This window comes from Mesorhizobium sp. ES1-1, from assembly GCF_020164785.1.
Taxonomy (GTDB): domain Bacteria; phylum Pseudomonadota; class Alphaproteobacteria; order Rhizobiales; family Rhizobiaceae; genus Mesorhizobium.
Genome location: NZ_JAIUGX010000007.1, coordinates 1 through 56345 on the forward strand (window position 1 = coordinate 1; position 56345 = coordinate 56345).

Consider the following 56345-nt stretch of genomic DNA (forward strand, 5'->3'; position numbering starts at 1 on the left):
AACCATCGAGGCAACCGAATGCAGGAACTACTTTGAAAACGCAGGATACGCTTCCGTCAAAACGTGAAACGCTCTAGCAAGCGCGACGTCAAGTGGGCGATCAGCTGGCGGACCGAACTCATTTCGCGCTTTGGCTTGAATGCTGGCGCTAAGCGAATGGGCATAGAGGCGCGCGAAGCCCCTGTGCTGCCGGCGCATAAACGCCGACTGGCCGAGCTGCCAGCATCGCTCGATTTCGGCAGTGATAGCCGGGTTAGTCCAGGTGGCGTAGCCCGCCGCCGTGTAGACAGCGATCTCGCCGCCATAGAGCCCGTCTTCCGCCACGAGGAAGTCTACACGGATGTAATCGAGATCGCCGGCGATGCGGGGCGCGAGCGAGATCGCCTCGCGGACATGGGCGAGCAGCCGCTCATTGACCGGCAGGGCCTGGTCCTCGCGAGGATAGTCCGGATCGCGGCCTGGCATAGGAACGGCATTGCGGTCGAACAGCAGCGACCGATCGGCTTGTGTATCCTCCACCCATACGTGGCAAATGATTCCACCGCAGACATGCACCTTGATGTCGGTGGCGACCGTGCCTCCGCACAGCACCAGCCGTTCTTCCACAAAAACTGCCGGCACGATCGGCCAATAGGACCATTCCCCGTCGCGCACACCGAAGCGCCGTTTAAGCCAGCGGTTTGTGCGATGGATGATGGCGGCGCGGTTGGGTAGCCCATCCGACACGAAGATGTTCATATCGCAGCCGTGATTGACCTTAACCACCAGGTCGCCATCCAGCAAAGCTTGCGGGATTGCAGCGGGGTCTGACCCGGACCACAGCGTTGCGGGAAGCTTCAAGCCGGGATCGGCGCCCCGCATATAGGCTTTTGCGGCGAGCTTGTCGGTCAACGTCACGAAGAGCGGGTTGCGGTCGACAAGTTTTCGCCAGAGCATGCGCTCATGGTAACTTTCAGGGACGGCGGGATTTGGCAGATAGCCAAGCCGCCGCACGAACCGCAGGATCAGGAACGGATGCCGGAGGGTAAGCCACGCGCGCGCGATCGCCAGGACAATGCGGCTGCCGCGCGAAACATCCGCCTTGGCGGTCATCCAGCAATACCTTGGCCCGTTGGCGTAGCCTCGCCCGGCAGTCTCGCCGGTCAAGCTTCTCCCTTGGCGTAGCGCAAATTACCGTCGCCTAATAGATTGGCCGCGACCGCAACGGATCTTTTGCCCCGGAAATGTCGAGGCCGCGAAGCAGCGGCTGATTATGGTCCGGCACGTGGAGAAGACCAGCCCTGACCAGACACCAGGGCCGATCCTCTCTCTTGCGATCTGCGGCGGTCAGATTTTCTTGATTTCCTTCCGCACGACCTTCTCGACATGGTGGTGGTGCCAATGGTGGTGATGCCAGTGACGGTGATGCCAGCGGTGGTGGCGGACCCAGTGACGATGGTGATGATGATGGTGATGCATCGTTCTCATCTGAGCCGCATCCGCGCTCGTCGCGCCGATGACGGGGACCGTCAAGGCAAGGGCAATTGCAAGGCCGAAGGCCGAAATAAGAGACTTGGTCATGGATCGTTTCCTTTTGGTGGGTGGGTTTGAACCGGATCGATAGTCCGATCGCCGCGCAGGAGATTAAGCTCCCGAATTTTTTCGCGAGTTTTTCCAGATTGTAGCTTTTCGTTTCTGGAGCGTGTCCGACGCAATCGCGCTGTTGCTGGTTATCGCGAAGAGCCGGCCCCTGGCCTACATTGGAGGGACCACGCCATTGTTCCCGACCACGACGCGGCTGGAACTCAACGTGCCGTCGCCCTGACGCTCGGCGTTGACGAACACGGTCGCGCCCGGCTTCAGATCGGCCTGTGTGGCGGTTGCAAATGTCACGACAGGCGTGTTGTCGGGAATCGCGATCTTCTTCGTCTGGCCATTGTCATAGGTCAGCGTGACCGCGCGCCCATTGATGTCGGTGACATCGGCGACGGTACCGTTGGTCATGCGGCTATTAGGCTGCAGGTCCCACGCACGATCACCTTCGCCTGTGCCCTTCAACGCCGCGGGGAAGATCACCACTTCCAGGGCGCCGCTGCCGCCATCGGCTTTCGGCACCGACGCGATGCCGAGGAAATCACCCGGCTTGATGTCCTTTATGGATGCATTGGCGACGCCGGAAACTTTCCAGCCGGCTGCGAGCTTGATCGCATCCAGACTGCCGTCGCGGGTCTTCACGGTCAACAGCGACCCATCGAAGCCAACGACAGTGCCGCGTACGCGCATGGCATCGGCTTGGGCTAACCCTGTTCCCGCGACCAGGAGAGCAAGGCCCAGAGCGACAGACGTCATCGGTTTCACTGTGTTTATCCTTCAAAAGGCTGGCCGGATCGAATGCCAGCGACAGTCAATCAACGCTCGAACCAGCAGAAACCGCGATCAATTCGGCCAGCTCCGAACTCAATTGAAATTGATCGAATTCCCGCATCACTCAGCCGGTCAATTGCTTGGCCTCCTTGGCGCGTTAAGTTTTTTGACGCCTGTTCTTCGCAAAACGGGCTTGCCGACCTGCGACCTGAGCGTGTTTATATCCGCGGCCATGAACCAATTTCCGGCACCGCCAAAAGTAACGAACCATGGTGTTCAATAATGAGCCTGGACTCCGTTCGTGCCTTCTTTGCCGCCCATGCGCCCGACATCGAGGTCATCGTGACGGAGGCGAGTTCGGCGACCGTGGCGCTGGCGGCCGAGGCCCATGGCGTGTTGCCGGCGCAGATTGCCAAGACGATCTGCCTGCGGGTTGGCGATCGCACCATGCTCGTCGTCACCAGCGGCATTGCCAGGTTAGACAACAGGAAATTCAAGGACCGGTTCGGTGGCAAGCCACGCATGCTCGATGCTGAAGAGGTTGTCGCCGCCACGAGCCATCCTGTCGGCGGCGTCTGCCCGTTCGGCCTGCCTGCGCCGCTCCCGGTTTTCTGCGATGTGTCGTTGCGCGAATTCGAGGAGGTCGTGCCCGCCGCCGGCGCGACCAATGCCGCTGTGCGGATCACGCCGCAGAGGATGGCCGAGCTCACCGGGGCGGAGTGGGTGGATGTGTGCCAGGGGTAGGGCGGCCCGCATTGCCGGGCTCGCCAGCATTGGCAAAGCAACGTATGGCGGTCGCCGAATTTCGGTTGACCGGAGCGGGGTTATCACGATACATCGCGACCGGTCCGGAGTGTAGCGCAGCCCGGTAGCGCACTTGACTGGGGGTCAAGGGGTCGTCGGTTCGAATCCGGCCACTCCGACCAACATAAACAAAGACTTTACCACTTCCCCCAGAGGTGGCTGTAGACCATTTGGTGTAGCCAGCCTCATCAGAAGGCCCGCTCTAAGCAAAGCCGTTGCTGACCAAATGAAGCTTGCCTGCCTACCTAAGTTCCCCCACGCTCAATACGCGTTTTCCGTATTCAGCAGGCGCAGCGGGGTCAGTAGCAGGATCTTGAGATCGAACAGCAGCGACCAGTTCTCGATGTAATAGAGGTCGAATTCCGTGCGCATGCGGATCTTCTCGTTGGTGTCCATCTCGCCACGCCAGCCATTGATCTGCGCCCAGCCGGTGACGCCGGGCTTGACCTTGTGGCGCGCGAAATAGCCATCGACCACTTCATTGTAGAGAAGATTGTGCGACTGCGCGGCGATTGCGTGCGGGCGCGGCCCTACAAGCGACAGTGAACCGAGCAGCGCGTTGAAGAACTGCGGCAGTTCGTCGATAGAGGTCTTGCGGATGAAGCGGCCGACGCGGGTGACGCGCGGGTCGTTCTTGGTCACGGTCTGCTTGGCTGTCGGGTCGGCCTTGTCGGTGTACATCGACCGGAACTTGTAGACCTCGATGACCTCGTTGTTGAAACCGTGCCGCTTCTGGTGGAACAGCACCGGTCCCTTGCTGTCCAGCTTGATGGCGATCGCCGTGGCCAGCATCACCGGCGAAAAGACCACGATCCCGATCAGGGAAAAGACGATGTCGAAGGCGCGCTTGGCGACCGAATCCCAGTCGTTGATGGGCTTGTCGAATATGTCGAGCATCGGCACCGAGCCGATGTAGGAATAGGCGCGCGGGCGGAACCGCAGCGCGTTGGAATGCGCCGATAGGCGGATGTCGACCGGTAGAACCCAAAGCTTCTTGAGCAACTGCAGAACGCGCGTTTCTGCAGTCACCGGCAGCGAGACGATCAGCATGTCTATGCGCGCGATGCGGGCGAATTCGATCAGTTCGGAAACGGTGCCGAGCTTGGGATAGCCGGCGACGATGGGCGGCGAGCGCTTGTCGCCGCGGTCATCGAAGATGCCGCAGATACGGATGTCGTTGTAGGGCTGCTTCTCGACGGAGCGGATCAGGATTTCCGCCGCCTTGCCGCCGCCGACGATGACGGCGCGGCGTTCCATGCGGCCGTCGCGCGCCCAGCGGCGAATCAGCCTCGACATCACCACTCTGAGACCAATGATGAGTGCGAAGCCGACGACAAACCAAGTGCCGAACACGAGACGCGAATAGTCGCCCGACATTTTCATGACGAACGCTGTCAGCGCCATGAGCGCGAAAGTGCCGGCCCAGACGACCAGGATCCGGCCAAGGCTGACGATCGGCCGCATCAGGGAGGGCAGCTGGTAGCAATCGGTGACGTCGAGCAGGAGCACGGCGAGGAAGGAGGCAGAGGCGATGGTCAGAGGATATTGCCAGGCAAGGTAGGTGAAGAAGCCGACATAATTGAAATAAACAAGCAGCCCGGACAGGAACAGCACGGCGAATTCGACAATACGAAGCACGCCGCTGACCATAATTGGCGACATCGTATCGCGCCTGTATTGTGAAGCGACCTGGCGGGCGACGTCATTCATGCCGCCGGGCGCTTCACCGCTGGCGGGCGTCTCAATTTTGCGCACTGCCTCCGATGAAAAGCGGCGCGCGGGATCGATCTCGTTCATGGGCTTTCCGCAAGCTTGCCCTCGATGTATAGCAAAAAGAGAGCTAAGAAAGCCTTTTAACAATGCGTGGCTTTGAAAAGGCTCAGAGATATTCGCCCGACGCAGCCAAATACGCGCCCCATGAGGCGCTCTATCGCAAAGATGATTGTCCCGGCTCTCGTGTTTCGGTCATGGCCCGGGCGCTCTCCGTGCGGCAGGTAGAGGCGGGCTACGCAAAACCTTGATACCCGCAACAATAGGCCGAACGGACGGCAGAGGCGCTACTCGGCGCCTGACCGTGCAATACGTCCGGCCACAATCCTTTTGATGATCCGATATTTGCCCAAGGCCGCCGCTGCACCGGCGTGGTGAGCGAAGCAATGAACGATCCTGCGGATACCCGCCACGCCTGGTCATTCAAAACAGGCGTTCGCGTACGTAGACCGTATCGCCCGGCAGAAGCGGATCGGACGTGATCACGCGGCCGGTCATTACCTTGCCGTTGATGTCGCGGGTGATGTCGACGCTTTCCTGGTTCGCCCGCGGTGTGAAGCCGCCGGCAATGGCGATCGCCTTCTGCACGGTCAGGCCGGCAACATAGGAATACTGGCCGGAGGCGCCGACTTCGCCCATGACGAAGATCGGTCGGTAGCGATCGATTTCGACCGACACGTCGGGATCGCGCAGGTAACCCTGTCGAAGTTTGTCGGCGATTTCCTTTTCCATCTGCTGCGCTGTGTGGCCGCGTGCTGGTATGGCGCCGACAAGCGGGAAGGAAAGATAGCCGGATTGGTCGACGCTGTAGGTGTTGGTCAACCCTTCCTGCTCGAACACGGTGACACGAATGCGGTCACCAGCGCCCAGCCGATAGGGCTGCTCGAGCACCTCGTGGAAGGCCGCAGGCGTCGGTCGGTAGCTGGAACAGCCTGCGAGCATCGAAACGGCAAGAAGCGCGCGAAGCAGGGAAGCAGTGCTTTTCATGACCGGACACGTACCTTCGGCTGGCCGCCGCTCGTCGCGGCAAACATCAGGGATCAAGGTCCGTTATCATCCTGTTAGGGTTAATGGCGGGTAAAGGGATGCCGAAGCCTCGTCGCGCTTATGGCCTCAACCAGTGGATTTTGTCGCCGCCATTCGGTCAAGCAAGCAGAGCCGTCACGCGAGCGCTGCCAAGATCTTTACGCCTGATTTACCATGTTTGTTTACGTTCGTACGACACAGTGCCGGAGTACGCATGCATGTCCGTTCAGTCCACGGCCGCAGATGTCGAAATCTACCCAAGGCCGCGCGTCGCACGCCTGGCGCGCAACTGGCTACGCATGCTGGTCATCGCCTTAGCGGTGGCAGGGGCGGCATTCGCCTTCTCCATGACGGCCGAGCGGCACTACAAGGCTGAAGCGCAGATCAAGATCGAGACAGGCGCATCCTTCAAGCAGGGGATCGCTACCGAGGTGCAGATCGTCTCGTCGAGCGACATCCTCAAGCAGGTTGCGCTCAAGCTCAACCTCGCGCAGCTGGCCGAATTCGACGACGCAACCAATATGTCCTCGCTCACCAAGCTGCTCGTTATTGCCGGCCTCAGGAGCGACCCGCAAGAAATACCGGCTGAAGAGCGCGTGCTCAATAAGATGCGCGACGTGCTCAATGTCCACGGCGTGGAAAAGACCGGCGTCATAGCCATCGAATTTTCCTCGCAGGACCCCGAGCTTGCCGAAGCCGTGCCGAATGCGATCGCTCAAGCCTATATCGCTACACGGGGCAGCGCCAAGATCCGTTCAAACTCTGCCGAGACCTCCTTTTTTGGCCCCGAGTACGCGAACCTGCAGCAGCAGGTAAAGGATGCCGAGGCCAAGGTCGCAAATTACCGGTCGCAATCCGACTCCGGGGTGGGCGCCGACAGCGCGGTTTTCGCCACGCAGCAGCTATCGGAATTGTCGAGTGAATTGCTGCGCGTGCGTGCCACCCGTGCGTCTGCGGAAGCAGGCGCCGACAGCGTGCGAAAGGCATTGCAGGGCGGCGGTTCTCTTGATGTGGTGCCCGAGCTCTCGTCTTCGGACCTGATCCAGCGTCTGCGCGGGCGGCGTGTCGAACTCAGGGCCAGCCTTGCCGACCTCTCCATCACCCTGCTGGACAATCATCCGCGTATCCGTGCGCTGAAGTCCCAGCTTGCAGATCTGGACGGCCAGATCCGCAACGAGGCTCAGAAGGTCATGAGGGGCCTGGCGATGCAGGCACAGACCGCGCAGGCGCGTGAGACCAAGCTCCTCGCCGACGTCAACACGCTCAAACCCGCGGCGGCGCGTGCCAGTGAGCAGCAGGTCGAACTTGACGCGCTGCAGCGCGACGCCAATGCCAGGCGCCGGCAGCTCGAAACCTATCAGGCCAGCTATCTTGCCGGGCAGTCAGGCAAAGAGGGCAGCTATCCTCCGGTCGACGTCCGCATCCTGTCCGAAGCCGAGGTGCCTTCAGAGCCCTATTTCCCGAAAGTGTTGCCGACCGTCGGCGCTGCCTTCGCCGGTTCCCTGCTGATCATGGCCATCGCGACCCTACTGCAACAGCTGTTTTCCGGACGAGCCATGCGGCCGGCAGCCGGCGCCCGCTTCGAGCGCATCGACGAGGTGGAGATGCCTGCGATCCGACAGGAACCGATTGTCGACACGTTCCAGGATCGCGCTGCCGACGGGACGGCGCCACCTGAACCGACCCTGCGGCCTGGGCCCTTTGAGGGGGGCGTTGCGGCTGCCGCGCCGATTCCGTCGGTTCAAACGGTCGCCAACGACCGATTTGCCGCGCACGCCGAGCCGGTGGCTCGGGACCAAACCGTGACTGCGCGCGAGCCGGTACATTCTGTCCTGGGTGAGATCGGCATAGAAAGCGCGGCTGAGAGACTGATCGCAAGCGGCACGGCCCGCGCCATATTCGTCTCGCCGGAAGGCGACGAGGCGGCTGCCTCGGCCGTGCTTGTGGCGCGTGAGGTCTCCGACGCGGGCCTGCGTGTGCTGCTGCTCGACCTCACTGCTGCGGGTGCGGCGTCGCGGCCTATGCTGGACGGCAGACTGTTCGCTGGCATCACCAACCTGCTCGCTTCGGAAGCCCAGTTCAGCGATGTCATCCACGCGGATCTCTATTCCGACTGCCACGTCATTCCCGTGGGCACCGCTGATCCGGTCCGCGCCATGCGCGCTGCCGATCGTCTGCCCATCATCATGCAATCGCTGGCTACCGCCTACGATCTGGTGGTGGTCGAATGCGGTCCCGCCGACGCGGCAGGCATCAGCCGTGTGACCGGCGATGCCACAGAGGTCTTCTTGTCCATGCTGGAACCCGACAAGGAGGTGGCGCAGGCCGCGCACCATCTGATCGAAAGCGGATATCCGGACCTGACATTGGTGACGCCGCGACGCCACCAGCAGCCTGGCTGGCCGGTGTATGGACGCCGAACCGCTGCGTAAACGTAACGATCAATCGGAACTTCAGCGCTTGGGTCGCTGTTCCAGCATCAGCCATTTGATGATGCCCATTGCCGGCAGCACCCACAGCAGGCCGCTAAGCAGGAAGAACAGAAAATGCACCCACGGCCCGGACTCTGACAGCCGGGCGACGGCGAAGATCGACGCCACCAGCGCATAGATGACGACCAGCGCCAACAGCAGGAATGTTCCGATCAGCTTTTTCAGGCGCATGGACATGTCGCGGTCTCTTTGATGGCTATGGCTTAGGCCGAACGGAAGACGCGCGCAACCCGGCGGACCCGGCGCGACGGCGTGCCGCGCTGCCTGGACTTGCCAGCAACGGTGCGTTGGTTCACCAATCCGCCAAACAAACGCCGGTACCAGACCATGGCTGCCATATCCCTTGCCGAGCCTTTCCTAGCCCGCGACCGCGACCTGCATAACCGGGCGCTGGTGCGAGGCTGGCTTTACATTGTGCTTCTTGTGCTGTTTGCGCTGGTGCTGGTCGGCGGCGCCACCAGACTCACAGATTCCGGCCTGTCGATTACGGAGTGGAAGCCGATCCACGGGGTGATCCCGCCGCTCAACGACGCCGAGTGGCAGGAGGAGTTCCAGCTCTATCAGCGCATTCCGCAATATGCCGAGCTCAACAAGGGCATGAGCCTTGCGGCGTTCAAGTCCATTTTCTGGTGGGAATGGGCGCACCGCGTCCTGGCTCGCAGCGTCGGAATGGTCTTTGCGTTGCCGCTGCTAGTGTTCTGGGCGACTCGCCGCATCGAGCGCGGGCTGGGGCCGAAACTGGTGGGCATTCTGCTGCTTGGCGGCCTGCAGGGCGCCATCGGCTGGTGGATGGTGGCGTCCGGGCTCGTCGATCGGGTCTCCGTGAGCCAGTATCGGCTCGCGACCCATCTTACGCTTGCCGCGTTGATCTTCACCGCCACGATGGTGGTGGCGCGCGGGCTGGCGCCGCATTCGGAACCTGCCGCGGATCGACCCACGCAGCGACTGGCCGGCGTCATCGTGCTTATGGCGCTGGTTCAAATCTATCTCGGGGGCCTGGTCGCCGGACTCGACGCCGGCTTGAGCTACAACACCTGGCCGTTGATGGACGGCAAGGTCATCCCGGCCGATCTCCTGCTGCTCGAGCCGGCGTGGCGAAATTTCTTCGAGAATCCAAAGACGGTGCAGTTCGTCCATCGGCTCGGCGCCTATACGGTGTTCATCCTCGCCTTGTGGCACATGATCGCGACCCATCGGCGGCAGCCGGGTTCGACCCATACGCGGCGCGCGACGCTGCTCTTCCTGGCCGTGGCAGCGCAGGCGTCGATCGGCATCGCGACGCTGCTGATGCATGTGCCCCTACACCTGGCGCTGACGCATCAGGCATTCGCCCTTGTCCTGCTTGGATTTGCGGCAGCGCATTGGCGTGGCACGAAGGGTGCTTATCCCTTGCCACATGGCATCGCGCTTCGGAACTAATCCGACGGTTAGAGCAAGAACTCGCCCGACCGCGCGCTGACCTCGCAGCGCGCGTGAAATGCTTCGTGCATCAGAGGCCGAGCATCAGGTCCATGTTCTGGACGGCGGCGCCCGAGGCGCCCTTGCCGAGATTGTCGTAGACCGCCACCAGCAAGGCCTGGGCGCGCTTGTCGTTGGCGAAGACATAGACCTTCATGCGGTTGGTGCCGTTGTAGATCTCAGGGTTGATCTCCGGCACGCGCTCGAGATTCGCATAGGGGGCGACTTCAACCACACCGCCCTTGATGGCCGCGAAATGGTCGGCGATCGCGGCGTGCAGTTCCGCGCCGGTCGGCACATGGTCGAGACCGCCGAGCTGCAGCGGCACCACCGTGATCATGCCCTGCGCGAAATTGCCGACCGCCGGCTGCATGATCGGATCATGCGACAATTTCGAATAGGCGCGGAGTTCCGGCACGTGCTTGTGCTGTAAGGTGAGGCCGTAGGGCAGGAATTCGGAGGCATCTTCGCCCTTGGCGACATAATCCTCGATCATCGGCCGTCCGCCGCCCGAATAGCCGGTAATGCCGTTGACGGTGATGGGGAAGTCCGGCGGTAACAGGCCCGATGCGACCAGCGGGCGCAGCGTTGCGATTGGCCCTTGCGGCCAGCAGCCGGGGTTTGCCACGCGCTTGGCCGAGGCGATCGTCCTCGGCTGTTCCTTGTCCATCTCGGGAAAGCCGTAGGCCCAGCCGTCCGCCACGCGATGCGCCGTCGACGCGTCGATGACCTTGGTGTTGTCGTTGGAGATCAGCGACACGCTTTCAATGGCGGCGTCATCGGGCAGGCACAGGATGGCGACGTCAGCGGCGTTGAGGAATTCGGAACGCGCCGCCGTTTCCTTGCGACGTTCGGTTGGTATCGAAATGATCTCCAGATCGCCGCGCTCGGCAAGCAGTGTCCGGATCTGCAGGCCAGTGGTGCCGTGCTCGCCATCGATGAAGATTTTCGGTTTCATGGATCGATCAAATTCCCTGATATTTCATGACTATATGCCGTGACCGTGATTCATCGCGGCAGCACTGTGACCGCCATTGCTCAGCTCCTGTTGCCGCGCTTTTCGCTCGGCCAGCAGGCCCAGATATTGCATGGCCACCATGGAGCCGGCGATTGCCGTTATATCGGCGTGATCATAGGCTGGCGCAACCTCCACGACATCGGCGCCGACAATATCGATCTGGGTAAGCTGCCGCAGCGTCGAGAGGATCTTCGCCGAGGATGGCCCGCCGGCAACCGGGGTGCCGGTGCCTGGCGCATAGGCCGGATCGAGGCAGTCTATGTCGAAGGTAAGATAGGTCTTCTTGCCTCCGGTGCGGTCGACGATGGCGTAGGCGATGTCCGACGCCCGCATCTCCTCGATTTCGTGGCCATGCAGGATCTTGATGCCGAACGTGTCGGGCGCGTGGGTACGGATGCCGATCTGGATCGACCGGTCGGGATCGATGATGCCTTCCTTCACCGCGCGGCCGACGAACGAGCCGTGGTCGATGCGCTTGCCATCGTCGGGCCAGGTATCCTGGTGGGCGTCGAACTGCACAAGGGCGAGGGGGCCGTGGATGGCGGCATGCGCCTTCAGCAACGGCCAGGTCACGAAATGGTCGCCGCCGAGCGTCAGCAGGAAAGCGCCGGACTTAAGAATATCGGCTGCCTCCCGTTCAATCGTGCCCGGCGTCTTCTGATGGTTTCCCGAATCGAGCAGGCAGTCGCCATAGTCAACCACGGCCAGATGCTCGAACAGATCGCGCGAGAACGGATATTGCGGGTCGTTGTCGAGGATCGCCGAGGCGCGGCGAATCGCCTGCGGTCCGAAACGGGCGCCGGGCCGGTTCGTGACGGCCGCGTCGAAGGGGATGCCCCACACGACCGCGTCGGCGCCCTTCACGTCCTTGGTGTATTTGCGCCGCATGAATGACAGCGCGCCCGAATAGGTCGGCTCGAAGGCGGCGCCAGTCATGGAGCCGGCGGTGAAGGCATGGTCGATGGTGGTGTTCGCCATTACGGATCCTCGCTGTTCATCGGGGTGCAACAACTACAGAACCGGCACGGAAGATGCCAGTCACGGCTTGGGGAGACGAGAACGCGCCGCTCGGGTGCCACGGCAGAACAGGATTTGTGCCATCATGACGCAGACGGCGTTTCTTAATCCCGCTCGGGCCCTGGTGTCGACCCGCGACGGCACGATTGCCGGCCAACGCTTTCTCGTTCTCGATTCCTGGCGCGGCATCTGCGCTCTTCTAGTGGCGCTGTTCCATTTTCCGACCGGTTCGACGGTGTCGCAAAGCGCCTTCATTGGTTCGTCCTATCTCTTCGTCGACTTCTTCTTCGTCCTCTCGGGTTTCGTCATTGCCAGCAGCTACGGCGGCCGGCTGAACCAGCCGGAGGACGTCGCGCGCTTCGCGCTGGTTCGCTTCGGCCGCATCTATCCTCTTCATCTCTTCATGCTTGCCGCTTTTGCCGGCTTCGAACTGCTGCGGCTGCTGCTGCCGCAACTGCATGGGACCGGAGCCGCACCCTTTACGGGCGGTTTCGACATCAAGAGCCTGCTTACCAATCTGCTCCTGCTGCAGGGTGTCGGTTTCGAGGACCAGCTGACCTGGAATGCGCCGAGCTGGAGCATTTCGGCCGAGTTCTTCGCCTATCTGCTGTTTGCGGGCGTTGTGTATGTCGCTGGGGCTCGCGCTTGGGTTTGGTTCCTTGCATCAGCCGTCACCGCACCGCTCTTCCTGCTCGGCTTCTCGACCCACTATATGGATGTGTCCTTCGATTTCGGCTTCATCCGCTGCCTGTACGGTTTCTCGCTCGGCGCATTGCTTGCTTGGTTCCACCGTGATTCCATTGCAGCAGCGCGACAGGCGCTGGCTGGCGGGCCGCGCTTATTTTGGACCCTTGCCGAGATCGTCATGATGGCGGTCATCTTCCTGTTCGTCTCGACGGCGGGCGACAACGACTTCGGCATCGCGGCGCCGTTGATATTCGCCTTGGCGCTGTTTCTTTTCGCTCATGAAGGCGGCTGGATCAGCGCCTTGCTTCGGAGCCCGTTCATGCTGACGCTTGGTTCGCTGTCCTATTCGATCTACATGGTCCACATCTTCGTCCAGGCGCGGCTGATCAACGTCGCCGGGCTCATCGAGCGCAAGCTCGGCTTCGGCCTGATCGGCGACTTCGTGCTGCGTGGACAGCAGGCGACGGGTTTTACCGATGGCACGATCGGAGCAGGCGCAATCATCGTCATGCTCGTCGCCACGATCGCCGCCTCCTGGGTCACCTGGCGCTTTGTCGAAATGCCTGCGATCGCCTGGTTCCGCCGGTTGTCGAAACGCATCTGATGCCATCTCTCCCGACAAGCAGCTAGCCGGCTTCGTTCACTGTCCTGTCACTGATGTCGCCTATCCGGGTCTCGATCCGGCAAGGAGCGATTCTCAATGCGGACCATCAGGCTGGGCCTTCTGATTTCCTCCATGCTGGCGGCGCTCTGCAGTCAGTCGTTTGCCGCCGAAACACGCGCCCGGCAGATCCTCGATCGGTTCGAGCATGCCAACCAGTGGCGCGACCACATCATGGTGGCCGCCCATCGGGCCGGGAGCATGCAGGCGGCCAAAACGCTCTACGCGGAAAACTCGATCGCTTCGGTGGAAGGCTCGATTGCCCTCGGCGTCGAAATCGTCGAGGTCGACATCAGGCGCACGAAGGACGGAGAGTTCGTCGTCATGCACGACAGTTGGCTCGACCGCACCACCACCTGCAAGGGCGAGGTCATCGCCTACACGCTGGCCAAGCTGAGATCCTGCCGGCTGGTGGTTGAAGGCACCGGCGCCGTCACCGGCGAGACGGTTTCGACGCTGCGCGAGATGCTGATCGCGACCCGCGACAGGATCCTTATCAATCTCGACAACAAGCTCGAACTCGGCGACCTCGCCGGCATGATCGCAGTGGCGCGCCATCTCGGCATGGCCGAGCAGGTCATCGTCAAGGAGAACCTGTGGAATCAGAACAGGATTTCCACGGTCAAGGCCGCCATGGATTCCATATCCGGCGGCTTTCAGTTCATGCCTATCATCGCCGACGATGCCGTTCATGATTCCGGCTTCGCCAACATTGTCGACCATGCCTTCTCGCCACGGGCGATCGAACTGATCAACTGGCGGGACGGTGCCCAGAGATTGACCGAGACCGGCGGCCCGCTGTTCAGCACGCACATGCGCGCAGCCGCGGTGCGCGGCGATTGGCATATCTGGGCCGACACTTACGCCATCGTCAACAAGCCGGGCGGCTTCCTCGCCGGCAGCCGTGGTGACGAACTGGCGGTCAAGGCGAGCCTGCCCGCCGAAGCCTGGGGCTTCTGGGCCGAACGCGGCGTCACCATCATCCAGACCGACGAGCCGAAGGCAGCGATCGAATGGCTGTCGGAGAACGGCTACCGTGTGCCTTACGCCGTCCAGGCGCGGCCGGCCGAGCCCGCCAAAACGGCGAGCATCAACTAGGAACGCGGTCGCTGGCGCTACGGCCAGCCCCGCCGAAGCGCGCGGTCGCTGGGCGTTCTCACGTCGCCTCCGCGACCCCATCCAGTTCACCGAGTACGTCCGCCGACAGCCGCAACTCGGCCGCCGCGAGGTTTTCCCGCAAATGCTCAACCGAGGAAGTGCCTGGGATCAGCAGGATATTGGGTGAGCGCTGGAGCAGCCAGGCAAGCGCCACCTGCATGGGCGTGGCGTCGAGGCGCGAAGCCACCGCCGAGAGAGTGGACGATTGCAGCGGGTTGAAGCCGCCGAGCGGGAAGAACGGGACATAGGCGATGCCGTCGCGGGAGAGGTCGTCGATCAGGGCGTCATCACCGCGATGCGCCAGATTGTACTGGTTCTGCACGCAGACGATCTCGGCGATAGCGCGTCCTTCCGCGACCTGCGTTGGTGTCACATTGCTCAGCCCGATATGCCTTACGAGGCCCTGTCGCTGCAGTTCGGCCAGAGCGGTGAGCGGTGCCTCGATGGATCCCTCGGCGGGGCCATGGACGTCGAACATGACCCGCAGATTGACGACGTCAAGCACGTCGAGTCCGAGATTGCGCAGATTGTCGTGCACCGCCTCGCTGAGCGCTTCGGGGGAAAAGGCAGGCAGCCACGATCCATCCGGGCCACGAACGGCGCCGATCTTGGTGACGATGACGAGATCTTGGGGGTAGGGCGCCAACGCCTCGCGAATGAGCCGATTGGTTAAATGCGGCCCATAAAAGTCGCTGGTGTCGATATGGTCGACGCCTTGCGCAATCGCCTCGCGCAGCACGGACAAGGCCGCGCCATGGTCCTTGGGTGGCCCGAAGACCCCCGGTCCGGCGAGTTGCATAGCGCCGTAGCCAAGCCGTTTCACCGTGTGACTGCCAAGAGTGTATGTGCCGGACTTCTGGACGTTGGACATGATTGATCTCCTTTGAGGAGATGAAGATAGGCGCTGCCGAGCGCATGATAATCTGCTACAATTCAAACAGGCTGTGCGGAATTGCGAACAATGATTGATCTCGGCGATCTGAACGCATTCGTGACGGTGGCGCGTGCCGGGGGCTTTCGCGATGGCGCGCGCGCGAGCGGAGGCAGTGCCTCCGGCCTGAGCGAGGCGGTGCGGCGCCTTGAGGCGCAACTCGGCATCAGGCTGTTCAACCGCACGACGCGCAGCGTGGTGCCGACCGAGGCTGGCCTCAGCCTGCTCGGCCGGCTGGGGCCGGCGCTGTCGGAGGTGGAAGCTGCACTCGACGTGGTGAATGGCTTTCGCGACAGGCCCGCGGGCTCGCTGCGCCTCAATGTCCCGGTCAGCGCCGCGCGGCTGATATTGCCCAGTATCATCCCCGGCTTCCTCGCCGCCTATCCGGGTATCCGCCTCGAAGTGATCGCCGAAGAGGACTTTGTCGACGTGCTGGCGGCCGGATGCGACGCCGGCATCCGCTATGATGAGAGGCTGGAGCAGGACATGATCGCTGTGCCGATCGGGCCGCGCCTCCAGCATTTCGCCACCGCCGCCAGCCCCGCCTATCTCGATCGCCATGGGCGGCCCGAACACCCGAGCGACCTGCTTTCCCACTCTTGCCTGCGCGGCCGGTTTGCCAGCGGTTCGATGCCGCCGTGGGAGTTCGAACGGGACGGAGAGGTGGTTCGGGTCGATCCGCCGGGGCCGCTGATCGTGCGAATCGGCGGGGCCGTCGACCTTGCGGTCGACGCCGCCATAGCCGGCACCGGCATCGTTGGCCTGTTCGAGGCTTGGCTTCGTCCACACTTCGAGAGCGGAGCCCTCGAGCCGGTGCTCGAACGGTGGTGGCAGAGCTTCTCCGGCCCCTTCCTCTACTATCCCGGCCGCCGGCTGGTGCCTGCCCCGCTGCGGGCGTTCATCGATTTCATCAAATCAGGCAAATCCTGACATTGTCAGGCTGCACAAACAGAAAGGCCGCCCGGAGGCGGCCTTTCGATGAAAGCAAAATGCGGAAGTCTTAGCGCTTCGAGAACTGGAAGCTGCGGCGGGCTTTCGCCTTGCCGTACTTCTTGCGCTCGACGACGCGGCTGTCGCGGGTCAGGAAGCCGCCCTTCTTAAGCACGGCGCGCAGCGTCGGCTCATAGTAGGTCAGCGCCTTGGAGATGCCGTGACGCACGGCACCGGCCTGGCCGGAGAGGCCGCCGCCGACGACGGTCGCGACGATGTCATACTGACCGGCGCGGTTGGCCGCGATGATCGGCTGGTTGAGGATCATCTGCAGGACCGGGCGCGCGAAATACTCTGCGAACACCTTGTCGTTGACGACGATCTTACCCGAGCCGGGCTTCACCCAGACACGCGCGATGGCGTTCTTGCGCTTGCCAGTGGCATAGGCGCGGCCCGATCTGTCGAGCTTCTGGACGTGGACGGGGGCGGCCGGCTGCGCGTTGGAATTGCCGGTGGCGGCGCCCAGTTCTGCGAGCGAGGAAAGCTCAGCCATCTTATGCGACCTTCTTGTTCTTGGAATTCAGCTTGGCCACGTCGAGAGTCTCGGGCTGCTGGGCGACATGCGGATGTTCGGCGCCTGCATAGACGCGCAGGTTCTTCATCTGGCGACGGCCAAGCGGGCCGCGCGGCACCATGCGCTCAACGGCCTTTTCGACGACACGCTCGGGGAAACGGCCCTCGAGCAGCTGGCGCGCGGTGCGCTCCTTGATGCCGCCGGGGTGGCCGGTGTGCCAGTAATAGACTTTGTCGGTGAATTTCTTGCCGGTGAACACCACCTTGTCGGCATTGATGACGATGACGTTGTCGCCGTCGTCGACATGCGGGGTGAAGGTCGGCTTGTGCTTGCCGCGAAGATGATTGGCGATGACAGTGGCCAGACGACCAACGACGAGACCTTCGGCGTCGATCAGGATCCACTTCTTCACCACATCCGCAGGCTTCTGCGAAAAGGTTGTCATGTTATCTGCTTTCGGTTCGGACCTTCACCAAGGGAAGGCGTTTCTTGTTGCTTGGATTGGCGGTGAGGCGCTTGCCCGCCGCCAACAATAAAACGGCGGCCCCTTCGGGCCGCTGCTTCGTGTGGGCTTATAGGGGAGGGAAGGGAACGCGTCAAGGCGACCGAAAAGTCCGGGAGAGGATAAAAGTAAGTATAAACAATAGTTTAGATAAAAGGTATTATTTTACCACATTGCCGTCTCGTTTCGGCGGAATCGAGTATGTGCCCGTGGCGTGCGCCACAGTGTGACCTTCCGGCCCTGCGACGACGTCTATATCGAACACCATCAGGCTCTTGCCCAGCTTGAGGATCCGGCAATGGCCGTCGATGGGTCCGGCCTCGGCCTTGCGGACGAAATTGATGTTGAGATTGGTGGTGACGGAGAGCGCATCGGGCCCGGCGTGGGAAAGCACGCACACGTAACCGCCGATGTCGGCCAGCGTGAATAGCGACGGGCCGGACACCGTGCCGCCTGGCCGCAGGTGCCGTTCGCCGGCATTGAGCCGCACGATACAGCCCCCCGGGAACACGTCGAGCGCCTCGTAATATCGGAATTGCTCGTTGAGCTGCGGATAGACGGTGTCCATCAGCGCGTTCACCTGCACGGCATTCAGCAACGGCTTGAGATTGCTTTGGGCTGGCATGACCAGCTCTCCCTTCCTGTGGTCCCGGTCCATCACAAGGCAGCAAGCTCTTGTCCCTTGTGCCAGCATTCTGATGGCAGTGTGTTGGATGAAACGTGATGGCATACTAGATTGCAGTCGTCCAACCATGGTCCGGAATAGCGGAGGAAGCGAGCGTGGCGGAAATCGTTGCCATCAAGCAGGCTGTCGCCGAAGGTCCCGTCACTGTCCGTCTTGAGAAGGGCGTGCTGCGCCTGACGCTCGCCAATCCCCCCGCCAACGCTTTGTCGTTGGCTGTGATGGCGGCGCTGGCGGCGGAACTCGAGCGCGCCAGGACCGACAAGGCCGTCCGCGTCATCATCCTGTCCGCCGCCGGCAAGGTCTTCTGTGCCGGTCACGATCTCAAGGAAATGACCGCGCGCCGCGCCGACCCCGATCGCGGCAGGGCGTTCTTCGAACAGACATTTGCCGCTTGTGCTCAATTGATGCAGGCGATCGTGCGGCATCCGCTTCCGGTGATTGCCGAGGTCGACGGGCTGGCCACCGCCGCCGGCTTGCAACTGGTCGCCAGCTGCGATCTGGCGATCGCCTCGCACGAGGCCACGTTCTGCACGCCCGGCGTCAACATAGGACTGTTTTGTTCGACACCTATGGTGGCGTTGTCGCGAAATGTCTCGCGCAAGCAGGCAATGGAGATGCTCTTGACCGGCGAGACGATCGACGCGGCGACAGCGAAGGACTTCGGCCTGGTCAATCGCGTCGTGCCGCGTGAATACCTGAACCAGATCGTTACCAAATACGCCCAGACGATCGCTTCAAAGTCATCCTCGGTGGTGAAGACCGGCAAAGAGGCCTTTTACGCACAGGCCGAGATGGGGCTGACCGACGCCTATGCCCATACCGGTCGGGTCATGGTCGAGAACATGCTGGCGCGCGATGCGGAGGAGGGGATCGGCGCCTTCATCGGCAAGCGCAAGCCGGAATGGACGGACGAGTAGCCGTGGAACCGCGCATCTCCATCATCACGATAGCCACCGACGATGTCGATCGCGCCGTACGCTTCTACGAGGCGATGGGCCTGACCCGCCATGCCGGCATCACCGATGGCGTTGCCTTCTTCCAGATGGGCGGCGCTATTCTGGGCCTGTTTCCGCGCGCCAGCGCCGAAGAGGATTCCGGTATAGCTTTCGGCAACGCCCCCTCCGCGGTCTATCTCGCCTATAACACGCGCTCCGACGCGGAAGTCGATGAGGTGCTGGCCTTGGCGGAGAAGGCCGGCGGCCGCATTGTCAAGCCGGCCAGCCGGGCCTTCTGGGGCGGCTGGTACGGATACTTCGCCGATGCCGACGGTCACGTCTGGGAAGTGGCGCACAATCCAGCCTTTCCAATCGCGGAAGACGGCACGATTTCACTGCCCGATTGATGGCCTATCGCAAGCGACTGACGCGGCTCAAGGCGCCGTATCTCAAGCGGATCCTGCTCGATCCCGAGCGCGTCGCTGACTGGCAAGACTATCCCTGGAATCTGCCGCTGTTTCGCGGCCGCGCTTTCGAGTTGGAATTCACCACTCCGATCACCATCATCGTCGGTGAGAACGGTACCGGAAAATCTACGCTGCTCGAAGCCATCGGCGCCTTGGCTGGATACGACGAGGCCGGCGGCGGGAAGGGCTATCGGCCCGTGGACCATTCCAGCGCCGTCGACAAAAGCGGCGTCGCTCTTGCCAACGCTTTGCGGGGGCATTGGCTGCCGAAAGTCACCGCCGGCTGGTTCTTTCGCGCCGAATCCTTCTATTCGGTCGCCCGCTATCTCGATCAGGCCGCGCTTGATGTGGGCGGAGCGCCGCCGGACTTCCTGTCCTGGTCGCACGGTGAGGGGTTCATCCGCTTCTTCGAGGAGCGCTGCCGCGGACAAGGCATGTACATCCTCGATGAACCGGAAAGCGCGCTGTCGCCATCGCGCCAGATCGAACTGCTGAAGATGCTGCGGCGCATGGATCAGTCCGGCACCGCGCAGGTGATCATGGCGACGCACTCGCCACTGCTGATGGCTTGCCCCGGAGCGCAATTGTTCCGCATCAGTCGCTTTGGGCTCGAGCCCGCCGACTTCAGAGATACGGACCACTTCCGCATGCTGCGCGATTTCAGCAACGACCCGGATGGTTTTCTCGCCGAGGCGCTGTATGAGGATGAGGCATGAACCACGACAGCTACGACAATGCCTACATCGCCGGCGTCCTCAATTCGGTGAAGACCATCGCCATGGTCGGTGCGTCCGCCAATGACGTGCGCCCGAGTTTCTTTGTGCTGAAATACCTGCTGGCCAAGGGCTTCTCGGTGTTCCCGATCAACCCTGGCCAGGCCGGCAACGAGATCCTCGGCCGGATGACCTATGGGCGGCTCGCTGACGTTCCAGAACCGATCGACATGGTCGATGTCTTTCGCGCCGCTGCGGCGGTACCAGGCATCGTTGACGAGGTGCTAGCGCTCGATCCGCTGCCGAAAGTCATCTGGATGCAGCTTGGCGTACGCAATGACGATGCCGCCGCGCGCGCCGAAGCGGCCGGCATCAAGGTGGTGATGAACCGCTGTCCCAAGATCGAATATGGCAAACTGTCGGGCGAGATCGGCTGGACCGGCGTCAACTCCGGCGTGCTGTCGTCGAAGAAGCCGCTGATGCGCTCTGGCTTCCAGAGCTTCGGTGTGCGCCAGAAATAGGCTGAAGGAATATTATTCCGGGAAGAAGCGGGTTTTCTCCCGCGTTCACCGCGTATCGCTCGCCGAAAGGTATTTTCTTCTTTGCATTCCGGACCGGGCTTCGCCAAGAATGCCCGGCGAATTTTCAGAACTTATCGAGGGAGGTTTCCGTGACCCGTACACCCGGTTTCAACACGCTCGCAGTCCATGCCGGCGCCAAGCCCGATCCGGCAACGGGGGCGCGCGCCACGCCGATCTACCAGACGACCTCCTACGTCTTCGACGACGCGGACCACGCCGCTTCCCTGTTCGGGCTCAAAGCCTTCGGCAACATCTACACCCGCATCATGAATCCGACGCAGGCCGTGCTTGAAGAGCGCGTTGCCGCGCTTGAAGGCGGCACGGCGGCTCTGGCGGTCGCTTCCGGCCATGCCGCGCAGATGCTGGTCTTCCATAATCTGATGCGCCCGGGCGACAATTTCGTTGCCGCCAACAAGCTCTATGGCGGATCGATCAACCAGTTCGGCCATGCCTTCAAGAATTATGGCTGGGAGGTGCGCTGGGCCGACACCAATGACATCTCGACATTCGAAAGCCAGATCGACGACAAGACCAAGGCGATCTTCATCGAGAGTCTCGCGAATCCGGGCGGCACTTTCGTCGACATCGAGAAGATCGGCGATATCGCCCGCAAGCACGGCTTGCCGCTGATTGTCGACAACACGCTGGCATCTCCATACCTGATCCGGCCGATCGAGCATGGCGCCGACATCGTTGTGCACTCACTGACCAAGTTCATCGGCGGCCACGGCAATTCGATCGGTGGCGCCATCGTTGATGGCGGCACGTTCGACTGGTCGAAATCGGGCAAGTATCCGATGCTTTCGGAACCGCGCCCCGAATATGGCGGCCTGGTCCTGCACGAGACCTTTGGCAACTTCGCTTTCGCTATCGCGGCGCGCGTGCTGGGCCTGCGCGATCTCGGCCCGGCCATCTCGCCGTTCAACGCCTTCCTCATCCTGACGGGGCTTGAAACCTTGCCGCTGCGCATGCAGCGCCATTGCGACAACGCGGTGACAGTCGCCGGCTGGCTGTCCAATCATCCCAAGGTCGCCTGGGTCAACTATCCCGGCCTCCCGAGTGACAAGAACAACGCGCTGCAGAAGAAATATTCGCCGCTTGGCGCGGGCGCCGTGTTCACCTTTGGCCTAAAGGGTGGCTACGAGGCAGGCGTCAAGTTCGTCGAGGCGCTGGAGCTGTTCTCGCATCTCGCCAATGTCGGCGATACCAAATCGCTGGTCATCCACCCGGCCTCGACCACGCATCGCCAGCTCTCCGACGAGCAAAAGGTGAAGGCCGGCGCCGGACCGGACACGGTCCGGCTTTCGATCGGCATCGAGGACGTCAACGACATCGTCGCCGACCTCGAGCAGGCGCTTGCCAAGGTCTGATCCATGGCCGCTTTTCTACCGATCGACACCAAGCGCGTCGAACCCGAAACCGGTGCCCCGGCGCCGGATCGCCTGATTTCGGGGGATCCGAAATTCCGCACCTGGAACGTAGAGGAACGCGATGGTGGGCTCTATGCCGGCATCTGGGAAGCGACGCCGGGCAAGTGGCGCATCGTCTACGACGAATGGGAATTCTGCCACATCCTGTCCGGCGTTTCGGTGATTGCCGAAGACGACGGCGAAACCCGCACTGTGCGGGCCGGAGACAGCTTCGTGCTGCGCCCCGGCTTCCACGGCACCTGGGAAGTGCTTGAAACGACAAGCAAGGAGTATGTGATCAAGCTCTGAGCGTCACTTCGCCGGGAACTGGCCGAGGCAAGCGTCCGATGCCTTGTCATGGAGGGTCAGGAGATCGGCATCCTGGGCTTCGAGATCGGCATCGGAAATCTCATTGCGATAATATCGCGCCAGCAGATCGAGCCCCTCCTGGCCGATACCCTGCGTTGGCATCTCGCGGGCAAGGCAGCCGCAAAGGCCAAGCGCCCGATCGGGCGTGCCGATCCTGTGGTTGGTCAGGATGAAATCCTCCGCCGGGCAGGCATCGAGGAAATCCTCGAAATTCAGCTTCTGCTGCGGCTGGTCGCCGTGGTTGAAATAGGCTGTCGACCACTGCGTCTTGCCGCTGGCCACCTCGCACCCGGTGCTGGTATCCGCGGCGTTCTTCTCAAGTGCCTGCCAGGAAGCCTCCTTCTCGCCCGTTGGATATTGGAAGTTCTCGCCCAGCGACGCAGTGTATGTGTCGAGATCGGCCTGGGTAAGACCGATCGCCTGGAAACGGTTGAACTGGCATTGGCATTGAGCGCTCGCCGCGTCGCCCTCGCTGGATTTGCTTGCCTGGCAGGCTGCCACAAATGCGGTGCCGTCAAGGGATGAAGCGGGGAAGGTCGACGCGTCGACATAGCGCGTTCCGTCCCAGCCGATGGTCATCTGGTCGGTCTGGATATCGAGAAAGCCGTTTCGCTTGAAGGCGCCGAGCCCGATCTTGTCCTGCGGCACCAGCCTTGCGCCGGGAATATCGCCCAGAACCTCGTGATAGCTGTCGCCTTCCAGGACGAACAGGAAGTTGCCGCAATGGATGCCATCGCAATTCGGCGTGGGTATAGAGGCGAAGATCTCGGGAAATCCGTCGTGATTGAGGTCGACCTCGACGGCAAAGGATGCCAGTGGCAGCCCCTTCGACCCTGTCTGCCGCTCAAGCAGGGTCGCGGCCATCTTCCGCGCAATGGCCAAGCTGTTTTCCCACGGGATGTTCTCCGGCTGTTGCTGCGCGATCGCCGTGCCCGGCAGCAAGCAAGCCATTGCCAGGGCGAACAATACGCCCCTCGTCGAACACAATCTCATATCGCGCCCCAAGACCCGCGATCGTCAAAAGCCGACAGCGAGCGTTTCCAGCCCATGGAAGTGGTAAGTGTCGCGGAAGTGCGGCTGCTCGGCAAGATGGAGCTTTGGATGTCGCTCGAAAAGCGTTTTCAGCGACACCTGCAATTCGAGCCGGGCGAGCGGCGCCCCGATGCAAAAATGGATGCCGGCGCCGAACGATACGTTCTTCTGGTCAGCGCGGCCGGGCCGGAACACCAGCGGCTCGGCAAAGGCTAGCGGGTCATGGTTGGCCATTCCCAGCAGCAGGCCGACCGTCTCGCCCGGCTGCACGACGACGCCCGGAGTGACTTCTATGGGCTGATAGGCGTAGCGGGTGAACATGTGCAGCGGCGCGTCGAAGCGCAGGCATTCCTCCACTGACGCCGCGGTCGCCTCGGGGGAGGCGAAGAAGCGGCGTGGGTCGCCGCCTTGCGCCAGGATCGAGCGCACGGCATTGCCGGTCTGATGCACCGTCGCCTCATGGCCGGCGTTGAGAAGCAGGATGGCCGAGGAGACCATCTCGTCCTCCGACAATTTCTGCCCACCCTCATGTGCTGAAATCAGCAGCGACAGCAGGTCGTCGGCTGGAGTCTTGCGCCGCTCGGCGATGTGGAAGCGCAGGAAATCGGAAAATGCAGCGGCGGCCCGGTTGGCCGAATCTTCGGTCTCGCGGGTCCGGCCGTGCATGTACATGGCGACCATCCGGTGCGACCAGTCGAGCAGTTGAGGCCCCATCTCGACCGGCACGCCGAGCATTTCTGCAATGATGGTGATCGGCAATGGCGCCGCGTAGGCCGAGAGCAGGTCCACGCCGCCGCCCGGTTCAAAACGGTCGATCAGTTCGTTGGCGAGCGCCTCGACGCGTGGCCGGAGTCGTTCGATTTGGCGCGAAACGAAGGCCCGGGTGACAAGGGTTCGGAGCCTGGTATGGACAGGCGGCTCCAGTTCCAGCATGGAATTGGCTTCGATGGCATCGAACGCGGCCAGATGGGTGCGATCCTGGTCGACCCCGCGTGTGTCGGGGACCCCGGCGGGGTTCTGGCTGCCGAAGCGGCGGTCGCGCAACAGCCGATTGACGTCGTCGAAGCCCCCAAGACACCAGAAGCCGAACTCCTCCCAGAAGAACGCGTTCGATACCCCGTGGAGAAAGCCATAGGCTTCATAGGGGTTTTGGAAGAAAGCAGGTCTATGCGGGTCGAGCCGCAGGCGACGAGTGGCTGGATCAAAAGCCAGGTAAGGCAGCGTCGAATTGGTCATCCCAAACCCATAGCGCGGCTTGCCAGCCCGTTTCCAGCCCGTATGTTGGCGCCGGCGGCCGGCTGTCGGCAGCTCAACGGACGAGCCGATCAATGCGGCTCCGGAAGGTCTGATGTATGAATGTGATCGTTGTCGGCGCGGGTATCGCCGGGCTGTCCACAGCTTGGTCCCTGGTCAAGGCCGGACACAGCGTATCGATCGTCGAGCAGGGGCCGATCCCCAATCCGCTCGCCGCTTCTGGTGATCATCATCGCATCATCCGCCGCGCGTATCCTGCGCGGAGCGGCTATGGGAGGTTGATCACCGAAGCCTACGAAGCCTGGGACGAGATGTGGGACGATCTCGGCGAGAACCATCTCGATGCCAGGGGTTTCCTATGTGTCTCGCGCGAGCCTGGCGACGAGGCCGAAATCTATCGCGAGGGCCTCGAACAGGGGAACTTCCCATTCGAACTGGTGGAGCCTGACGCGGCCGTCGAACGCTGGCCTTTCCTTGAATCCGGCTCTTTCCGCTATGCCTATTTCTCACCCGAAGGCGGCGCCCTGCATTGCCGCAAGATCGCCGCTGGCCTGACGAAATGGCTGAGCGCGAATGGCGCCAATGTCTACGACCACACCAAGGTCACGACGATCGACGCGGATGCCGGCCACATCGTGCTGGAAAGCGGCGAGACGATGCAGGCCGACCGCATCGTCGTCGCCGCGGGCGCCTGGGTGCTCAAACTTTTCCCCGAGCTCGACGGTGAACTGAAGACCTATCGAACCGCGCTTGCCTATGTCGAACCTCCGGCCGACCTCAAGGCGACGTGGGAAGCGGCCCCCGTCGTCCTCGACGTCGGCGGTACTGTCGACGGCTATGTGGTCCCACCCTCCGGCGGCGCCGGCATGAAATTCGGATCCGGCCTGCACAAGGTGCCGACCAGCAATGCCGACTGGAACCGGGACCCGGTGACGGGGGAGGGCGAGGCGATCCGCAACCTGTTTTCGCCGCCGATCGCCCGCATAGGGGAGTATGGACTGACGGAGGTGGTCACCTGCGCCTACACCTTCACCGACGACGAGAAATTCATGGCCCATGAGAACGGCAAATGCCTGGTCGTCTCGGCCTGCTCGGGCCATGGCTACAAATTCGGCGCCGCTGTCGGTAGGCGGGTCGCGGCTTGCGTCGACGATGGCGACGTCCCGGGGTTGAAAGCCTGGCTGCGGGCGGAGGTGGCTTGAACGGGCTAGGTGGAATGGCATCGATAGCTTGACGATTGAGCTGGCCGGCGTCCGGCTAACCCCGGCAATGCCTCGCAATATGCACGCGCCGCCAGCCGGATGAGCCTTCCCTGACCACCACGCGGCGCCCGACGGTCTGATAGGAAGCGGGGACATCGATGATGCGCCTTTGTTCGGGCCGCACCAGCACCTCCTCGGCGATCTTGTCGTACTGCGGCGGGATGACGACGCGCCGCGTGCGCGCCGGCTCGACCACCACGGTTTGAGCGACGCGGCCATACCGTGCCTTATGCCAGACCTTGCACAGCACGCGGCGGCCGTGGATGAGCCGCCATTCCCAGCTAAAGCCGCCATCGAGCCGGACCGTATGGTAGACGGTGCGTGTGACGGCTGGGACGATCTCGTAGGTCACCTGGGCAGGGACTGTCATCACCACCCGTTCGCGCGTGCCGTAGATGGCGGGGACGTAATCGACCTGCTGGCCTGGCGGGCTTACCAGCACGTCCTCATAGACCGTGTCGTAGACAGCTGGCGTGCTGACGGGTTCGTAGCATTCGACGGCCCGTCCGCCGGCCGCGGTCTGCGAAACTGTGCCCAGGATAGTCATCCCGGCAACGCTGAAGGATGCGATTTTCCTGAACATGACTTTCTCCGCTGAACGGCACAATCAACGCTCAACGTCGAATTGTAGGCAAAGGGGCGGCGGGCGAAAGCGAATTCGCCACACTTCGTTAAGCGATGCGGTTAAGGAATTGCTACGAACAGCCCCGTCGTAACCGACCCGCAAAGCGCAGGCGGCGAATTCCACGGCCGTAACCTTGATTCGACTTACCCAGATGGCTAGGACGGGGCGGCCTTGCACATGGATGAGCCGGCATCCTATTTACGGGATAACGATCCAGAACCGATTCTGCCGATTGCCGACCTTCCGGGCCTCGGCATCCCACCGCGAGAAGAGATAACCCATGAAGAACCCCGTCGAAACCTACATGAACCTCGTTCCGATGGTGGTCGAACAGACCAATCGCGGCGAGCGGGCCTACGACATTTTCTCTCGTCTCCTCAAGGAGCGCATCATTTTCATCACCGGTCCGGTCGAGGACGGCATGGCGACTCTGGTCTGCGCGCAGCTTCTCTTCCTTGAGGCCGAGAATCCGAAGAAGGAAATCAACCTCTATATCAATTCACCCGGCGGCGTCGTCACCTCCGGCATGGCGATCTACGACACGATGCAGTTCATCAAACCGGCCGTGGCCACGCTCTGCATCGGGCAGGCGGCGTCCATGGGCTCGCTGCTTCTGACCGCCGGCCACAAGGACATGCGTTTTGCCACGCCGAACGCCCGCATTATGGTTCACCAGCCTTCCGGCGGGTTCCAGGGCCAGGCTTCCGACATCGAGCGCCATGCCCAGGACATCATCAAGCTGAAGCGCCGCCTGAACGAGGTCTACGTCAAGCACACCGGCAAGAGCTATGAGGATATCGAGAAGACGCTCGACCGCGATCATTTCATGACCGCCGATGAAGCCAAGGATTTTGGCCTCATCGACAAGGTCATTTCGTCGCGTGACGCTGCCGAAGGGGCACTGTCGTAAGGGTTGTTGACGGTTGAGTGACCGGCATCAAACGCTTTTGGCGAGGCTTGCGGCATTTCGGCCACAATTGGCTGTTCCCTCGGCGAACTGGATTGCCTACGTTAAGGCTCTGTTGAGTTTCGGCGGCTTAGCTTTGCTGGGTTGTCGCGAATCATTGCCACGTTTTCTGATTTGTGTTTCGTACGGAATGCGTTGCGGGAGCCGGGGCACTGGCGGCGGCGAATTCCTGCGATAGATAGAGTATGCGCCCTTTCAGCCAGACCATCGGCGGGCGGCCATGAAAGGACATGAAGATGAGCAAGGTCGGCAACAACAGCGGTGATTCCAAGAACACGCTTTACTGCTCGTTCTGCGGCAAGAGCCAGCACGAAGTCCGCAAGCTGATCGCCGGTCCGACGGTCTTCATCTGCGATGAGTGCGTCGAGCTCTGCATGGACATCATCCGCGAGGAGAACAAGACTTCGATGGTGAAGTCGCGCGAGGGCGTGCCGACACCGCAGGAGATCCTCAAGGTTCTCGACGACTATGTCATCGGCCAGCCCTACGCCAAGCGCGTCCTTTCGGTGGCCGTGCACAATCACTACAAGCGCCTCGCGCATGCCGGCAAGAACAACGATGTCGAGCTGGCGAAGTCGAACATCCTGCTGATCGGTCCGACCGGCTGCGGCAAGACGCTGCTCGCGCAGACTCTGGCCCGCATCATCGACGTGCCGTTCACCATGGCTGACGCGACCACCCTGACAGAAGCCGGTTATGTCGGCGAGGATGTCGAGAACATCATCCTGAAGCTGCTTCAGTCGGCGGACTACAATGTCGAGCGCGCCCAGCGCGGCATCGTCTATATCGACGAGATCGACAAGATTTCGCGCAAGTCCGACAATCCGTCGATCACTCGCGACGTCTCGGGCGAGGGCGTGCAGCAGGCGCTGCTGAAGATCATGGAAGGCACCGTTGCTTCCGTGCCGCCGCAGGGCGGCCGCAAGCATCCGCAGCAGGAGTTCCTGCAGGTCGACACCGCCAACATCCTGTTCATCTGCGGTGGCGCCTTCGCCGGCCTCGACAAGATCATCTCGGATCGCGGCAGGAAGACCTCGATCGGCTTCGGCGCCATCGTGGCCTCGCCCGAGGATCGCCGCACGGGCGATGTCTTCCGCCTGGTCGAGCCCGAGGATCTGCTGAAGTTCGGCCTCATTCCGGAGTTCGTCGGCCGTCTGCCCGTCCTGGCGACGCTGGAGGACCTCGACGAGCCGGCGCTGATCCAGATCCTGACCGAGCCGAAGAACGCCTTGGTCAAGCAGTATCAGCGGCTGTTCGAGATGGAGAATGTCGACCTGACCTTCCACGAGAACGCACTCTCGGCGATCGCCAAGCGCGCTATCGAGCGCAAGACCGGCGCGCGCGGACTGCGCTCGATCATGGAAGCGATCCTGCTTGATACGATGTTCGAACTGCCGGCGCTCGAAGGCGTGCGCGAGGTGGTGATTTCGGAGGAAGTGGTGACCGGCAGCGCCCGGCCGCTCTACATCTATTCCGAACAGAAGGAAAAGAAGGGCAATGTCAGCGCCTGACATGAGCCCGCAACGGAAATATGAAACGGCGCCGCAAGGCGCCGTTTTACTGTCGAGCGGTGTTTTGTGGGCCGGCGCGACTTGGCCGTCGCAAATCTGTCACGCGCGGGCAAGTTGGGCAGGCGGATTTGGCCTTGCCCCTTGATCTTTGTGGGTAGGGCATCCAACTAATTGGGGAAGGCCGAGGTGCCCGATTTCTGTGCTGTAAAACTCCCGTCACAAACGGTGGTAGGCGGAACGATCCCCGGTCGTTAATATGAGATTCGCGGTTGGCTGATTGGCGGCCGCGACATGAAAGGTTGGACAATGGCCAAAGTATCCAAGGCTCCCAGCGACGGCGTTTTCGCAGTCCTCCCATTGCGCGACATCGTGGTGTTCCCGCACATGATCGTCCCGCTCTTCGTCGGGCGCGAAAAGTCCATCAAGGCGCTGGAAGAGGTGATGGGTCAGGAAAAGCAGATCCTGCTCGCCACCCAGATGAACGCGGCGGACGACGATCCCGAGCCTGATGCCATATTCGACATCGGCACGCTCGCCAATGTGCTGCAATTGCTGAAGCTTCCCGACGGCACCGTCAAGGTTCTTGTCGAGGGTGCCTCGCGCGCGAAAATCATTGCGTTCACCGATCGTCCCGACTTCCACGAGGCCAGCGCCGCGGCACTGGTCGAGCCGGAAGAGGAAGAGGTCGAGGTGGAAGCGCTCGCTCGTTCGGTCGTCACCGACTTCGAGAACTACGTCAAGCTTAACAAGAAGATCTCGCCCGAAGTGGTGGGTGCTGCCAGCCAGATCGACGACTACTCCAAGCTTGCCGATACCGTGGCTTCGCATCTCGCCATCAAGATTCCCGAGAAGCAGGAAATGCTGGCCACGCTCTCGGTCAAGGAGCGGCTGGAAAAGGCCATGGGCTTCATGGAAGCCGAAATCTCCGTCCTGCAGGTGGAGAAGCGCATCCGCTCGCGCGTCAAGCGCCAGATGGAGAAGACACAGCGCGAATACTACCTCAACGAGCAGATGAAGGCGATCCAGAAGGAGCTCGGCGAAGGCGAGGACGGTCGCGACGAAGCCGCCGAGATCGAGGCGCGCATCAAGAAGACCAAGCTCTCCAAGGAGGCCCGCGAGAAGGCGGAAGCCGAGTTGAAGAAGCTCCGGACGATGTCGCCGATGTCGGCTGAATCGACCGTCGTGCGCAATTATCTCGACTGGATCCTGTCTATACCGTGGGGCAAGAACTCGAAGGTCAAGCAGGACCTCGCCTTCGCGCAGAACGTGCTCGACACCGACCATTTCGGCCTCGACAAAGTCAAGGACCGCATCGTCGAGTATCTCGCCGTGCAAAGCCGCCAGAAGAAGCTGAAGGGGCCGATCCTGTGTCTCGTCGGCCCTCCCGGCGTCGGCAAGACCTCGCTCGGCAAGTCGATCGCCAAGGCGACCGGTCGCGAATTCATCCGCATGGCGCTTGGCGGCGTGCGTGACGAAGCCGAGATCCGGGGTCACCGGCGCACCTATATCGGCTCGATGCCCGGCAAGGTCATCCAGTCGATGAAGAAGGCGAAGAAGTCCAACCCGCTCTTCCTGCTCGACGAGATCGACAAGATGGGCCAGGACTTCCGTGGCGATCCGTCGTCGGCTCTGCTTGAAGTGCTCGATCCGGAACAGAACTCGACGTTCATGGACCATTATCTCGAGGTCGAATATGACCTGTCGAGCGTGATGTTCGTGACGACGGCGAATACGCTGAACATCCCGGCGCCCTTGATGGACCGCATGGAGATCATCCGTATCGCCGGCTATACCGAGGACGAGAAGATCGAAATCGCCAAGCGGCACCTGATGCCGAAAGTGGTTCGCGACCATGCGCTGCAGCCGAAGGAGTTCTCCGTCGGCGAGGACGCGATCCGCGCCATCATCCAGACCTACACCCGCGAAGCGGGCGTCAGGAGCCTGGAGCGCGAACTGATGAAGCTCGGCCGCAAGGCCGTGACCGAGATCCTGAAGACGAAGACGAAGACGGTCAACATCACGGCGGAGAACCTCGCCGACTACCTCGGTGTCCCACGCTTCCGCTTCGGTCAGGTCGAAGCCGACGACCAGGTCGGTGTGGTCACCGGGCTTGCCTGGACGGAAGTCGGCGGCGAACTGCTGACGGTCGAAGGTGTCATGATGCCCGGCAAGGGCCGCATGACGGTGACAGGCAATCTGCGCGACGTGATGAAGGAATCGATTTCGGCGGCGGCGTCCTACGTCCGCTCGCGGGCCATCGATTTCGGCATCGAGCCGCCGCTGTTCGACAAGCGCGACATCCACGTCCACGTCCCCGAAGGCGCCACGCCGAAGGACGGACCGTCGGCAGGCGTTGCTATGGCCACCGCGATCGTCTCCGTACTGACTGGGATCCCGGTCAAAGCGGATGTGGCGATGACGGGCGAGGTCACACTGCGCGGCCGGGTGCTGCCGATCGGTGGTTTGAAGGAGAAGCTGCTTGCCGCCTTGCGCGGCGGCATCAAGAAGGTGCTGATCCCGGAGGACAATGCCAAGGATCTGGCGGACATTCCGGACAACGTGAAGAACGGCATGGAAATCATTCCGGTCTCGCGGGTCGGCGAGGTACTGCGCCACGCTTTGGTGCGCATGCCGGAGCCGATCGAATGGGTCGAGCCTGTCAATCCTCCGGCCACCACCGACGCGGCAGACGATGCCGGCAAGACGCTTGCGCATTAGCACAAGCTAATGCTGCTTTGCACAAAGGGAGAGCCGGGCTTCGCGCCCGGCTTTTTCATGTGAGAAACCCAGCATTTCCGGGCTTTTTCCGCTTTTTCTGAGACATTTGGACTTGGTTGCGCGACCGGTTCTTTCTAAAGTCCTTTTCCTGCCGGACGAGTCTAAGGAGCCGGTGTTCTCATGGAAGGAATTTTTATGAACAAAAACGAACTGGTGTCCGCTGTCGCCGAAGCTGCCAGCCTTTCGAAGGGTGACGCGCAGTCGGCGGTCGATGCGGTATTTTCAGTGATCTCCGGCGAACTGAAGAATGGCGGCGACGTTCGGCTTGTCGGCTTTGGCAATTTCACCGTGTCAAAGCGTGCTGCTACCACCGGCCGTAACCCGCAGACCGGTGCCGAAGTGAAGATCCCGGCGCGCACCGTGCCGAAATTCTCGGCCGGCAAGGGCCTCAAGGACGCAGTCAACTAAGCGCGTTCTTAACAGACCAGAAAAGCCGGGCTTGCCCGGCTTTTCTTTTTTGTGCGGGGAGTAGCCTTCCCGCCGCAGCTTAAGCGGTTGGCGCGTCGGTCCGCATCAAGCCTTCCTGCTTGAGGTCGACCCAGAGCGCGGCGGGGACTTCAGCATCCAGCAGCGAGCGGTTGCTTTCGACTTCCCCTGGCCTCTGACCGCCGGGGATCACGGACACGACCGAGGGGTGCAGCAGCGGAAACTGCAAAGCGGCCTCGATCAAGCGCACGCCATGCCGCTTGCAAACGGCCTCGATGCGGGCCACGCGGTCGATGATGTCTTGAGGTGCCTCGGTGTAGTTGTAATAGGCGCCAGGCTTGGGCCCGGTTGCGAGGATTCCGGAATTGTATGGGCCACCCAGAACGATGCCGATGCCGCGCGCCTGGCAGAGCGGCAGGAAGGACGCCAGCGCCTCCTGCTCCAGCAATGTGTAGCGGCCGGCGAGCAGGAACAGGTCGAAGTCGCCGCGCTCCGCCAGCGTCTGGGCCACCTGCCATTCATTAATGCCGCCACCGAACGCCTTTATGACGCCCTGATCTCGCAGGGAGAGCAAGCCGTAATAGCCGGAGCGCATGAATTCTTCGATGCGCTGGTCGGAAGCCTCCTTGCTGCCATGAGTGAAGATGTCGACATCATGGACGAAGAGGATGTCGATGCGGTCGACGCCGAGGCGCTCCAGCGAGGCTTCGAACGAGCGCATGACCCCGTCATAACTATAGTCGTAGACCTCCCGGCGCGAAGGTGTGTCGAAGAACTTGCCGATGCCCGTCCGCTCTTCCGGCGGGCAGGCGCGCATGATGCGGCCGACCTTGCTAGACAGTACATAATCGTCGCGGCTCTTGCCGCGCAGGAAGGGGTTGAGCCGCGTTTCAGAAAGGCCGAGCCCGTAAAGCGGCGCGGTGTCATAGTAGCGGCAGCCGCTCGTCCAGGCTGCTTCGAGCGTGGCGTTGGCGTCCTGGTCGGACACCGCACGGTAGAGGTTGCCCAGCGGCGCCGTGCCGAAGCCAAGCTCGGTGAACTTTATACCGCCATTGCCTATGCGGTCGAAATGCCGTGTCTTCATGTCTCGTCGCCTCACTCGATTTGCCTGACATGACACTTACCATGCCTGTGGCGCGGCAAAAGCATCGCCGAGCGTTGGACACGCATTTTCGCGGTTGATAGCATGAAGGAAATCAAGCTGTTCGCGGGCGTTTGAGGGCGGGTTTTGCGATGAGCGACAAGAACGAAAGCCTATTTGGAACAGCGCTTAACGAACTGGGGGCCGCGCTGGCGGGTGTGGATGAAGTCCGCATCGACGCTGCCTGCAAACAATTGGTCGAAGCCGGGCAGATTGTCGTCTACGGCTGCGGCCGCGAGGCTCTCCAGCTCAAGGGTTTCGCCATGCGGCTTTATCATCTCGGCCTGCCGGTCTCTGTGGTCGGCGATATGAACACGCCGCCCTTGGGGCCGGGCGATGTGTTCCTGGTCAGTTCCGGGCCGGGCGAGACATCGACCGTGCTGACCCTGATGCGGGTCGCCCATGAGGCTGGAGCAACCAATCTCCTGCTGACCGCTCAGGCGGAAAGCAGCGCGGCCGGGCGCGCCGACTTCGCGCTCCTCATCCCGGCGCAGACCATGGCGAATGATCAGGGTCCGCGAACGACTTCCGTCCTGCCGATGGGCTCGGTGTTCGAAGGCGCTCTGTTCCTGCTGTTTGAAATCATGGTGTTGAAGCTCAGGGATCTGATCGGCGCGTCGCCCGACGCGATGCGCGCCCGCCACACCAACATGGAATAGATCATGCGCTATGAACTGATGCTGCCTCATCAGATCCGCAAGGCGATTGCCGAGAATTGGCCGGTCGTGCTGCCGCTGGGCGTGCTGGAATATCATGGCGAGCACATGGCCGTTGGCATGGACACGCTGGTTGTCGTGAAAACGCTGGACCTGTTGGAGAAGGAGAGGGACATCGTCATCCTGCCACCCTTCTACTACGGCGCCGCAAGCTATGCTGTGGCGCCGCCGGAAGGCACCGGCTCGGTGCAGGTCGACGGCAAGGCTTTGGCGCCATTCGGCGAGGAACTGTTCTACAGCCTGCTTCGCATCGGCTTCCGCAACATCCATGCCTTCATCCACCACCAGACGGAAAACTTCGCCGCCGGCATGCCGACGGATCTCGCCTTCAAGACCGCCGGCCGCCAGGCGATCTTCCGCTTCCTGGAAAAACATCGCGGCGAGGGCTGGTGGGGCGCCGAAACGATGCCCGACTATTATGCCGGGCACGCGGTCGGGGAGAATTTCTTCAACTGGGTGCGGGTGCATTCGCTGATGCCGACCTCGATGAACGGCAAATACCCGTTCGACCATGCAGGCATTGGCGAGACATCGCTGATGCTGGCCCTATGCCCCGATGCGGTCGATGCGGCCCGCTTCGCTGACAACACCGGCTGGTATACGTCGAGCGCCAGGGATGCGTCGGCGGAACTCGGGCGACAGGGCGTCGCCATGATCATGGACAATCTGCGCGCCACGCTTTCGGCGTAGGTGCTCGCTTTCACCACACTGAGCCAAGCAAAGTGCGGCGCTACTTTACCGCGCCCGCCGTCATGCCCATGATGAGATAGCGTTCGAGCGCGATGCCGACGACCGCCAGCGGCGCGATGGCCGCGGTGGCAAGGGCTGCCATCGACCACCAGTTGATGCCTTGGGAGCCCGTCTGGCTCGCCACCATGACGGGAATGGTCTTGGCGTCGGTCGATGTCAAAAGCGCGGCGAAGAAATATTCGTTCCAGCACAGCACCATGGCCAGGATGAAGGCGGCGACCATGCCCGGCAGCGCGATTGGAACGACGATGCGCAGGAAGGCGCCCCAGATGGACAAGCCGTCGACGAGCGCTGCCTCCTCGAGCTCGACCGGGATCGAGTTGAATTGGTCGCGCATGATCCAGATGACGATCGGCAGCACCATGAGCGTATAGAGCAGGATCAGCCCGACGCGCGTATCGAGGAGGCCGACCTCCCGGTAGAGCACCAGGAAGGGCAGCGCGAGGACGACGGGAGGCAGGATCAGCTGCGACAGGAAGAAGAACGAGATGTCCTCGTTCCGGAACCACGCGAACTCGTAGCGGTAGCGCGTAAGCCCATAGGCCGCCAAGCTGCCGATGACGATGGCCAAGCTCGACGCACCGACCGAGGTGATGACCGAATTCATGAAGCGCTTGAGAAACTCCTCACGCACCGTCGAGGTCTGGAAGATCGAGTCTGGCGACAGGCCGAGCGAACGCCACCCCTTCCAGTCCGGCTGGAAATCGACGAAGGGAATGAGATGGCCCTGGGTGACGTCGACCGCCGTCTTGAACGAGGTCGTCACCGTCCAGTAGATCGGGAACAGGCAGATGAACGCCCACAGGATCAGGGCGCCATAGATGAACAGCCGGCTGGCGAAGAAACTCGCTGGCGAACGGATTTCGGAAGCGACATAGTCGGTGGTCTGGACGCTCATCTCTGCCTAATTCACGTTGCGGACGAAGCGATTGGCGAACTTCAACAGCCAGGTGACGAAAATAACGATGATGACCAGGTAGGCCATCGCCAGCATGGTTCCGTAGCCGACATTCGAGCGGTCGCGATATTCTCGGTAGATGAAGCTCGACACGGAATCGGTGGCGCCGCCGGGGCCACCCGACGTCACCGTTATGATGATGTCGGCGAGCTTCAGCTTGAAGATGATGCGCAGGATCACCGCGGTCACAGACACTGGCAGCATCAGGGGGAAAGTGACCTGCCAGAACGTCTGCCACGCATTGGCGCCGTCGACCCTGGCCGCTTCAAGCACCTCCCTCGACATGGCCTGCAGCCCCGCCAGCAGCATGATCATCATGAACGGAATGAACGTCCAGGCGTCCAGTATCATGATCGATATGCGCGCGATGATCGGATCCGAGAAAAAGGCGGGGTTCTCCCAGCCGAGATGGCGCGCCAGCGTCGCGGCCGGACCGAACCGGTACTCCATGAGCGACTTGCCGATCATCCACGACACCGCGACGGGCGATAGCATCAGCGGCATCAGGAACACCACTCGAAAAAACTTCCGCGCGCGGATCTGTGCGTTGAGCAGGAGCGCCAGGCCAAAGGCGATGACATATTCGACCAGCACCGCAAGCACGTAGAGCACCATGTTGAAGAGCGCGTTGCGATAGTAAGGGTCGCCCAGCATTTGCCAGAAATTTTCGAGCCCATTGAACTTCCGGCCGGTGAAGGAGGAAAGGTTCCAGTCGGTCAGCGCGATGTAGAATCCGAACAGCGTGGGAAAGATGACCATGGCAATGGTGAACAGCAGAGCAGGCAGCAGGAAAAGCGCGCGCTGGCCCTCCTCGCCACGCGTCAGCACCTGGCCGGCGCCGATGGCCATGCCCCACAGCACATAGGCGTAGATGGCCGGACGCCAGGTGTCGGCGTCTGCCTTGTAAAAAAGCTCGATCACGATGGTTGCCAGCAGGCCAAGCGTTGCAGCCGCCATCAAGGCCCTGCCGAGGCGTTTGCGGCCCGGCGAGATCAGGTCGGATGGGACGGCGTCTGCCGGCCACTGGCTTGCGGTCGAAGTCTGGTCAGCCACAAATCTCGCCCGTTTGAAGGCTCATCAACGAGCCGGAGTCGGTCGGCGGTGGTCCGGCGCTGCCGCCGGACCACCGTTGGAAGCAAGCCTACATGCCCAGCGAAGCCTTGTAGAGCTTGATCTGGTTGTCGCGCCCGATCTGGTCGGTCAGCTTCTCCCAGGCTGCGGCAATGGCGTCGGCGCCTTCCTGCGCCTTCATCTTGCCGGCGAAGGTGTTGGCCAGAATATCCTCGGCGGCGCTGTAATACTGGAAGATGCCGGGGATGCGCGGTTCGATTGCCGCGTTGGGGTGGTTATAGCTGTCGGACTCCGACTTGAGGTAGGAGGTGATGAACGCCTCGTCGTAGCCGGCCGCGACCCACTCCGGAATGTCGAAATGCGAGTTGCGGTAGGGCTGGAAGCCTGACGGATACATCGCCGTCCAGATCGACAGATCCTTGCCGCCGAGATGCGCAGCGGCCGACCAGGCCGCCTTCTTCTTTTTCTCGTCGCTGTCGACCCTCGCCATGACATAGACGCCCCAGCCTAGATAGGCGCAGTTGGGGGCATAGTTCGGGCCGCTGGCGAGCTTGTCCCATTGACCGGTCTTCGAATTGTAGACGTCGTCGGAGCCCGGCAGGATCGAGAAGCCCGTGACGTCGCCGACGACCGAGCTGTCATTGGTTTTGACGTTGGAACCGACATCGCCCCACCAGGTGACCATCGAGCCGGTGCCGGCCAGGAACTGCTGGAAGGCGGTGGTGTTCGGATCGGCGTTGATCTGGTCGGCGGGTTCGGATGGCAGCGCATCGATGACGTCCTGGATGGCGCGCACCCAGGCCGGGTTGTTGATGCGCGGCTTCATCGTGTCGGCGTCGAACAGCCACGCCTTGTCGTCGGGATGCTTGGCATATGCGGTGGCGCGGCTGCCTAGGAAGTAGAAGCCGAAACCGCCCCAAGGCTTGGGCGCATCGAGATAGCCATAGACATCCTGGTCCTTGAGCTTCTTGCCCTTGAGGAATTTGGTCACGGCCTGAACCTGCTGCCAGGTCTTCGGCACGCCCCATTCGCCTTCACCGCCGCCATCCTTCCAGGCCTTCGCGAGGTCGGGATCGGCGAACACGTCGCTGCGGTAATTGAAGTTGTGGGCGTCGCCGTCAACGGTGACGCGGTATTGCTTGCCATTCCATGTGCCCACCGGCGGCTTCAGATAGCTGACGAGATCGTCGAAGTCGATTTGCTTCTTGACCCAGTCCGGCATTTCGGAGGTCAGGCCCTTGCCGCAAACATCGCCTTCGAACGGTGCACCCATCTCGATGATGTCGAAATCGACGGTTCCGGTGGCGATGGACTGCTGCAGCCGTGCATTGTAGTCGGCCTGTGCCAGGTCGATCCAGTTGATCTTGGCGCCCGTGTAGGTTTCCCAAGGCTTCAGGAAGCCGCGAAACAGGACGTTATGCAGGTTCTGGTTGTTGAGACCCATGAAGGTCAGCTCCACGCCGGCGAACTCGCCTTCCTTGACGTTGGCCTTGGTCGCCTCGAGGCAGAGCTCACCGACTTTCTGAAAATCGGCATCCGTCGGCTGACCCTTGCCGACGCCTGGGATCTGCAGGATCTTGGTGCGCAGTTCGCTCGCCGCCGAAGCGGGGCGCGTCAAGGCGCCAAGCCCGGCTCCGGATGCCGCCGCGATGGCGGCCATGCTGGCCGCACCTTTTAATATGTCACGCCTCGTGGCGCCGGCATTGACCAGCTTTTCGTAAAGACCTGTTCTCATCGACTATTCCTCCCGGGATCAGTGTGAATGGATGTGTCCGATGTCGGACGCTGGCGCACCAGCGTTTCCCCAGCCGTAAGCGAATTATGCAGGACCCCACCTGCTCGATCATAGTTCCGATTGCGGATCGGCTCCGACATTGGATCAGCGATGTCACTATTCTCACAACCCAAGGCCGTGTCAACGTAAGCGGATTTTTATCTATAAGAGACCGACTTGCCCTGGCAGGTCGCGTTGGGTAGCTTCTGCACCCACGGCACTGGGGAGCCGCAAGGGGAGTCCATGGCGCAAGTCGCAATCAATAAGGTCGCCAAGGCTTTCGGGACCGTCAAGGTGCTGCACGAAGTCAGCGTCGACATCGCCGATGGGCAATTCGTCGTCCTGGTCGGCCCTTCCGGTTGCGGCAAGTCCACGCTGCTCAGAATGGTGGCCGGCCTGGAGACCGTCTCGGGCGGCACGATCACCATTGGCGATCGCGTCGTCAACCATCTCCCACCGGCCAAGCGCGACATCGCCATGGTGTTCCAGAACTATGCGCTCTATCCGCACAAGACGGTGGAGCAGAACATGGCATTTGCCCTCAAGCTGCGTAAAACCGACCCGGCCGTGGTCGCGGAACGGGTCAAGCGGGCCGCCGATATCCTCGATCTCAATCCCTATCTGAAGCGCTATCCGCGCCAGTTGTCGGGCGGCCAGCGCCAGCGCGTCGCCATGGGCCGCGCCATCGTGCGCAATCCGCAGGTCTTTCTCTTCGACGAGCCGCTGTCCAACCTGGACGCCAAGCTGCGCGTGCAGATGCGCACCGAGATCAAGGAACTGCACCAGCGGCTTAAGACGACGACGATCTACGTCACCCACGACCAGATCGAAGCCATGACTATGGCCGACAAGATCGTCGTCATGCGCGACGGCCGCATCGAGCAGGTCGGCGCGCCGCTGGAACTGTTCGACCGCCCGGCAAATCTGTTTGTGGCCAGCTTCATCGGCTCGCCTTCGATGAACCTGCTCAAAGGCGTCATGCGCAAGGGCGAAAGGGCCGGCGTCGAGATCGCCGGCACATTGTTCCCGGTCGCTGCCGACAATGCCGCGCGGGACGGTCAGGCCGTTGTCTATGGCATCCGGCCGGAGCATCTCGAAATCCACGCCGACGGCGTGCCGGCGAAAATATCGGTGGTCGAGCCCACCGGCTCGGAAACGCTGGTGTTCCTGCGCTTTGGCGAGGGTGAGATGGTGGCGCTGTTCCGCGAGCGCCACGACTTCAAGCCCGGCGACACGCTGGCTTTGAAGCCGAGGCTCGACCAGATTCACCTGTTCGACGCCGAGACCGGCCGCCGTCTCTAGTCTCAACACCTTACGAGGACAACCATGCTCAAAGGGATCAATCCGCTGCTCAATGCAGACGTCCTTCAGGCTTTGCGGGCCATGGGACATGGCGATGACCTGATCATCGCCGACACCAATTTCCCCGCCGATTCGGTGGCGAAGCAGACGATGCATGGCAAGCTGCTGCGCATCGATGCGCCGGCGTCCGAAGTGGTGAAGGCCGTGCTGTCGCTCTACCCGTTGGACACGTTTGTCGATGATGCCGCCGCGCGTATGGAGATCGTCGGCAAGCCGGACGAGATTCCGCCGGTGCAGACGGAAGTCCAGAAGGAAATCGACAAAGCCGAGGGCAAGGCCTGGCCAATGATTTCCGTGGAGCGCTACGCATTCTACGAGCGTGCCAAGAAGGCCTATTGCGTCATCCAGACCGGGGAGCGGCGCTTCTACGGCTGTTTCGCCTTTCGCAAGGGCGTCATCCCGCCGGACGCGGAGTAGAGGCATGGCCGCCGGAAAGCCTGTCGTCGTCCTGGGCGTCTTCGTGGCCGACACCGCCTATCGCGCCGACCGCCAGCCGCGCATCGGCGAGACGATCCTTGGCAATTCATTCAAGCTCGGGCCGGGCGGCAAGGGCTCGAACCAAGCGGTCGCCGCTGGCAAGCTTGGCGCCGACGTGACCTTTCTCACGCGACTTGGTATCGACCCGTTCGCCGACATGGCCAGGCGGACCTGGGCGGATGCGGGTGTGAAAAACGCCGTTATCGACACGCCCGAAAGCTATACCGGTGCGGCCTATATCTTCGTCGAGGAGACGACCGGCAATAATGCCATCATCGTCAGCCCCGGCGCTGCCATGTTGGTCACCCCGGCCGATATCGAAGCCAATGGCGATCTGATCCGCTCTGCCGGCGTCTTCGTCACGCAACTGGAGCAGCCCATCGATGCCGCGCTGCACGCCCTGGAGATGGCGCGGGGGGCGGGGGTGACCACCATCCTCAATCCGGCGCCCGCCGCGACGCTTCCCGACCGCATCTACGCACTGTGCGACTATCTCACCCCCAACGAGACGGAGGCGGAGGAACTGACCGGAATGAAGGTTTCTTCCGTCGACGAGGCTCGTCGCGCGGCCGACAGCTTGCTCGACAAAGGCGTCGGGACCGTCATCGTCACCCTTGGCGAAAAAGGTGCGCTTCTGCATTCCAAGAGCCGCTCCGACCATGTGCCGGCCGTCAATGCAGGCCCCGTGGTCGAGACAACTGGAGCGGGCGACGCGTTCAACGGCGGCTTGGCGGCGGCTTTGTCTCGGGGCGTCGAACCGCTGCAAGCCGTTCGCTTCGCCTGCGCTGTCGCCGGGATCTCGGTAACCCGGCCCGGAACAGCGCCCTCCATGCCGACGCTGCAAGAGGTCGACGCTCTTCTAGCTAGTCACATCATCGACAGGAGCCGCCGTGGCGGCACTCCCGAGCATCGCGCAAATTACAAGCGGGAATAAGCAACGCATCGAACCACCTAAGTTTGCAGAACGCTTCGCTATCGTGCCAAGCGTACCTGGCTGAGCGACTGCGCGATGCCGGAAAAGGCGGCAAGCAACTTAGCCGAGTCGGACGCGTCGAAATAGTGATCGCTGTCGGTGGCGCATTTTTCCAACATGGTCTTTGCGGCCGCATCGTCCACCATAAAGGCGACCGAGTAGACTTCGATGTTCTTGCTCTTTGCGTACGTGCAAAGCGTGAGCGTCTCGGTATTCACCGTGCCCAATTGCGTTGCAGCTGTTGCGGCGGTCGCGCTGAATGCGACGTGCCTGCCATCAGAAGACTGGAACCGGCGAGTGTTCTCGCCGTCGGTCATCAGAAGCAGAGCCTTGCGCGGCACTTTGTTCGCCAGGTCATAGCTGGCAGCTTCGGTCAGCGGTGCGGTCGGCGACAGCACGTTAATGCCCCAGATTAATCCCGCTGGAATGTATGTGTAGGGTTCGTAACTGCCGAGGCTGTAAACCATGCCATCGATCGCGCCCTTGAGGGCAATCTTGTCAGTGGTGAGGGTCACGATCGGGTTAAGGCACTTCTGGCTTGTATCGAGATAGCCCGGATAGGTCACCGTCGGGACCGTGTCGTTCAGGCGATAGGTGCCTGTGTTGCGCGATCCGATGCAGCCATACCATTTGAAGTACTGGGCGGCCTTCGCAGGCGTGGTGCAACTCTCTTTGTTTGCCCAGGTGCTGGGCTTTCTCGCGGTACATGCGCCTGTGCAGGTCTTTGGCTTGAGGACCCCGTCGACATAGGTCGAACAATCATATGACGGCGCATATGCGGTGCATGCACCCAAGACTTCGGTCAACTGCGTCGTGCAGCCGGATTTCGGCACGGCCGCGACTGTGTAGTCAGCCGGGACAGTGAGCCAAGATTCGTATCGGTAGCCGGTGCCGACATTGACATAGTCAGCATAGGGCACCAGCCCAATCTTCACGTCAGCGTCTGGGTTCGACATAAGCTCGGTGACCAACGCGTTGGCGGCCGTCTTGAGCGATGCTAGTTTTGTGACCCCGTTCGCGTTGAGTTCGGCCATTGAATAGGTATTGTCCAGCACCAGCGCGACTTCGACGCTGCCGGTTACCGCGCGCATGGCCAGGGCCGAAACGCCGACATGCATCGTATCCATACGCGCTATGCGCATGAATGTGAGCGGGACGTCGGCCGAGAGAGCGATATCGACCTTGCCGTCATTGGCGGAGAGAGAGGCGATCTGCACATTCTCCACGGAAGGGTCGGTCTGGTTTGCTGCGACATAGGCATCGGCCATCTGCCGCATGCGCACCTGGTCCGTTTCCTTGGAACTGGCAACGGCCAGCGCGGCGGCGTCGGCAACCGTTTGTAGTCTGCTGCGAGCCGCCGTCAGGCGGGTGTAGTCCACCGCCATGCCCATGCCCAGGATCAACGGCACCATGCACAGCGCGCCGAGAATTGCCAGATTGCCGCCTTCGGATCTGAAAAACGCCTTCAACATTTATAAGCCCACCCCATCTACTTCACTACCTGCTAAAGGATGGCCGTTGAATATCGGTTTCTTTTTAGAGTTGAATATTAGTAAACTCGGGACAAATACCTAAAATTGTACGCATTGCGCCCCACAGGCACCGGGCCGTTCTTGGAGCCTCGGCGACGCTGAGGCCAGCTATGCCGAACACTCAAAGTCCCATAGCTGATGGAATCCGCGCTGGATGAAATCGATTAGCAATAAACGGAGACAGACCTCTTGACTTCGGCTCCGCGCGGCAGCTTGTATTTGTGCGCCGCACAAAAGGATGTCCGCGATGAGGTTCCGTATCCCCCTTCCGGGAGGCGCGCTGACGGTCAAGACCTATCAAGCACTGAACCGCGACGAGCGCGACAATGCACGAAGACTGATCAGTTTCGTTGGCTTGTACTTCATTTGGCACAAAAACAAGAAACCCAGGTGGTTCGACCAGGTTTGATCCACTGGTGCTCGACAGTCCGGCGAAGAACCCAGCATGGAGCTAGCACACGGCATAAACGAAGCAGCCTCGCCCCCGACCTGACGAGGGGCAGCGCTGCATGCCTTGGGATTCGCAGCCGTATCGACCGAAAATTCAGCCTGAAATACCGGGATCGGGAAGGGGCATGACGGATCATTGGGCGGGAACAAGAAGTCCCGTTCAGGCCGCAATGCTCTTCTGTTCAAAAGGGGAAGAGTCTGACTGCCGTTAGGCATTCAGACTTTGGCCATTGTCAATCATCCATGTGATTGAGAATGGCGCGAGTGACGGGGCTCGAACCCGCGACCTCCGGCGTGACAGGCCGGCACTCTAACCAACTGAGCTACACCCGCGCATTGACGAGCACGTGTCAGCCGTGTTCGTCGTTGGGCCGCTGGATAAGGGGTTCGCCACCGGGTGTCAAGCGCGGCGGGACAGCATAACGGCAAACAGGAGAAGGTTTTTTGACAGCTACCGTTTTATCGGCAGATCCGTCATTTAACCGCCTCGGCTGATAATCATTTGGCCTTGCGAAGCAGAGCCCGACCGCTTAAAGGTCCGGCCCGGAGCGGGCGATTAGCTCAGTTGGTAGAGCGCTTCGTTTACACCGAAGATGTCGGCGGTTCGAGTCCGTCATCGCCCACCATTCAACGCGCTGACAAGCGGCGTCCTCCGGACACTTGCATGGCCCAAGGTTGTGTCTTGAAGTGAGACGACGTCGAACTTTCCGGATCGCCGCGGGCAGAGTGCTGGATCATGGACGAGAACCATCGCCTCGCGATTGAAGAACTGGTTTCCCGCCAGGTCCGCGACAAGCGGATTCCGTCGATCTCCTACGCATTGACGGACCGGGAAGGAGTGCTCGCCACCGGCCATGTCACACATTCGGGCGCAGAGCGTCCGCTCGATGAGCGCACGCTATTCCGGATCGGCTCGCTGACGAAGATGTTCACCGCCATCGGCATTATGCAATTGGCCGAGCGGGGCATGGTGGACATCGATGCTCCCGTCTCACGCTACATTCCCGGCTTCAACCCCGAAAACCCTTTCCGGGCGAAGGACGGGGAGACTTCTCAGCCCGACATCACGTTGCGCAAGCTGATGAGTCACACGGCTGGCCTAGTCAGGGAGGCGGAGGCCGGCCACTATCTTGATGACAGCAATCCGCCGCTCGCTATAACGGTGGATGGCCTGAAATCCTCGGTCCTGAAGGCCGATCCGCATGCCGGCCTCATGCATTATTCCAATGCCGGCATTGCCGTCGCGGGCGCGGTGATCGAGCGCGTCAGCGGTCTTGCCTATGACGACTATGTGCGTGCCAATATCCTCCTGCCGCTCGGCATGGACGATACGCATTTTTCCCTGTCGGCCGATGTGAGTGACAGGCTGGCGCCTGCCTCGATGTGGACCATCAGCGGTGATCTGGCGGCGCCGGTCTTCGATCTCGGCGGTGTGCCCGCCGGTAACGTCTATTCGACCGTTTCCGACATGACGAAGTTCGCTTCCTGTCTCCTGCGCGGCGGGTTCGCATCCGACGGCAGTCGCGTGGTGTCGCCGGCCTCACTGGAGACGATGTGGAGGCCGGTGGGCCGGCGGCCGGCGGGCTATACAGGCAGCCTCGCCGGTTACGGCCTGGGCTTTGGTACCGGCAATGTCCATGGCTGGAAGTCGATCGGCCATGGCGGTGCCGTCTATGGCTATGCCTCGCAGCTTCTCGTGCTGCCGCATGCCGGACTGGCCGCGCTGGTGTTCTCGACCCTCGATTTCTCAAACCAGATCGCCGACCGGCTGGCGCGGCGCGCCTTGCAGGTTGGTCTTGCTGCGCGCAAAATGGGGACGATGCCCAAGCAGGAGGCTTCGCACCTGCCTCTGTCGGCGGACCATCTGACCGTCATGCCAGGCCTATATCACGCGCCTGGGGCAGGCGAAACGGTCGAGCTGCGCGCATCCGAAGGACGGCTCTATCTGATGGGCGAGGGCGTTCCGTTGGAGGTCAGACACAGCGGCGGCGAAAGTTTCATCATCGACGGCCGCATCTATGGACCGGAAGCGGATTACCCCTACCTTGATCTCTCCTACGATCTCGGAAGCGGGACCCTGACCTGGAAGGACAAGCACTGGACGCGCAAGCCGGCGTCCGGGGAACCGATACCGGAAACGCTGCAACCGCATCTCGGCGTCTACGGCCCTGCGTTCAACCCGACCTATCTTTCCTACGCTGACGGCCGCCTCCACTGCCTGATCGAATATTTCTGCTCGCACCATTGCGAGCCGTTGACGGATGGCACCTACAGGATGCACGGCCTGCTCTACGAGGGCGAGACGCTGGAGCTTGATGCGGTCGATGCAATCGGCAGGGCCGGAATCCGTGTCGGCCCGATGTTCCTGGCGCGAAAGCTGGCTGAACAGATCTGAGCGCCGCCGGGATGAATAGCCTGCCTCAGAAGTAGGTCTTCACTGCTCCTGTTATGTCGTAGGCGTCGTTGACGAGGAACAGCACATCCCATTTGTCGAATGTCGTGCAAGGATGAGAGATCCCCAGTCCGACGCGGTCGCCGATCTTGAGGGGTGCGGTTTGCGGATAGCGCAGATAGGCATGCTGGTCATTGCTGGCGATAATCTCGCAGTCCCTCAATCTGACGGGCATTTCGCCATCGCGCGAGATCAGGAGCGGAACCGGAAAGCCGGAATCCGTGCCGAAATCGCGCTTGCCGGCCGTCAGTATCGCCAGGCCGGGCTCTGGACAAGATTGGACATGGGTCCATATTTCCAGCGCGTTGATCAACCCGACAGACTCGGCGGTTGCCGCCAGGATGCGCTTCTGCTCGGCCTGGTAAACGCCGGAATCGTGGCTGACATAGCAACCACTGCGCGTGACGATTTGGGCGCCGGTACCGGCCAAGCCGTCCATTACAATATCATAGAAGGATGAGCCGCCCGCGGTGACAAGCGGCGGGGTGCGTTCGAACAAAGCTTCCGTTGCGCAGCTGCCAAAAAGCGCCACGATCTCATCGACAAAGGCGGCGACCGCATCTGCGGGGCCACCGTTCTTTGGTTTCAAAAGACCTTCAAAGGCTTCGACGCCGCAGAGCTTCAGTTCAGGGGCAGCGCGCGCGGCCCGGGCGATTGCGAGCGCCTGTTCATTGTCACGGCATCCTGTCCTGCCGCCCAAATATCCGCGCTCGACCAACACTTGGATAGGAGAAGCGTTTGCTCCACCGCGCCGCACCGCTTCGCATGCCGCTTGGATGCCTTCCAGGCTGTCCACCAGCATGAAGAAATCCAGGCCGGGCGATGCGCTGAGTTCTGCCACCAGGGCGTCTAGTTCGAGCTTGCCGACCAGCTGGTTAGCCAGAACGATCCGATCGATGCCAAATCGGCGGCAGACCTTTAGCTGATGCAGCGTTGCGACCGTTACGCCCCAGGCGCCGTCTCGAAGCTGCCGCTCCATGATCTGAGGCGCCATCGTGGTCTTGACATGCGGGGCTATCACGGCGTTTCGCCTGGCCACAAAGGCCTGCATCCAGCGCGAATTGTGATCGAGCGCCGATTCGCGGAGCACGGCTGCTGGAAGCGGAACGTCGCCGCGCATCAGGTTCCAGCCCATCTTGCCGACGTCGAGAAGTCGCGCAGAGTGGCCGGGCGGAATGCCTTTAATTGTCTCGTCGAGGACCAGATCGTTCAGAAGTTCGAGATTCATTGCGTCTGCTTTCATCATGCATCCGTGCGGACGGCCGTTCTGCAGCGCACTGCCCGGTGCCACGCTTTCCGCCCGCTTGGCGCTTGCATGAATCATAGAATGGTTTGATGATAAGAAAAGATTTTTCTTAAACGAAACACCGTCGAAGAGGGCGCGATGCGGATTTTCATAGCGGGTATGGACACGGAGACCAACACCTTCGCACCGATACCGACCGGCTATCACAGCTTCGAGGAAATGGGCATTGCCCGCGGCGACGCCACCACCAAGGCGCTCAATGAACCATCCTGCCAGCTCTATGTCTGGCGTCAGCGCGGCGAGGCCGATGGGCACGAAATCATCGAGAGTCTTTGCGTTTGTGCCGAGCCGGGCGGCATCACCATCCGCAAGGTCTATGAGCAATTTCGCGACGAGATCATCAGCGACCTCAAGGCCGCCATGCCCGTAGACTGCGTGCTGCTCGCGCTGCACGGTGCTTTCGTCGCGGAGGGATATGACGATACGGAGGGCGACCTGCTGGCGCATGTGCGGGCAACTGTCGGTCCGGACATTCCCGTGGGTGCCGAGCTTGACCTGCACTGTCACACGACCCGCGAAATGGTCGACAATGCCACGGCGATCATCGCCTACAAGGAATATCCCCACACCGACATCATGGATCGCGCCGGGGAACTGTACCGGATCATCGTCGATGCGGTGGAAGGCAAGGTCCGGCCCGTGATGGCGCTGTATGACTGTCGCATGATCAGCACCTTTCGCGTGCAGGAGCAGCCGATGCGCGGTTTCGTCGACGGCATGATAGCGGCCGAAGGCAAGGATGGTATCCTGTCCGTCTCGCTTGGCCATGGCTTTCCGCATGGCGACGTCGAAGACGTCGGCGCCAGGATGCTGGTGGTCACCGATGGCGACAAATCACTGGCCGAGACCACGGCGGAGAAGTTCGGCAGGCAGCTCTTTGCGCTTAGGCACGAGCTCACCCCGAAATTCCTCGGCATTGACGAGGCGCTGGATCTCGCACTGGCCGAGAGGGAAGGGCCGGTGGTGATAGCCGATGTGTCCGACAATGCCGGAGGTGGCGCGCCGGGCGACTCGACCTATATTCTGCGGCGGCTGGTCGAACGCGGCATTACCGATGTCGCCAGCGCAATGTACTGGGATCCGATCGCTTATCGCTTCTGTGTCGAGGCAGGCGTCGGCGGGACCATCGATCTTCGCATCGGCGGCAAATGCGGCGTTTTTTCCGGCATGCCGATGGACCTGCGTATCACCGTCAACGGCCTCGGCCGCGATCTAACCCAGCGATTCGGCACAATGCCCTGGCCGCTTGGGGACGCTGCGTGGGTTACCACGGACGGCGGCATCGACCTGATCATCAACACCGTGCGCACACAGGTCTTCCACCCCGACTGCATGACCGCGCTCGGCCTTGACCCGGCCGGCAAACGCATCATCATCGTGAAGTCCAACTACCATTTTCAGGCAGGCTTTGCGCCGATCGCAAGCCGCATTCTCTTTTGCGCACCGCCTGGCGCGACCCAGCCGAACTTCGCCTCGATTCCCTACACGAAGCTCAAGAACCCCTACTGGCCGAAGGTGGAGGACCCATTCGCGGCCGATGCGGCTTAAGTACCGGCACCGTTCGGAAGTAATGATGCTGATGGCGACGCCAGGCGCGGGATCGCTGTCTCGTTCACGCCCGTGACGAGGTGGCAGCGAACCGCTCGCAATCCGTCGGCGGGCACGAGGAGCTGCGGCAACTCGCAGCCGGTCGTCGCCCAGGGACAGCGCTCCCGATAGAAGCAACCGGTCGGCAGCGTCCGGTTGCTGGGCAACTCGCCGGCCCGGGCTGCGATCGAGGCCAGCGGTCGTTCGAAACTCGGAACGGCATCGAGGAGCGTTCTGGTGTAGGGATGCTTGGGCGCGTCAAGCACGTCGAGCGCCGGGCCCTCTTCGACGATCTGCCCGAGATACATGACCGCGACGCGATCCGCCACGTGCCGCACCAGCGATACGTCATGCGAAATGAGCACATAAGACAGTTTTCGCTCTGCCTGCAGCCCCAGCAGGAGATTGACGATCTGTGCCTGCACCGAAACGTCCAGCGCCGATGTCGGCTCGTCCAGCACCAGCAGCGCCGGCTCGACCGCCAGCGCCCTGGCGATAGCGATGCGCTGCCGCTGCCCACCCGAGAATTCGTGCGGATAGCGGTCGACATGCTCCGGCCGCAGGCCAACTGAAACGGCAAGCTCGGTCGCCCGATCGATCAGTTCTTTCCGTGCATATCCGCCGCGAATATGCAGAGGCTCGGTGATGAGGCGCCATACGGGTAGCCGAGGATCGAGCGACGACTGCGGATCTTGGAAAATGATCTGCATGTGAGTGCGGCGCGAATGATCGCGTTCAGTTCCCCGCAGCTTGATCGAGCCGGCCGAAACGCTCGTCAGGCCAAGGATTGCCTGGCCGAGTGTCGACTTTCCACAGCCCGATTCACCGACGATGCCGATCGTTTCGCCTTCGGCTACGCTGAAGGACACGCCGTTGACGGCATGGACGTCGGCCCCGCCGAACCATCCCGATGTCACGCGGTAGCGGACTTCGACGTCTTCTACGGAGAGGAGAGGAGGCTCGGTCACGCGGCTTGCGTCTCCTCGATGCGGCGCCAGCATGCGGCGCGTCGGGCGGGCTCTATGGCGGCGAGCGGCGGCACAGCGACGCAGCGCTCGTTGGCCTCTCGGCAGCGGGCTCGAAACAGGCATCCGGCAGGCGGGTCGAGCAGGTCCGGCAAGGTGCCGGGGATCTGCTCCAGCAGTTGCTTGGGTGGCGCAAGGCCAGGCAGGCAGCGTATCAGGGCGCGCGTGTAAGGATGGGCTGGCGCGGCCAGCACCGAGGCGGTCGTGCCCGCCTCCGCCACCCGCCCGGCATAGAGCACATAGAGCCGGTCGCAAAGCTGCGACACCACGGCCATATCGTGCGATATGAAGACGACGGCCGTGCCGGTGCTCCTTGCCTTTTGCTTGATAAGGCTCAGGATCAGCGCCTGCACCGTCACGTCGAGCGCGGTGGTCGGTTCGTCGGCGATGATGAGCTTGGGTTCGCAGGAGAAGGCCATTGCAATCAGCACGCGCTGCCGCATGCCGCCGGAAAGTTCGAACGGATAGGACTGCATGATGCGTTCCGGTTCGCTGATCAGCATGTCGCGCAGCAGACTTGCGGCCTTGCCGGCGGCAGCAGACTTGTCGAGACGCTGATGCCGGCGAATGACCTCGATCACCTGCTCGCCTATGCGCCGGGTCGGATTGAGCGCATTCATAGGCTCCTGGAAGATCGTCGATACCAGACGTCCGCGCACGTGCTGCAGGTCCCGCTCGCTGAGCTTCATCGGATCGCTGCCGAACAGGCGAATGCCGCCGCCGGTGATGCGCGCGCTCCCCTCGGGCAAGAGCCGTGTCGCGGCCATCATCGTCACGGACTTGCCGCAGCCGGACTCCCCAACGACCCCGACGATCTCACCCGCGCGAACGTTGAGGCTCACCCCGTTAAGCGCCTTGATCGGCCCGCGATAGGTGCGGAACTCGAGGGAGAGATCGGAGATTTCGAGAAGCGAGTCGCCATCCGCTGCGGTCATCGGCCACCCAGCCTTGGATCGAGCATATCGCGCAACCCGTCGCCCAGCAGGTTGAAGCCCATGGCGCTGACCAGGATCGCCAAGCCTGGAAAGGTGACATACCACCATTGGTCGAGGAAATAATTGCGCCCGCTCGAGACCATGGATCCCCACTCGGACGTCGGTGGTTGTGCGCCAAGGCCGATGAAGCTCAGCGCGGCGGCCGTCAGGATGGTGCCGCCGAGATCGAGCGTGGCCTGGACGATGATGGGCGACAGGGCATTAGGCAGGATGTGCCAGCGCAAGAGATAGCCAGGCGATGCGCCGAAGCTGCGCGATGCCTTCACATAGGTTCGGTTTCGCAAGGACAACGTCTGCCCGCGCGCCAGCCGCACATAGGCGGGCACCCGCACCACGGCAACCGCCAGCATGGCGTTGAACAGGCTCGGCCCCAACGCAGCGGCCAGAGCCATGGCGAGGATGAGCGCCGGCAGAGCGAGGAATACGTCCATCAGCCGCATGATCGCCGTGTCGACGACGCCGCCGATGACGCCGGACAGGCAGCCGACGATCGATCCGATGACGGTAGAAATGATGACGATGGCAAAGGCGATGCCGCAGGATGCCCGTGCACCGAAGAGCACCCGCGAGAACAGGTCCCGTCCGACTTCGTCTGTGCCGAAAAAATGCTGCAGGCTTGGCGCTGCGAGCCGGGCCGAAAGCGAGATCTTGTCCGGAGGGTAGGGCGCCAACACCGGCGCGGCGATGATAACGATCAGGACCAGCAGCCCGATCGCCGCGCCAATCAGCGTCAGCGGACTTCCCTTGACGCGATACCACAGCCGCCCGATCCCGAGCCGGGGTGCGGCGCGTCGCGGTGCGGCAATGCCGTCCACCGCCATCACCCAAGCTCCCTGATCTGCGGATCGAGCACCATATAGGTCAGGTCGACCGCGAGATTGATCAGGACGTAGCCGAGTGAAGCGACGATGGTGAAGCCCATGATGGCGGGAAAATCCAGTGTCTGGATCGAGGACACGACGTAGCTGCCCATCCCTGGCCAGGCGAAGATCGTTTCTGTCAGCACCGCTCCGTAGAGCAAATCGCCGAAGGCGAGGCCGAGCAGCGTCACGGAGGGGATCAGCGCGTTGGGCAAGGCATGCCGCAGGATGATCGCCGGGCGCGACAGTCCGTTAGCGCGCGCGGTCCGCACATAGTCCTCCTGCAGGACGTCCAGCATCGATGCACGGATCTGGCGCGTGATAATGCCGAGATTGGCGAAGGCGAGGACGAAAGCCGGCAGGATGAGATGATAGAGCGAAGACCAGAAAGCCTTCATGTCGCCTGCGACCAGCGAGTCGACCAGGAAGAAGCCGGTAAATCGTGGCGGCGCGGCGATGCCAAGCGTGATGCGGCCGCTTCCCGGCAATATCGGTATCTTGACATAAAACAGCAGGATGAGCGCCAGCCCGAACCAGAACACCGGCATCGAAATGCCGGCCACCGACACGACACGTGCTGCCTGATCGATCGGACCATCCTTGTAGATCGCCGAGAGCACGCCGAGCGGCACGCCGATCATGATGGACATGATCAGGGCGGCGATGCCGAGTTCAAGCGTTGCAGGCAGGAAGAGGGCGATGTCGCCGAGCACCGGGCGGCGCGTTCGCAAGGACTGGCCCAAATCGCCAGATAGAAGTTGTTTGACATAGATGCCGAACTGCTGGGTGACAGGCTTGTCGAGCCCAAGCTCCTGGCGGACATGCGCCAGCGTTTGTGCCGAGGCCTTGTCCCCGGCGATCAACTGGGCCGGATCGCCGGGGATGAGATGCGAAATGGTGAAAGTGACCACCGCGACGCCGGCCACCACGAAGACCAGCAGGACAAGGCGCCGAAGGATCGTTGAAATGAGCGACATACCTTCGGCGCCGATTTCTATTCGGACTTCGACATTTCGGCGATGTTGTAGACCTGGATCAGCATCGGATTGTAGACATATCCCTTCACCGACGATCGCATGGCGAAGATGTCGTTCTTCTGAAACAGGAGAACGTAGGGAGCGTCTTCATTGGTGATCTTCTGGGCATCGATATAGAGTTGCTCGCGCTTCTTCTGATCGACAGTGCCAAGCGCCTGGGTGATCAGGTCGGTCACCTTCGGATTCTCGTAGAAGGCGCGGTTGCCGGGCGCGCCCATCTTGGTCGGGTCGAACCAGATGTTCATGAACATGAACGGATCGGCGAAATCGGGCGTCCAGGCACCGGCGGCGATGTCGTAGTCGCCCTTGGCAACCAGCTCGCGCTTAGTCGTGTCGGCGACGTTCTTCATATCGAGGGTAACGCCGATCTCGGCGAGCGAAGCCTGGAGCGCGAGACCGACCGGCTCCCAGGCGGAGTCGGCCTGCGAGTAGGTGTAGCTGATGTGCAGATCCGAAACGCCGGCCTCGCTTAGCAGCTGTTTGGCCTTCTCCAGGTCGTAGCTGTACTGCATGCCCTGGGGATCATGGCCCCACATGCCGTCCGGCACAGCGCCGCGCATCTGCTCGGCCTGGCCCTGCATCACGCCGTCGACCAGCCCCTTGTAGTCAGCTGCGTAGGAAATCGCCTGGCGGACCTTCGGATTGTCGAAGGGCGCCTTCTTATTGTTGAGATAGAGATAGATCACGTACAGGCTGGGATTGCTTTCGATGGCGACGCCAGGGCTTTTCTTCATCGCTTCGGCCTGGTCGACCGGCACCTGGTCGATCAGGTCGGCATCCCCGTTCTCCAGCTGCAGGCGGCGCGACGACATCTCGCGGACGATCTTGAAGATGACCTGTTTGAACGCCGGCGCCTTGCCGGCATAATGCGGGTTCGGATCGAGCGTGATCTGCTGGTTGCGCTCCCAGGCCGAGATTTTGAAGGCGCCGCTGCCGGCGCTGTGCTCGGCGAGCCAGGCTTTGGCATCGTCACCGTTGACCGCATGCTCCTGCGCCTTCGGATTGACGATCGATCCGGCCGAGGTTGCCAGCGCCGATAAGAATGGCGCGAAGGGGGCCGACAATTCGAACTTGACCGTCTGTGGGTCGACAACCACGACATCCTTGATGGTCGGGAACATGTCGCCGGGGCCAGCCGCCAGCTTCCTCACGCGGTCGAACGAATATTTGACCGCGGCGGCGTCGACCGGCGAGCCGTCGTCGAACATGTGTCCCGACGCCAGCTTGAACGTCCAGCTGAGATTGTCGGCCGCGGTCGTCCAGCTCTCGGCAAGCTCCGGGATAACTTCGGTCTTGGCACCATCATACTTCACCAACCGCTCGTAGGCGGGAAAGATCAGCGTGTAGCCATTGTTGCTGACTTCGACCCCGGGATCCGCAGTGGGCGGATCCTCGGCTTTTGCGATCACGAGGACATCCTTGTCGGTTGCCCAACTCGCTCCGGCAGAAGTCAGGATTGAAAGGGCGGCGAACGCCCCGAATATCGGCAGGCGGCGTGACAGCATTTAAAGTGCTCCCCTCGAGCTTGTGTTCTGCATCGCGCCGGGTGAGCCCCGAGGGATGCCTTTCCGACACGCTAACACTCGAATTTCGGATAGCAAGCCGATTTTTCGGATAGGAAAGCGATTTTTCTAATGAGACAACCGCCAGCACGGTGGCCTGCTTTTAGAGGCGGCTACCCTGGTCTTGTCGGCATCTTCGGGCGATCGATCATCTGTGTGGCAGAGTTCCGGGACGCATATTATTCCTGAAGCTTAAGCGTGAATTACTCGAAGCGACCGATCGCTTCGGAGCCGATAAGTCTTACCTCGAATTGACCCGCTGCGCCGCCCGCATCGCTGTCGCGCGGCATCGGCTCAAGGGGGCAGGAGGCGAAAGTCGTTGCCCTCCGGCAGCAATTGACCACCATCGACGATGATGGTCGTGCCGGTGATGTAGCTGGCGTCATCCGAAGCGAGGAAAAGGAACGCATTGGCCACGTCGCGCGGGCTGCCCAGCCGGCCAAGCGGAATGGACTCCTCCATATTCTTGATATAGGCGGCGCCACGGTGCTCCTCGATGGCCTCAGTCAGGATATTGCCGGGCTCGACGCCATTGACGGTGATGCCATAACCGGAGAATTCCAGCGCGGCAGCGCGAATGAACCCGTTGATGCCGGCCTTGCTGGCCGAATAGTGGCCGTGACCGGGGCTGGTTACATGCGGGCCGGTTATGGATGATGTGTAGAGCATGCGGCCGGAGCCCTGCGCCTTCATCGGCACCAAGGCAGCGCGGGTCGCATTGAACGTGCCACGCAGATTGACCGCCATGACGCGGTCCCAATCGTCCGCGCTCGTGTTTTCGATGAGCTGCCACGGATAGATCCCGGCATTCTGCACGATGACGTCGAGACGGCCGTGATGCTCGAGCGCCAGCGCTACGGCAGCCTCGGCGTCCGCCACCTGTGAGATGTCGGTGCGGATGAAGGCAGCGTCCAACGCGTCTGCGGTTGCTTGCCCGGCCTCGACCTCTGTGTCGGCGAGCACCAGCTTGGCGCCTTCTTCGGCAAAGCGCGTCGCGATGCCTTTGCCGATGCCGCGGGCGCTACCGATGATCAGAGCTACCTTGTCCTTGAGCCGGTTGGTCATGCGTGCCGTCCTGTCATGCGAGTCTTTGGCGAATTGTCTGCTTGAAGGCGTCGAGCAGCACGGCGGCGAGCACCAGCAGGCCGTGGATCACCTGGGTGAAGTTGGCCGGCAGCCCCATCAGGTTGATCGCCGTGTTGATGGCCGAGAGCAGGAGCACGCCGGCATAGACGCCGGGGAGGGTGCCGACACCGCCCTTCAGGCTGACGCCGCCGATGACGACGGCGGCGAAGGCATTGAACAGCAGACCGACGCCGAGATTTGCCGTTGCGCCCGAGGTGCGGATCGCCAGCAGCCAGCCTGCCAGCCCGGCGATGGCTCCGGCCAGTACAAAAGCGATGATCAGGTTGCGGTTCACGCGGATGCCGGCCCGGAAGGTAGCGGTCTCGTTGCCGCCGATCATCACCAGATGGCGGCCGAAGGGGGTCTTGGCCATGATCAGCGAGAAAACGACGAAACAGGCAACAGCGATCCAGGCGGTGAGCGGCAGGCCGGCGAGGCGCTGGATGCCAAACCACCGGATAGCCGGCGCGAGGTCCTGGGCCGAGCGGCCTCCCGAAATGACAAGGACGAGGCCACGCACCCAGATGTAGGACGCCAGCGTGATGATGAAGGCGCTCATCTTGACCTTCACCACGAGATAGCCGTTGAAGGCGCCGATCAGGCCGCCGACCGCCAGCGCCAGCGCCAGGGAGACCGGAACCATCAGCCATTGCGGGTGCAGTTGCACGCCGAGGCCTATTCCCGAAGAGCAGAAGAGGATGCCGACCGCCATGGCGCTGAGCGCGGCGACGGATTCGACAGACAGGTCCATGTGGCCGGCGATGATGACCAGCGCAAGGCCGATCGACATGACGCCCAGCACACTCG

Annotated in this window: 52 protein-coding genes and 3 tRNA genes (1 of these 55 running past the window's edge); 26 read left to right on the forward strand and 29 right to left on the reverse strand. The window is 61.9% G+C overall.

The genetic code is table 11. The features are described from left to right. Positions 1-27: 27 nt before the first annotated feature. The 3 genes from LB513_RS13285 to LB513_RS13295 form a co-directional block, all read right to left on the reverse strand. Positions 28-1092 (reverse strand): ATP-grasp fold amidoligase family protein, encoded by a 1065-nt coding sequence (locus tag LB513_RS13285; protein WP_224663973.1) that lies wholly within the window; start codon positions 1090-1092, stop codon positions 28-30. A 234-nt stretch (positions 1093-1326) separates the two neighbouring features. Continuing rightward, positions 1327-1560, reverse strand: coding sequence for a hypothetical protein (locus tag LB513_RS13290; RefSeq protein ID WP_224663974.1), 234 nt, complete (start codon positions 1558-1560; stop codon positions 1327-1329). Between the two features lie 174 nt (positions 1561-1734). Next, a complete protein-coding gene (locus LB513_RS13295; RefSeq protein ID WP_224664245.1) occupies positions 1735-2328 on the reverse strand; it encodes a hypothetical protein in 594 nt (197 codons plus the stop codon). Positions 2329-2625: 297 nt separating this feature from the next. Between LB513_RS13295 and LB513_RS13300 the strand changes: the two genes are divergently transcribed. Together LB513_RS13300 and LB513_RS13305 are read left to right on the forward strand one after the other, a co-directional pair. Next, positions 2626-3087, forward strand: a complete 462-nt coding sequence (locus LB513_RS13300) for a YbaK/EbsC family protein (protein WP_224663975.1) — start codon at positions 2626-2628, stop codon at positions 3085-3087. Between the two features lie 105 nt (positions 3088-3192). Beyond that, positions 3193-3269, forward strand: a tRNA-Pro gene (locus tag LB513_RS13305). Positions 3270-3408: 139 nt separating this feature from the next. On the opposite strand, the gene LB513_RS13310 is transcribed toward LB513_RS13305, so the two are convergent. Both LB513_RS13310 and LB513_RS13315 read right to left on the reverse strand, forming a co-directional pair. Continuing rightward, entirely contained in the window at positions 3409-4944 is a 1536-nt protein-coding gene (locus LB513_RS13310; protein ID WP_224663976.1) for an undecaprenyl-phosphate glucose phosphotransferase, read from the reverse strand. A gap of 396 nt (positions 4945-5340) precedes the next feature. Further along, positions 5341-5904 carry a polysaccharide biosynthesis/export family protein gene (locus LB513_RS13315; RefSeq protein WP_224663977.1) on the reverse strand — a complete coding sequence of 188 codons (564 nt, stop codon included), beginning with the start codon at positions 5902-5904 and terminating at the stop codon, positions 5341-5343. A 257-nt stretch (positions 5905-6161) separates the two neighbouring features. On the opposite strand from LB513_RS13315, the gene LB513_RS13320 reads away from it, so the two are divergent. Beyond that, positions 6162-8375 carry a GumC family protein gene (locus tag LB513_RS13320; RefSeq protein ID WP_224663978.1) on the forward strand — a complete coding sequence of 738 codons (2214 nt, stop codon included), beginning with the start codon at positions 6162-6164 and terminating at the stop codon, positions 8373-8375. A 21-nt stretch (positions 8376-8396) separates the two neighbouring features. Here the strand turns inward: LB513_RS13320 and LB513_RS13325 are convergent, their stop codons facing one another. Next, complete coding sequence (locus tag LB513_RS13325) at positions 8397-8612, reverse strand: DUF2842 domain-containing protein (protein WP_224663979.1); 216 nt, start codon at positions 8610-8612, stop codon at positions 8397-8399. 150 nt (positions 8613-8762) lie between these two features. Here LB513_RS13325 and LB513_RS13330 point away from each other — a divergent pair, with 150 nt between their 5' ends. After that, positions 8763-9854 carry a COX15/CtaA family protein gene (locus tag LB513_RS13330; RefSeq protein ID WP_224663980.1) on the forward strand — a complete coding sequence of 364 codons (1092 nt, stop codon included), beginning with the start codon at positions 8763-8765 and terminating at the stop codon, positions 9852-9854. Between the two features lie 70 nt (positions 9855-9924). Here the strand turns inward: LB513_RS13330 and argC are convergent, their stop codons facing one another. Together argC and speB are read right to left on the reverse strand one after the other, a co-directional pair. Next, positions 9925-10851, reverse strand: a complete 927-nt coding sequence (argC, locus tag LB513_RS13335; protein ID WP_224663981.1) for an N-acetyl-gamma-glutamyl-phosphate reductase — start codon at positions 10849-10851, stop codon at positions 9925-9927. Positions 10852-10881: 30 nt separating this feature from the next. After that, the gene (gene speB / locus LB513_RS13340) at positions 10882-11889 is read right to left on the reverse strand and encodes an agmatinase (protein WP_224663982.1); all 1008 of its coding nucleotides are present in this window, start codon (positions 11887-11889) and stop codon (positions 10882-10884) included. Positions 11890-12013: 124 nt separating this feature from the next. Between speB and LB513_RS13345 the strand changes: the two genes are divergently transcribed. Continuing rightward, on the forward strand, positions 12014-13219 hold the full coding sequence (locus LB513_RS13345) for an acyltransferase family protein (RefSeq protein WP_224663983.1): 1206 nt from the start codon (positions 12014-12016) through the stop codon (positions 13217-13219). Positions 13220-13315: 96 nt separating this feature from the next. After that, complete coding sequence (locus LB513_RS13350) at positions 13316-14374, forward strand: glycerophosphodiester phosphodiesterase family protein (RefSeq protein ID WP_224663984.1); 1059 nt, start codon at positions 13316-13318, stop codon at positions 14372-14374. Between the two features lie 58 nt (positions 14375-14432). Here the strand turns inward: LB513_RS13350 and LB513_RS13355 are convergent, their stop codons facing one another. Continuing rightward, a complete protein-coding gene (locus LB513_RS13355) occupies positions 14433-15305 on the reverse strand; it encodes an aldo/keto reductase family oxidoreductase (RefSeq protein WP_224663985.1) in 873 nt (290 codons plus the stop codon). 90 nt (positions 15306-15395) lie between these two features. On the opposite strand from LB513_RS13355, the gene LB513_RS13360 reads away from it, so the two are divergent. Beyond that, on the forward strand, positions 15396-16295 hold the full coding sequence (locus LB513_RS13360) for a LysR family transcriptional regulator (protein WP_224663986.1): 900 nt from the start codon (positions 15396-15398) through the stop codon (positions 16293-16295). Between the two features lie 70 nt (positions 16296-16365). Here LB513_RS13360 and rpsI read toward each other — a convergent pair whose 3' ends face one another. The 3 genes from rpsI to LB513_RS13375 all read right to left on the reverse strand — a co-directional run bounded on the left by rpsI (position 16366) and on the right by LB513_RS13375 (position 17996). After that, entirely contained in the window at positions 16366-16848 is a 483-nt protein-coding gene (gene rpsI / locus LB513_RS13365; protein WP_224663987.1) for a 30S ribosomal protein S9, read from the reverse strand. A gap of 1 nt (position 16849) precedes the next feature. After that, the gene (gene rplM / locus LB513_RS13370) at positions 16850-17314 is read right to left on the reverse strand and encodes a 50S ribosomal protein L13 (protein ID WP_140706841.1); all 465 of its coding nucleotides are present in this window, start codon (positions 17312-17314) and stop codon (positions 16850-16852) included. Between the two features lie 217 nt (positions 17315-17531). Next, the gene (locus LB513_RS13375) at positions 17532-17996 is read right to left on the reverse strand and encodes a PaaI family thioesterase (RefSeq protein ID WP_224663988.1); all 465 of its coding nucleotides are present in this window, start codon (positions 17994-17996) and stop codon (positions 17532-17534) included. 155 nt (positions 17997-18151) lie between these two features. Here LB513_RS13375 and LB513_RS13380 point away from each other — a divergent pair, with 155 nt between their 5' ends. The 6 genes from LB513_RS13380 (at position 18152) to LB513_RS13405 (ending at position 22470) form a co-directional block, all read left to right on the forward strand. Continuing rightward, entirely contained in the window at positions 18152-18973 is an 822-nt protein-coding gene (locus LB513_RS13380; RefSeq protein WP_224663989.1) for an enoyl-CoA hydratase, read from the forward strand. A 2-nt stretch (positions 18974-18975) separates the two neighbouring features. Then, positions 18976-19398, forward strand: coding sequence for a VOC family protein (locus LB513_RS13385; protein WP_224663990.1), 423 nt, complete (start codon positions 18976-18978; stop codon positions 19396-19398). Beyond that, on the forward strand, positions 19398-20174 hold the full coding sequence (locus tag LB513_RS13390; protein ID WP_224663991.1) for an AAA family ATPase: 777 nt from the start codon (positions 19398-19400) through the stop codon (positions 20172-20174). Before LB513_RS13385 ends, LB513_RS13390 begins: the two co-directional genes overlap by 1 nt. Continuing rightward, positions 20171-20692, forward strand: a complete 522-nt coding sequence (locus tag LB513_RS13395; RefSeq protein WP_224663992.1) for a CoA-binding protein — start codon at positions 20171-20173, stop codon at positions 20690-20692. The genes LB513_RS13390 and LB513_RS13395 overlap by 4 nt, the downstream gene beginning before the upstream one ends. 149 nt (positions 20693-20841) lie before the next feature. Continuing rightward, positions 20842-22122 (forward strand): O-acetylhomoserine aminocarboxypropyltransferase, encoded by a 1281-nt coding sequence (locus tag LB513_RS13400; protein ID WP_224663993.1) that lies wholly within the window; start codon positions 20842-20844, stop codon positions 22120-22122. 3 nt (positions 22123-22125) lie between these two features. Then, positions 22126-22470, forward strand: coding sequence for a cupin domain-containing protein (locus tag LB513_RS13405; protein WP_224663994.1), 345 nt, complete (start codon positions 22126-22128; stop codon positions 22468-22470). A 3-nt stretch (positions 22471-22473) separates the two neighbouring features. Here LB513_RS13405 and LB513_RS13410 read toward each other — a convergent pair whose 3' ends face one another. Further along, positions 22474-23412 (reverse strand): hypothetical protein, encoded by a 939-nt coding sequence (locus LB513_RS13410; protein ID WP_224663995.1) that lies wholly within the window; start codon positions 23410-23412, stop codon positions 22474-22476. 135 nt (positions 23413-23547) lie between these two features. After that, complete coding sequence (locus tag LB513_RS13415; RefSeq protein ID WP_224663996.1) at positions 23548-24798, reverse strand: cytochrome P450; 1251 nt, start codon at positions 24796-24798, stop codon at positions 23548-23550. Positions 24799-24914: 116 nt separating this feature from the next. Here LB513_RS13415 and LB513_RS13420 point away from each other — a divergent pair, with 116 nt between their 5' ends. Continuing rightward, a complete protein-coding gene (locus tag LB513_RS13420; RefSeq protein ID WP_224663997.1) occupies positions 24915-26018 on the forward strand; it encodes an NAD(P)/FAD-dependent oxidoreductase in 1104 nt (367 codons plus the stop codon). Between the two features lie 55 nt (positions 26019-26073). On the opposite strand, the gene LB513_RS13425 is transcribed toward LB513_RS13420, so the two are convergent. Then, positions 26074-26661: a hypothetical protein gene (locus LB513_RS13425; RefSeq protein ID WP_224663998.1), complete on the reverse strand. Its 588-nt coding sequence runs from the start codon at positions 26659-26661 to the stop codon at positions 26074-26076. A gap of 322 nt (positions 26662-26983) precedes the next feature. Between LB513_RS13425 and clpP the strand changes: the two genes are divergently transcribed. The 4 genes from clpP to LB513_RS13445 all read left to right on the forward strand — a co-directional run bounded on the left by clpP (position 26984) and on the right by LB513_RS13445 (position 32367). Further along, complete coding sequence (clpP, locus tag LB513_RS13430) at positions 26984-27613, forward strand: ATP-dependent Clp endopeptidase proteolytic subunit ClpP (protein ID WP_224663999.1); 630 nt, start codon at positions 26984-26986, stop codon at positions 27611-27613. A gap of 293 nt (positions 27614-27906) precedes the next feature. Continuing rightward, positions 27907-29181, forward strand: coding sequence for an ATP-dependent Clp protease ATP-binding subunit ClpX (gene clpX, locus LB513_RS13435; protein WP_023759839.1), 1275 nt, complete (start codon positions 27907-27909; stop codon positions 29179-29181). 306 nt (positions 29182-29487) lie between these two features. Continuing rightward, the gene (gene lon / locus LB513_RS13440) at positions 29488-31899 is read left to right on the forward strand and encodes an endopeptidase La (RefSeq protein WP_224664000.1); all 2412 of its coding nucleotides are present in this window, start codon (positions 29488-29490) and stop codon (positions 31897-31899) included. A 195-nt stretch (positions 31900-32094) separates the two neighbouring features. Then, on the forward strand, positions 32095-32367 hold the full coding sequence (locus tag LB513_RS13445) for an HU family DNA-binding protein (RefSeq protein WP_224664001.1): 273 nt from the start codon (positions 32095-32097) through the stop codon (positions 32365-32367). A gap of 79 nt (positions 32368-32446) precedes the next feature. Here LB513_RS13445 and LB513_RS13450 read toward each other — a convergent pair whose 3' ends face one another. Then, positions 32447-33469 (reverse strand): aldo/keto reductase, encoded by a 1023-nt coding sequence (locus LB513_RS13450; protein ID WP_224664002.1) that lies wholly within the window; start codon positions 33467-33469, stop codon positions 32447-32449. 149 nt (positions 33470-33618) lie between these two features. Between LB513_RS13450 and LB513_RS13455 the strand changes: the two genes are divergently transcribed. Further along, positions 33619-34185, forward strand: coding sequence for an SIS domain-containing protein (locus LB513_RS13455; protein ID WP_224664003.1), 567 nt, complete (start codon positions 33619-33621; stop codon positions 34183-34185). Positions 34186-34188: 3 nt separating this feature from the next. Further along, positions 34189-34932 carry a creatininase family protein gene (locus LB513_RS13460; protein ID WP_224664004.1) on the forward strand — a complete coding sequence of 248 codons (744 nt, stop codon included), beginning with the start codon at positions 34189-34191 and terminating at the stop codon, positions 34930-34932. 40 nt (positions 34933-34972) lie between these two features. Here LB513_RS13460 and LB513_RS13465 read toward each other — a convergent pair whose 3' ends face one another. From LB513_RS13465 to LB513_RS13475, 3 genes are all read right to left on the reverse strand, one after another. Then, a complete protein-coding gene (locus tag LB513_RS13465; RefSeq protein WP_224664005.1) occupies positions 34973-35890 on the reverse strand; it encodes a carbohydrate ABC transporter permease in 918 nt (305 codons plus the stop codon). Between the two features lie 6 nt (positions 35891-35896). Then, on the reverse strand, positions 35897-37003 hold the full coding sequence (locus tag LB513_RS13470; protein WP_224664006.1) for a carbohydrate ABC transporter permease: 1107 nt from the start codon (positions 37001-37003) through the stop codon (positions 35897-35899). Positions 37004-37091: 88 nt separating this feature from the next. Next, positions 37092-38756: an ABC transporter substrate-binding protein gene (locus tag LB513_RS13475; RefSeq protein ID WP_224664007.1), complete on the reverse strand. Its 1665-nt coding sequence runs from the start codon at positions 38754-38756 to the stop codon at positions 37092-37094. 282 nt (positions 38757-39038) lie between these two features. Here LB513_RS13475 and LB513_RS13480 point away from each other — a divergent pair, with 282 nt between their 5' ends. The 3 genes from LB513_RS13480 to rbsK are packed head-to-tail and all read left to right on the forward strand — an operon-like array spanning position 39039 to position 41568. After that, positions 39039-40097 carry an ABC transporter ATP-binding protein gene (locus LB513_RS13480; RefSeq protein ID WP_224664008.1) on the forward strand — a complete coding sequence of 353 codons (1059 nt, stop codon included), beginning with the start codon at positions 39039-39041 and terminating at the stop codon, positions 40095-40097. Positions 40098-40121: 24 nt separating this feature from the next. Continuing rightward, entirely contained in the window at positions 40122-40574 is a 453-nt protein-coding gene (locus tag LB513_RS13485; protein WP_224664009.1) for an RbsD/FucU family protein, read from the forward strand. A 4-nt stretch (positions 40575-40578) separates the two neighbouring features. Beyond that, positions 40579-41568: a ribokinase gene (rbsK, locus tag LB513_RS13490; protein WP_224664010.1), complete on the forward strand. Its 990-nt coding sequence runs from the start codon at positions 40579-40581 to the stop codon at positions 41566-41568. Between the two features lie 38 nt (positions 41569-41606). Here rbsK and LB513_RS13495 read toward each other — a convergent pair whose 3' ends face one another. Together LB513_RS13495 and LB513_RS13500 are read right to left on the reverse strand one after the other, a co-directional pair. After that, complete coding sequence (locus LB513_RS13495) at positions 41607-43079, reverse strand: pilus assembly protein TadG-related protein (RefSeq protein WP_224664011.1); 1473 nt, start codon at positions 43077-43079, stop codon at positions 41607-41609. Positions 43080-43845: 766 nt separating this feature from the next. Beyond that, positions 43846-43922: transfer RNA gene (locus LB513_RS13500), tRNA-Asp, on the reverse strand. Between the two features lie 217 nt (positions 43923-44139). Here LB513_RS13500 and LB513_RS13505 point away from each other — a divergent pair. Both LB513_RS13505 and LB513_RS13510 read left to right on the forward strand, forming a co-directional pair. Then, a tRNA-Val gene (locus tag LB513_RS13505) sits at positions 44140-44215 on the forward strand. A gap of 110 nt (positions 44216-44325) precedes the next feature. Next, on the forward strand, positions 44326-45984 hold the full coding sequence (locus LB513_RS13510; RefSeq protein WP_224664012.1) for a serine hydrolase domain-containing protein: 1659 nt from the start codon (positions 44326-44328) through the stop codon (positions 45982-45984). 25 nt (positions 45985-46009) lie between these two features. Here the strand turns inward: LB513_RS13510 and LB513_RS13515 are convergent, their stop codons facing one another. After that, on the reverse strand, positions 46010-47494 hold the full coding sequence (locus LB513_RS13515; RefSeq protein ID WP_224664013.1) for an amino acid deaminase: 1485 nt from the start codon (positions 47492-47494) through the stop codon (positions 46010-46012). On the opposite strand from LB513_RS13515, the gene LB513_RS13520 reads away from it, so the two are divergent. Further along, a complete protein-coding gene (locus LB513_RS13520; RefSeq protein ID WP_224664014.1) occupies positions 47426-48895 on the forward strand; it encodes a M81 family metallopeptidase in 1470 nt (489 codons plus the stop codon). The genes LB513_RS13515 and LB513_RS13520 overlap by 69 nt on opposite strands. Here LB513_RS13520 and LB513_RS13525 read toward each other — a convergent pair. The 7 genes from LB513_RS13525 to LB513_RS13555 form a co-directional block, all read right to left on the reverse strand. Beyond that, positions 48892-49902 (reverse strand): ABC transporter ATP-binding protein, encoded by a 1011-nt coding sequence (locus tag LB513_RS13525; protein WP_224664015.1) that lies wholly within the window; start codon positions 49900-49902, stop codon positions 48892-48894. The genes LB513_RS13520 and LB513_RS13525 overlap by 4 nt on opposite strands. After that, complete coding sequence (locus tag LB513_RS13530; RefSeq protein ID WP_224664016.1) at positions 49899-50894, reverse strand: ABC transporter ATP-binding protein; 996 nt, start codon at positions 50892-50894, stop codon at positions 49899-49901. The genes LB513_RS13525 and LB513_RS13530 overlap by 4 nt, the downstream gene beginning before the upstream one ends. Then, a complete protein-coding gene (ddpC, locus tag LB513_RS13535; RefSeq protein WP_224664017.1) occupies positions 50891-51775 on the reverse strand; it encodes a D,D-dipeptide ABC transporter permease in 885 nt (294 codons plus the stop codon). Before ddpC ends, LB513_RS13530 begins: the two co-directional genes overlap by 4 nt. Further along, positions 51775-52791, reverse strand: a complete 1017-nt coding sequence (locus LB513_RS13540; RefSeq protein WP_224664018.1) for an ABC transporter permease — start codon at positions 52789-52791, stop codon at positions 51775-51777. The genes ddpC and LB513_RS13540 overlap by 1 nt, the downstream gene beginning before the upstream one ends. A gap of 17 nt (positions 52792-52808) precedes the next feature. After that, positions 52809-54356, reverse strand: a complete 1548-nt coding sequence (locus LB513_RS13545) for an ABC transporter substrate-binding protein (protein ID WP_224664019.1) — start codon at positions 54354-54356, stop codon at positions 52809-52811. 351 nt (positions 54357-54707) lie between these two features. After that, positions 54708-55478: an SDR family oxidoreductase gene (locus tag LB513_RS13550; protein WP_224664020.1), complete on the reverse strand. Its 771-nt coding sequence runs from the start codon at positions 55476-55478 to the stop codon at positions 54708-54710. Between the two features lie 13 nt (positions 55479-55491). Next, positions 55492-56345, reverse strand: the 3' portion of a protein-coding gene (locus tag LB513_RS13555) for an ABC transporter permease (protein WP_224664021.1). It continues 142 nt past the right edge of the window; only the last 854 of its 996 coding nucleotides appear in the window; the start codon falls outside the window, past its right edge; its stop codon occupies positions 55492-55494.

What these genes read in the sequence shown, in the direction of transcription:
- LB513_RS13465 (WP_224664005.1), bottom strand. Translation starts at nt 35,890, where the DNA reads ATGAGCGTCCAGACCACCGACTATGTCGCTTCCGAAATCCGTTCGCCA.
- LB513_RS13530 (WP_224664016.1), bottom strand. Translation starts at nt 50,894, where the DNA reads ATGACCGCAGCGGATGGCGACTCGCTTCTCGAAATCTCCGATCTCTCC.
- lon (WP_224664000.1), top strand. Translation starts at nt 29,488, where the DNA reads ATGGCCAAAGTATCCAAGGCTCCCAGCGACGGCGTTTTCGCAGTCCTC.
- LB513_RS13375 (WP_224663988.1), bottom strand. Translation starts at nt 17,996, where the DNA reads ATGCCAGCCCAAAGCAATCTCAAGCCGTTGCTGAATGCCGTGCAGGTG.
- LB513_RS13320 (WP_224663978.1), top strand. Translation starts at nt 6,162, where the DNA reads ATGTCCGTTCAGTCCACGGCCGCAGATGTCGAAATCTACCCAAGGCCG.
- LB513_RS13455 (WP_224664003.1), top strand. Translation starts at nt 33,619, where the DNA reads ATGAGCGACAAGAACGAAAGCCTATTTGGAACAGCGCTTAACGAACTG.
- LB513_RS13485 (WP_224664009.1), top strand. Translation starts at nt 40,122, where the DNA reads ATGCTCAAAGGGATCAATCCGCTGCTCAATGCAGACGTCCTTCAGGCT.
- rpsI (WP_224663987.1), bottom strand. Translation starts at nt 16,848, where the DNA reads ATGGCTGAGCTTTCCTCGCTCGCAGAACTGGGCGCCGCCACCGGCAAT.
- LB513_RS13405 (WP_224663994.1), top strand. Translation starts at nt 22,126, where the DNA reads ATGGCCGCTTTTCTACCGATCGACACCAAGCGCGTCGAACCCGAAACC.
- LB513_RS13545 (WP_224664019.1), bottom strand. Translation starts at nt 54,356, where the DNA reads ATGCTGTCACGCCGCCTGCCGATATTCGGGGCGTTCGCCGCCCTTTCA.
- LB513_RS13330 (WP_224663980.1), top strand. Translation starts at nt 8,763, where the DNA reads ATGGCTGCCATATCCCTTGCCGAGCCTTTCCTAGCCCGCGACCGCGAC.
- LB513_RS13480 (WP_224664008.1), top strand. Translation starts at nt 39,039, where the DNA reads ATGGCGCAAGTCGCAATCAATAAGGTCGCCAAGGCTTTCGGGACCGTC.
- LB513_RS13360 (WP_224663986.1), top strand. Translation starts at nt 15,396, where the DNA reads ATGATTGATCTCGGCGATCTGAACGCATTCGTGACGGTGGCGCGTGCC.
- LB513_RS13350 (WP_224663984.1), top strand. Translation starts at nt 13,316, where the DNA reads ATGCGGACCATCAGGCTGGGCCTTCTGATTTCCTCCATGCTGGCGGCG.
- LB513_RS13390 (WP_224663991.1), top strand. Translation starts at nt 19,398, where the DNA reads ATGGCCTATCGCAAGCGACTGACGCGGCTCAAGGCGCCGTATCTCAAG.
- LB513_RS13425 (WP_224663998.1), bottom strand. Translation starts at nt 26,661, where the DNA reads ATGTTCAGGAAAATCGCATCCTTCAGCGTTGCCGGGATGACTATCCTG.
- LB513_RS13415 (WP_224663996.1), bottom strand. Translation starts at nt 24,798, where the DNA reads ATGACCAATTCGACGCTGCCTTACCTGGCTTTTGATCCAGCCACTCGT.
- LB513_RS13355 (WP_224663985.1), bottom strand. Translation starts at nt 15,305, where the DNA reads ATGTCCAACGTCCAGAAGTCCGGCACATACACTCTTGGCAGTCACACG.
- LB513_RS13290 (WP_224663974.1), bottom strand. Translation starts at nt 1,560, where the DNA reads ATGACCAAGTCTCTTATTTCGGCCTTCGGCCTTGCAATTGCCCTTGCC.
- LB513_RS13285 (WP_224663973.1), bottom strand. Translation starts at nt 1,092, where the DNA reads ATGACCGCCAAGGCGGATGTTTCGCGCGGCAGCCGCATTGTCCTGGCG.
- LB513_RS13345 (WP_224663983.1), top strand. Translation starts at nt 12,014, where the DNA reads ATGACGCAGACGGCGTTTCTTAATCCCGCTCGGGCCCTGGTGTCGACC.
- LB513_RS13445 (WP_224664001.1), top strand. Translation starts at nt 32,095, where the DNA reads ATGAACAAAAACGAACTGGTGTCCGCTGTCGCCGAAGCTGCCAGCCTT.
- rbsK (WP_224664010.1), top strand. Translation starts at nt 40,579, where the DNA reads ATGGCCGCCGGAAAGCCTGTCGTCGTCCTGGGCGTCTTCGTGGCCGAC.
- rplM (WP_140706841.1), bottom strand. Translation starts at nt 17,314, where the DNA reads ATGACAACCTTTTCGCAGAAGCCTGCGGATGTGGTGAAGAAGTGGATC.
- LB513_RS13450 (WP_224664002.1), bottom strand. Translation starts at nt 33,469, where the DNA reads ATGAAGACACGGCATTTCGACCGCATAGGCAATGGCGGTATAAAGTTC.
- LB513_RS13550 (WP_224664020.1), bottom strand. Translation starts at nt 55,478, where the DNA reads ATGACCAACCGGCTCAAGGACAAGGTAGCTCTGATCATCGGTAGCGCC.
- LB513_RS13295 (WP_224664245.1), bottom strand. Translation starts at nt 2,328, where the DNA reads ATGACGTCTGTCGCTCTGGGCCTTGCTCTCCTGGTCGCGGGAACAGGG.
- argC (WP_224663981.1), bottom strand. Translation starts at nt 10,851, where the DNA reads ATGAAACCGAAAATCTTCATCGATGGCGAGCACGGCACCACTGGCCTG.
- LB513_RS13315 (WP_224663977.1), bottom strand. Translation starts at nt 5,904, where the DNA reads ATGAAAAGCACTGCTTCCCTGCTTCGCGCGCTTCTTGCCGTTTCGATG.
- clpP (WP_224663999.1), top strand. Translation starts at nt 26,984, where the DNA reads ATGAAGAACCCCGTCGAAACCTACATGAACCTCGTTCCGATGGTGGTC.
- LB513_RS13475 (WP_224664007.1), bottom strand. Translation starts at nt 38,756, where the DNA reads ATGAGAACAGGTCTTTACGAAAAGCTGGTCAATGCCGGCGCCACGAGG.
- LB513_RS13520 (WP_224664014.1), top strand. Translation starts at nt 47,426, where the DNA reads ATGCGGATTTTCATAGCGGGTATGGACACGGAGACCAACACCTTCGCA.
- LB513_RS13395 (WP_224663992.1), top strand. Translation starts at nt 20,171, where the DNA reads ATGAACCACGACAGCTACGACAATGCCTACATCGCCGGCGTCCTCAAT.
- LB513_RS13460 (WP_224664004.1), top strand. Translation starts at nt 34,189, where the DNA reads ATGCGCTATGAACTGATGCTGCCTCATCAGATCCGCAAGGCGATTGCC.
- LB513_RS13310 (WP_224663976.1), bottom strand. Translation starts at nt 4,944, where the DNA reads ATGAACGAGATCGATCCCGCGCGCCGCTTTTCATCGGAGGCAGTGCGC.
- LB513_RS13510 (WP_224664012.1), top strand. Translation starts at nt 44,326, where the DNA reads ATGGACGAGAACCATCGCCTCGCGATTGAAGAACTGGTTTCCCGCCAG.
- clpX (WP_023759839.1), top strand. Translation starts at nt 27,907, where the DNA reads ATGAGCAAGGTCGGCAACAACAGCGGTGATTCCAAGAACACGCTTTAC.
- LB513_RS13540 (WP_224664018.1), bottom strand. Translation starts at nt 52,791, where the DNA reads ATGTCGCTCATTTCAACGATCCTTCGGCGCCTTGTCCTGCTGGTCTTC.
- LB513_RS13300 (WP_224663975.1), top strand. Translation starts at nt 2,626, where the DNA reads ATGAGCCTGGACTCCGTTCGTGCCTTCTTTGCCGCCCATGCGCCCGAC.
- LB513_RS13420 (WP_224663997.1), top strand. Translation starts at nt 24,915, where the DNA reads ATGAATGTGATCGTTGTCGGCGCGGGTATCGCCGGGCTGTCCACAGCT.
- speB (WP_224663982.1), bottom strand. Translation starts at nt 11,889, where the DNA reads ATGGCGAACACCACCATCGACCATGCCTTCACCGCCGGCTCCATGACT.
- LB513_RS13495 (WP_224664011.1), bottom strand. Translation starts at nt 43,079, where the DNA reads ATGTTGAAGGCGTTTTTCAGATCCGAAGGCGGCAATCTGGCAATTCTC.
- ddpC (WP_224664017.1), bottom strand. Translation starts at nt 51,775, where the DNA reads ATGGCGGTGGACGGCATTGCCGCACCGCGACGCGCCGCACCCCGGCTC.
- LB513_RS13325 (WP_224663979.1), bottom strand. Translation starts at nt 8,612, where the DNA reads ATGTCCATGCGCCTGAAAAAGCTGATCGGAACATTCCTGCTGTTGGCG.